Consider the following 57,671-nt stretch of genomic DNA (forward strand, 5'->3'; position numbering starts at 1 on the left):
CGTTTCGTTCGAAATGACAGGTTATATTTTTACTATTTTTTTAAATTCTAAATGTCATTTCAACTTTATGGAGAAATTTAGTGGTTTTAGTTTGTAGATTTCTCAACTTCACTGCGTTTCGTTCGAAATGACAGGTTATATTTTTACTATTTTTTTAAATTCTAAATGTCATTTCAACTTTATGGAGAAATCTAAAGGTTTTAGTTTGTAGATTTCTTAACTTCACTACGTTTCGTTCGAAATGACAGGTTATATTTTTACTATTTTTTTAAATTCTAAATGTCATTTCAACTTTATGGAGAAATCTAAAGGTTTTAGTTCATAGATTTCTCAACTTTACTGCGTTTCGTTCGAAATGACAGGTTATATTTTTACTATTTTTTTAAATTCTAAATGTCATTTCGACTTTATGGAGAAATCTAAAGGTTTTAGTTTGTAGATTTCTCAACTTCACTGCGTTTCGTTCGAAATGACAGGTTATATTTTTACTATTTTTTTAAATTCTAAATGTCATTTCGACTTTATGGAGAAATCTAAAGGTTTTAGTTTCTAGATTTCTCAACTTCACTGCGTTTCGTTCGAAATGACAGGTTATATTTTTACAACTTGTCACTAAACACTAAACACTAAACACCATCAACCATCAACCACAAACCAATAAAAATATTATCTAGGTATTTCTACAGTTTCAATAATTTCACTAATAATTTGTGTGGTGGTAATTCCTTCCATTTCTCTTTCTGGTGTAACAATTACCCTGTGTTCTAAAACAGGTATTGTTGCACTTTTAATATCTTCTGGTGTTACAAAATCTCTTCCAGCGATAGCTGCAAACGCTTTAGAAGCATTTAAAATTGCAATACTTGCTCTAGGAGAAGCACCTAAATATAAAAACGAATTACTTCTTGTATTTACTACAATATTGGCAATGTATTTTAAAAGGTTTTCTTCAATAGCAATTTGAGAAACCAAACTTCTAAATTCCATAATTTTAGCTCCAGAAATTACTTTTTCTATTGCTTGTATTTTATTACCGTCTTTTAATGCTTGTTCTCTTAAAATAATTTCAAATTCTTCTTCAGAATTTGGATAAGACACGTTTATCTTAAACAAAAAACGATCTAATTGTGCTTCTGGTAAACGATATGTACCTTCTTGTTCTATTGGGTTTTGTGTGGCCAAAACCATAAAAGGCAAGTCCATTTTGTAGGTTTTACCATCTATAGTTACCTGTTGTTCTTCCATTACTTCAAACAATGCCGCCTGTGTTTTTGCAGGTGCTCTATTAATTTCGTCAATAAGAATCATATTGGAAAAAATAGGGCCTTCTTTAAATTCAAATTCTGTAGTTTTTTGATTGTAAACAGAAGTTCCTAAAATGTCTGAAGGCATTAAATCTGGCGTAAATTGTATTCTACTAAAGCCAATTTCTATCGATTTGGCTAACAATTTAGCGGTTATGGTTTTTGCTACACCTGGCACACCTTCAATTAAAACATGTCCATCAGAAAGTAACGCTACCAACAACAAGTCTAACATATTTTTCTGCCCAACAATTACTTTTTTTAATTGTTGTTTTATGTTGTTTACACTTTCTTGTAATTCAGACAAATCTATTCTGTTTGTAAATGCTAAATCTGCATTGTTTTCTTCAGGATTTGTGTTTTCTATATCTGGTGTTTCCATAGTTATTTATTCAAAAATTTTTCTATCATTTTGTGTAAGACAATTAATTCTTCTTCAGAACAAGTTGTCTTTTTATTTAAAGCAATAATAGTATTTATTAAATACTTTGTTTTTTGCAAATCGTTACCTGATTTTAATGCTAATTTACCAATAAAATCTGTATTCAAATTGTTGGTATTCAACAGAAATTTAGAGCGTACTTTTTGTAAGAAAAAAGCTATTTTTTTATCTACTAAATTTTTATGATCGCCTTCACTTAAATACAAGTTTGCAATAGTTTGCGTAAAGGCAACAGTTGTGTTTTTTAAAGGTGCAATAACGGGTATTGCGCGTTGTTTTCTTCTGGCATTAAACAGCATAAATAATAATAAACCTGTAAAAGCAACCCCTAAAAACCAAGTTAGTGTTGGGTGTTTTAAAAAGAACTTAAAAATTGATGGCGCTTTTGGTTTTGCACCATAAGTGCTATTTTTTATGTGTTTATCCCATAAAATTGTATTTTTAGGTAAGTAAGAAAATACCTTTTCAATATAATCTTCTTTATCATTTAAAAGATAATAATTGGTGAAAACTACAGGGTTTATGTGTAAGTAGAAAGCCCCTTTACCATGATAAATTTTTATAAAATTAGGGAGTTGTTCTCCACCAATTTCTGTAGTACCTAAAACAATGGTTTTCTTTTTATTAAATTCTAAAAAATATTGTGTTCTAATATTTCTTTCAAAATTGTAAACGGAATCTTTAAAATGATAGTGTTTCAAAGAAAATTTACCAGATAACTTTTTTAAATTGACTCGATTATATGAGAATTTATCCAAAGAATTGGTTGTAAATTCTAAGGCGTCTTTAAAATCTGATCTAAAATAGTTTAACGCTATAAAGGCAGTGTTTCCGTTCTTTACAAATTCTAAAAGTGCTTTGTTGCCCTCTGAATTCTGCTTGAAACCAATGTCTTTAATTAATACATAACTTTTTTTATTGATAGAATCCTCATCATAATTAAACAAGGTATAATCGTAAAAATGTTCTTGTAAAACTTCTATTTCTTGATTTTTAAATAGGCTTTCAGCTTCATTAAAAATAATGTAATTCCCAAACGGACTTTTCTCTTTTTCTCTATAATTCTCTTGCCAATCTGTTTTTTTACAACTGATAAAACCAACTGCAAAACAGAGAAAAAATATTTTATGTAAACTGCTTTTCATCATTATTTTAAATTGGTTTTAAACGATGAAAACTTTGTTTGCACTTTAGCAAACTCTTCTTTACTTATTGGGAATTCGCCATACCAAACATAAGTGTAAACATAGGCTAAATAAGAAAAATCTTCTCTAATTTTGCCCTTTTCTAGTTCAAATTTATATTCAGTATTGGTTTTATCTTTATGATAATCTATTAATTTATATGTAGATAATTCTTTTAAAACAATTAAATATGCATAACGAATGGCTAGTCTATAATTTTCTGCGGCTATTGCTTTTTTAAGTAAACTTTCCAAATCAACATCATGTATATCATCTTCTTCATAAATTAGTTTTTCGGCTACTTTCTTTTTTCCTTTGTTAAAATTGAACAAGCCTAGTTCTGCACCCAAAACCAACTTCAGAATTAAAAAGATAACAAAACCACCTAATAAAAAAGGAAAAATGGTTTGTAAAAAAGAGAAAATTCCTTTTAGGAAACTAAAATCAGTAGGAGAGGAGCTCTTTTTTGGTTTTTCCTCTTTTTCTTCTTTATAAATAAAATCATCATCTGCATACCTTTCTTTAAAATTTTCATCAAATTTTCTAAGTAAAGTATAGTCTAAAGATTTAACGTAGTTTGTAGTATCTTTTATAGCGGGAACTGAATCTAAAACTTCAATTTCATATTGCGCATAAGAAAGCAAGCTAAACTGCACGAAAATAAAAAAGAAAAGTATTTTTTTCATTAACGTAATTGGTGTTTTCTTGCCACTTTAAAAGGCAAAATTAAGTAGTAATAACTAATAGTAGCCAAACTAAAAAGTATGATTGCAAAACACAAAATTGTGGGCATAATATTAGAATAACGCGTTACGTAACCTTCTAAAAACGCGGCCATAATTGTAAAGGGAATGGTGCTTATAAAAATATAAAAAGCGTCTCGCATACCATTTTTAAAAGATTCGAAACGTTTTAAAGTACCTGGAAATAAAATACTTGCTCCAATAATATAGCCTGTTGCTGCTTCTATAATAATCCCAAAAATTTCGTAAGTACCATGAATCCAAATCCCTTTAATACTATCAAATAAACTATTTTGTTGGTAAAAGAAAGCCTGAAAAACAGCTACCATAATTCCGTTTACAACCACATAATAACCAGTGCCTAAACCTAAAAATAAGCCAGATAAAAACATATTTAAGCCAACTCTTTGGTTGTTGTTGTAAATGCCAATAAAAGTACCCCAATTGCTACCACCTTTGTAAATGGCCATAGCATCTCCACTTGCTATATTTTCTAAAGTTTGATCTACATACTCGTTTCCTAATATTTGTCTGGCAAAGGTTTCATCGTTAAAAGTAGACAATAAACCAATAAAAAAACAGATGAAAAAGAAAGCAAAAGATAAATAAATGTATTTTCTGTATTGATAGGCGAGTAGTGGCACTTTATCAAAAAAGAAATAAAGAAACACATTCTGATCTCTTCTTTTGGTGTGATAAACCTTATCAAAACTATGTTTTGCCAATTTATTTAAATAGGTAGTAACCTTACTTTTAGGGTAATAGGTTTGGGCATATACCAAATCATTCATGATTTTTATATGCAGGTTGGCAATGTTATCTGGACTTTTTTTCGATTTATTTGCAATAACTTGTTCGAATTCGAGCCATTTTTCTTTATTTTGCTTTATAAAAGCGACCTCTCTCATTAATAGCGAATTTAATCATTGCATGAAAACACTCCAAATAAAAGCTGCACAAAATGTAAATATAAATTTTACGGTTGCTAATGCTGGTCAGCGCTTATTAGCTTTTGCCTTAGACAATGTAATTAAGTTTGCTTACGTGTTTTTTATTTACTATGTGTTTGATTTTCAAGCTGTAGAAAAATTGTATTCTGGTGACAATTGGACCATACAAGCCGTAGGTATACTAGTTTTAATACCCGTTACATTTTATACCTTGTATTCAGAAATTTTGTTAAATGGGCAAACTCTAGGTAAAAAGTTGGTACATCTTAAGGTAATAAATGAAGAGGGTTTTAAACCAAGTACCACAGATTTTTTAATTAGATGGTTTTTAAGAATTGTAGATTTTAATTTATTTATTCTTTTAGCAGTTTATGTGTACGCGGAAAATAGAACCAAATCAGAAATTTTAATTGGAATACTTTTTATTTTTGGCAAAGTAGTGGGTTTATTATTGATAGCCTTTACTAAAAAAAATCAGCGTTTTGGAGATATTATTGCAAATACTATTGTAATTGATGTGAAAGATGCCGCTAAATTCTCTGATACAATTCTAGAAGATTTGGTGGAAACCTACAGACCAACGTATCCTAATGTGATTAAATTATCTGACAATGATGTGCGAATTATTAAAGAAACTTTTATAACGGCTAGAAAGTTTAACGATTATAAAACTCAAATTAAATTGCGTTCTAAAATTATAGAAGTTACAGGCATTGTTAGCAAGCATAAAACGGATGCAGAATTTATTGACGCAATTTTAAAAGATTACAATTTTTATACAGAGAAGATGTAGAAGTTCGTTATTGAGTTTTGGTGTTAAACATTCTATTTAACATAATATAAATTATAGTACATTTTATAACAATTAGCGAAATAGCGCTTTTGGGCGATATTTAACATAATTGCAGATATAATGTCTTTAGACTTATATCGATAGTAATTATGTTAAGCTAATTGTGGATTATAAACTAAATAAATTATTTGCGAATCATAATTTTATAATATGTTAGTGTTCGACAGGAATTCTATTTACAGAAAATCTTATGGCTTTTTATGATTAAAAATTATCAATTCTGCCTTTGGCTAAATTTAATTTACGATACAATTGTATTGGTTTTTATAAATACGCGATTCTCAGACGGTTTATAAAAATGAACTAAAATTAGCTTTATAGATGCTATTTAACATAATTATAGAGATTCTATGAATAAGCTATTATCAACAATAATTATATTAAGTAAATTGTGATTTCTTTAAACTACAAATTTTTTAAACTGACTGTTCTCAAAAATATTAACCTGTCATTCCTGTAATAAAAATATCGATATACTTTTTCATTTTTTGAATAATTCGATCGCCAATTTCACGCGCTTTTAAAATACTTGGTCTATTGTCTAAACATTTAAAAATATCTTGTCTAATAGGCTCTTGACCATTATAGGTATAACTTTGTATTAAAGCGTTAAACTGTTGTTGGTCTAAATTTTCTTCTTTACAAATTTTAGACAAGGCTAAGAATTTTTCTTCTTTCCAAAATTGTTCAAATTCATCTGTAATGGCATCTGCATCTGTGATATTTGGTAAGTTTTCTTCAATAAATTTTTCTATCAATTCTCTTTTGCTTCTTAACTTCACATCGCCACCTAATAAATCTATAATGGCTTTTTTCTGTTGTTGAGCTTCTGTTTTTGTGGCAGATGTTAATTTTGCTAGCAATTGCAGTATATAAATTACGTTTATTTGGTCTCTATGTATCAATTCCAACTCAAAATCTACATCATTTAAAATTGATGTTTTTTGTGTGGTGTTTTCTTGTTTTACACGATCGTGTAATTCCCAATATTCACTTTGGTACTTATAGAACGTTTGTTCATCTATCCCTAAATCTTCCCAATCAAAATCTACATAAGATTCTAGAGCATTTTTTGCTCTTAAAAGACGTCTAAACGCTTGCACAAATTGGAATTGTTGCTCCTCTCCTACCAAATTATTTATACTTTGGTGTGTGGGTGTAATTTTAAATAAAGCTTCTAAAGATTCATCAAACTTTTTAGCTACGTTTTCGTAATCTGGCGTTAAAATAGTTTCTTTTGCATCTTTGTTAGAAAATAAAGTAATGGCTTCATCTGTAGCTTTTTTTAAGTTTCTAAAACACAAAATATTTCCTTGCGATTTCTTTTCGCCTAAAATTCTATTGGTTCTTGAAAAAGCTTGAATTAATCCATGATGACGTAAATTTTTATCTACATACAAGGTGTTTACTTTCTTAGCATCAAAACCAGTCAACATCATATTTACCACAATAACAAGGTCTAATCTATCTTTAGCATCATTAAAAGATTTCTTTTCTCTGTCTTTTAATCGTTTAGAAATATCTTTAAAATAATTCTCAAATTGTACACCATCTTTTGTAGAAAAACCTGTGTTGTACATGGCATTATAATCTGCAATATATTCGTCTAATTTTTCTCTAGAATGGCTAGCATAACTTAAATCAGGTTCTGCAGCTGCTTGTGTTGTTGTATCTGGTAAATAATCTTGTGCATCTTCATTGGCTTCATTTGCACCGTAAGAAAAAATAGTGGCAATTCTTAAATTGTGCTTCCCTTCTATTTTTTTCGCCTTAAAAATATCGTAATATTTAATTAATGTTTTAATATCTGATACTGCAAACAACGCAGAAAAGTTTTTATAATCTGTTTTTGTATCGTGATATTTTATAATATAATCTGCAATTTTTTCAAGACGTTTTTCATCTTTAAAAACCTCGCTTTTGTCTATATCTTCTACATCAATATCTAATAAGGTATTGTTCTTTTTCTTATATCTCCCAATATATTCAATCCCAAATTTTAGTACATTATCGTCTGCAATGGCATCTGTAATTACATATTTGTGCAAACAGTTCCCAAATAAATCTTTGGTGGTTCTTTTACCTAAAGTATTTTTAGAAGCATTGTCTGCAAAAATTGGCGTTCCTGTAAAACCAAATAATTGTGCATTGGTAAAATAATTGGTTATTAATTTATGGGTTTCTCCAAACTGACTTCTATGGCATTCATCAAAAATTAAAACTATTTTTTGAGATTTTAAATGCGTTAACTTCTTTTTATACTGCTCTTTAGAAATGGCATTGTTTAGTTTTTGTATGGTGCTTAACACCAATTTAGAATCGTCTGCCAATTGTTTTACCAAACTACTAGTATTGTTGGTAACGTCTACAGAATCTTTCTTAAAACTGTTGAACTCCTTCATGGTTTGGTAGTCTAAATCTTTTCTGTCTACCACAAACAACACTTTGTCTACAGTTGGCAAATTCATAATAATTTGACTTGCCTTAAAAGAAGTTAAGGTTTTACCAGAACCTGTGGTGTGCCATATATAGGCGTTTTCTTGGGTGTTTTGTACTTGTGCAACTAAATTTTCTACGGCATAAAATTGATAGGGTCTTAATACCATTAAAATTTTATGTGTTTCATTACTCACAATATATTTCGCAAGCATTTTACCCAAATGATTTGGTGCTAAAAATGCATCTGCAAAAGGTGTTAATTCTTTAATATTTTTATTGTGTGCATCTGCCCAATAAAAGGTTTGTTTAACAGACTGTAAAGCATTATTGGCTAAGTATTTTGTAATTACGCCATTACTAATTACAAACAATTGTACATATTGAAACAAACCATAATTAGACCAAAATGAATGACGTTGATAACGATTAATTTGATTAAACGCTTCTTTAATTTCTAAACCTGGCCTTTTTAATTCTATTTGTACCAAAGGCAAACCATTTACCAATAAAGTAACATCATATCTGTTTTTGTAGGTACCTTTTTGCGTAATTTGGTTGGTTACTTGGTATAAATTTTTGCTATTATCTTCGCTATTAAAAAAACGAATGTAGGTAGCTTCTCCTCGATCATTTTCAAACTGAAAACGACCTCTTAACGTTTTCGATTTTTCAAAGACATTACCTTTTTCTAAGTGATTCAGTATTTTACCAAACTCTTTGTTAGAAAACACACAATTGTTAAAACGCTCTAATTGCGTTTTTAGATTAGCAACCAAAGCTTCTCCGTCTAAAACAGTAACTTTAGTGTAGCCTAAACTTGCTAATTGTTTAATTAGGTTGTTTTCTAGGGTAAGTTCAGATGTTTTTGTCATAGTTAATTAATTAAATCACCAAATAAGAAGTTAGTACTTAAGCCTATTAAGTGAACATTAGAATTAAGTGTTTTAATTTCTTTCCATTGAATTTCAAAATTTACTTTAGGTTTTCCCTCACTATCATTTAAACTTATTGGTACGCCTAATTTCCAATTAATTCCGTCATAAGTTCCAAAGTTAAATTCTACTGAAGGACTAAATCCAAAAGACCCAAAATTGGTGTTAACAAAAAAGGCTGGTTCTAACAATATGGATGGTGTCACAAAAGGATTATAATCTGCAATAAATATATTTTCAGTATTAGTAATTACACTAGTATTATTAAAACCTGTTTCTAAAGTTTGAAATACATTTGGACTAAGATTCTCTATTAAAAGATTGTTATTATTCTTTGCATTAAATAATCCCTTCAAGAATATAGAGTAACCTTTAGAGAATTCCCACATTGTATTTGCTGATAAACTTACAGAAGCTTCCCAAAAACTATGTTCTTTGTCTTCAACAGTTATATTTGGCGAAACCTGATAAGTCTTTTCACCAAAAGGCAGATAAACTTCTAAAGAGTACCAATGATTCCATTGATAATTATAAAGGTTATTTGCTTTTATATATTTAATTTCTTTTTCTACCATTTCTACATATAACTCTTCTGCATTATCTGACACTGTATTATATTCTTTATATAATTTAGCTCTATTTCTTTTTATGGTTGCTTTTCTGTCTAAGCCATCTGTGTTTTTAAAATTTAAAATACCTCTTCCAATTATTGAAAATTTATAAGTAAATCCTATATTATTTTTCTGAAAAGCTTCTTCTTCACTAAAATCAAATAATGTAGCAAATTTATTTGATGACTTTATTTTAAAATTACCACTATGAATATATTTTAATCTTTGAAGCTTATTTTTAGTTCTAGAATCATAATTAAAACCTATTGATAAAGATTTATCGCTTGCGTCTATACTTGCATAAAATTTTTGTAATGATAAATTATTAGAACCTGCAAAAGCAGTACCTATTTCACTGGCAAAAAAGACGTTTAACATTTTGTCATTAAACAAAGCATCTTTGGTATCTGTGGCCTCTAAATCTCTTTGATAAAGTTGATAAGGCACATCTTGTGAAAAGCTATTGAAATAACTTAACACAAATAAAATGACTAATAAATTATTTACAATCTTCATAATATTTAATTTTTTTGGTTAACCATAAAAATAGGAAATGCAATTATTGTTAAATATACCTAGAGATAAGTATTTTTTTAACTTATAAATTACTCCTATCAAATATTTTTAACTCTAATTCTGCTAAAGATAAACCTTTGTAATCTTCTACATTTTTGGTTATTAATTTCGCTTTCTCAATAACTAATTCGTAATGTGTTTCATCTTCAAATTGAGTCCAAGGTAAAAGTTGGAAAGCATCTAAATTATTCGCTTTTAATATTTTAATGATTTTTTCTTGTATAATTCTATCTATAGGAAAATGAGGTGGCTCTTGTACTTCTTTTAAACACCACAAATATTTTAAATAAAGATTGATTAATTTTTGACCAACTCCAAAGTTAATTGGAATACAATTTCCCTCAATTCTTAGGTTTTGGCTATATTTAACTAATTCATAAATACTTTCAATATGTTGCTCCTGCTCTACTTTTTGATGGTATTTTTTAGCAACAATTTTTTCTACTTCTTTACGTAAAGCTTTTCTAAATTCCGTTCTAATCTTTTCGGAATAGTTTTCTTTATAAATATTGGCACGTTGAAAAGCGCCACCAAAAGTGAGTATCCAAATTTCGTTATTTAAAAATTCTTTTTTCATAACTATTATTCTAAACAAACATTTCCTGCAACAAGTCTTTTTTAAAGGTTTGTATTTTTGCTATTTGTGTTTGAAGGTTGTCTATTTTTTTATAAAACTAATCAAAGAAATTATAATGGCGATTATTGAAATCAAAATTGGTAACCACCAATATTTAACTGAATAATATTTATAATCTTCTAATTTTTGTTTTCTTATGACATTACTGATATAATACTTTTTAAAACCATTTTTTGTATCAATAATATCAATACCTTTTTGTGTTAGAGTTGTTGTAAAGTGTTCATTATCAATAAATCCAGATTGATGAAACAAGTCATGATCTTTACCAAATTGAATAAACCAAAACTTTAAACCTTTAACTAAACCAGAATAAGTTTGTTGCCTATTGAAATCTGACATGACTGAGTTTTTAATTTTAATAAAACCTTCTGTTCCTTCTTTTATTCTTATCTTATCTTTTTCTTTCATTTTATATTTTTTTAAAGTTTCTATATTAGTATAATAAAGAACTTTAAAACTGTTTTGTTTTTAAACAAACATTTGTTGCAACAAACCTTTTTTAAACGTTTGTGTTTTTTCTATTTGCGTTTGTACTGTGGTTATTTTTGCGTCTATAGCACTTAAATAATTGGCTATTTTTTGTTGTTCTTTTAAGGATGGTAAAGAAACTTTAATTTTTGAAAAAGAATCTACAGATATTGTAAAACGTGTACTTCCAGTAGCTAAACGACTTATTTGTCTTAAAACATTTTGAGTATTACAAAAGTAATGTGAATACATTAAATCTAATTTTAACTTTGGTCTAAATCTTATTAAATGATAGCTATACAATGTATTCTTTAAATCTTCAAAAATTACTACTGAATGCCCTATATCTGAAGGTGTTTCAGAAGATGGTGTAAATAAAATATCTCCTTTTTTTAAATCTGACATTTTTAACTGTGTTTCATTTGCCGAAACTTCCATTAAATTATGTAGGTTTTTATTAAGAATTTCTTCATGTCTATAAACATTCATATAATTTACAAGATTAATTATCTTTTGACCTTGAACTATTTTTTTATCTACACTACTTGTTTTAAACTCTCCAATCTCCCCCAACCTCCTCTCTTCCCAATCTGGGAAACTAGAATTTGCGTTTTGTAACTTTGAGATTGCTTCACTATCGTTCGCAATGACGTCTGGTTTAAAACGCAATTTTGGTCCTGAGTTTGCCGAAGGAAAAATTTGTTGCATTGCGCCTTTTTTGTAGGCTTCTAAAAGCGTTTTCTTTTTGGTAAGTTGTTGTATTTTAGTGTCTACTGCTGTTAAAAATGTGGCTATTTTTTGTTGTTCTTTTAGGGTAGGGAAACCTACTTTAGTTTTTCGTAATTCTTTACCAGATATACCTTGAACTGTAGTTCCAATTGCTTTTCTATTAATTAATTTTTGATAAACTGGAGATAGCATATAATGAAGTAAATACAAATTTTCTATTTTTTCTTTACCTCTTAATTTTATAACTCTTTGTGCCAAAGCTATTTTTTGTTTATCAACTTGAGCAATATTTCCAAGCGGTGCTTCAGTAGTAAATAAAATATCTCCTATTTCTGGTTTACCTTTACTCATTACTAAATCATAATTTTGCACAGGAACATATTCTTTAGATTTTTCATAATCAATATATCCTTTTTTTATGTTTTTTGCTGTAATTAAAAATATTCCTTTACTCGCTTTTTCTGGCGCTTTTCCTCTGTAATCAACATAAGAAGTAAGATTGTCCATTTTATCAAGTAACCAATCCCCCTCAAACTCTTTAAAACGAAGTTTGGGAATTAAAGAAACGGATTGCTTCGTTCGTTCCTCACTCGCAATGACGTTTGGTTTGTTTGCAATGACGTTTGATTTGTCATTGCGAGGTACGAAGCAATCTGTTGTACGCGCTGTTTTATTGGTTTGTGAGTTGTTCATTTTAATTGGTTAGTTTGTAATTTAAGATTGCTTCACTGCGTTCGCAATGACGTTTGGGGTGTTCGCAATGACTTTTAGAATGGTGTATCAATATTTAATTCTTTGCAGAAGTCTGCAATGGTTTTGTCTGTGGCTGCTATTTCTTGTTCTAATGCTTTTAAATCTTTGGCAACATCGTTTAAAATTACAGGCTCATCTTCTTCAAAGGTATCTACATAACGTGGTATGTTTAAATTGTAGTCGTTTTCTTTCACTTCGTCTAAAGTGGCAACATAACTGTATTTGTCTTTGGTTTCTCGGTTTCTGTAGGTTTGTATAATGTCTTGTAAATGCGCATCTGTTAATACATTTTGGGTTTTTACTTTTTCAAAATGGTTGCTGGCATCTATAAACAAAATATTTCGACTGCGCTCAATATGGCTGTTTCTGTCTTTTTTTAAAACCAATATGCATGTTGGTATACTTGTACCATAAAAAATATTGGCGGGCAACCCAATAACAGCATCTAATTGGTTTTTATCTTCAATTAAATATTTTCTAATATGCCCTTCTGCAGCGCCTCTAAACAAAACACCATGTGGTAAAACGCAGGCCATTGTTCCGTTTGCGTCTAACAAATGCACCATGTGTTGTACAAAAGCAAAATCTGCTTTACTTTTTGGTGCCATTTTGCCATAAGGCGAAAAACGCTCGTCGCTTATAATGCTATCTGGATTCCATTTTGCAGAAAAAGGCGGATTGGCAACAATGGCTTCAAATTGGGTTTCTAAATGTTTTGGAGACGGGTTTACTAACGTATCTTCATTATAAATATCGAACTTTTTGTAATGTACATTGTGCATTATCATGTTCATTCTACACAAGTTGTACGTAGTTGGGTTGCTTTCTTGTCCGTAAAAAGCGCCAACTTCTTTTACTTCTTTTGCCACACGCAATAGCAAAGAACCAGAGCCACAAGTTGGGTCGTAAACCGATTTTAAACGCTCTTTATTGGTGGTTACCAATTGTGCTAAAATTTTAGAAACTTGTTGTGGTGTGTAAAATTCGCCTGCCTTCTTCCCTGCTCCAGATGCAAATTGTCCAATTAAATATTCGTAAGCATCGCCTAACAAATCATTCTCATTATTTGCCAAATCAAAATCGATACTTTGTAAATGTGTTAATACTTTTACAATTAAATCGTTTTTATTTTCTTCGGTTTTACCTAGTTTAGAACTGGTTAGGTCTAAATCTTCAAAAAGATTGCCAAAATCTTCTTCAGATTCACTGCCCATAGTACTTTGTTCTATATTGGTGAGTACTTTTTGTAAATCTTCTAAAATAAATTTGTTTGCACCACCAGAATTTCCTCTTTTGGCGAGTTCATCAAACAATTCTGTAGGATGCAAAAAATAACCCAAAGCGTCTAAAGAAGAAAATTTAATTTCTTGTAAAAGCAATTCTTCAGATTCGTGACCTAAAACATCATCATAGCTTAAAAGATCTGGCTTTAAAATAATATTGGCATGTAAGCTCATTTTTTTACTTAGGTATTTGTAAAAAATAAAGCCTAAGATGTAATCTCTAAAATCGTCTGCATCCATATTACCACGTAAATCGTTGGCAATATTCCATAAAGTTTGGTGCAATTGTAGTTGGTTTTCTGACATTGAAATGTGTAATTTTTGTTATGAAATTGGTTTCATAAACAAGTGCAATTCTTTTTTTTTAAAATTAAGGAAAAAATTGAATTGTACAAAGGGAAATTAAGGCTGATTTTAAAAAAATAAAATCTATACTTTAATTGAGTTCTCTCTAATAATACATCCTAAAATCTAACAATTTACAAGCCTTATAAAACTTTTGATGCAATTCTTCTACAACCTCCAAAATGTTTTCATCTTCGTTAAAAAGATTAAAAAAAGCTTTGTCTAATTGCGTGCTTGCAATTCCGTGAAACGGATTGCCATAGCCAGAAACAGCCTTTGCGCCTGTAATGTCTAAAAAATATTGCGCTTCTTCTTCGTCTAAATCTAAAATTTTGGCATTAGAAAAATGTAAAATTTTACCTTGTAGCCTACCTTCAAACAATTCTGCTATTTCTTGTAAGCTATAATAGTAATCGTTTATGCACACATTATTGCCTTCGCCATTTATAATTAGGTAAATAATTTCGTAATCTTTAAAGTTATGATCGTCAGATAATAAAACCGTTAAACTATCTTCTAAACCTTCTATAGTGTCACAAGTTTTATGAATACTAGCAATACCAAATTGCGCCGTTAATTGCAATAAATCTTTTTGAGTTTCTGTAATTACATCAGTTTCAATATCATTTACAGCTTCTAAACAGTAAATAAAATAATCGGTTTCTTTTAGATGTTCTTGTGGTAGTTTTGGTCTTTCTTGTAACAAATTTGTTGCTTTATAGAATTACAATACTGCTAAATTAAAACAACTTTTTTATTTTTAGAATAGTTATGGTCTAGATATCGTATAAATTTTTCTGTAAATAATAGTTTTACTATAAGAAAAGCATGCTAAAAATTGTAAATGTGTTAAGAACAATTTAACAATGCAATTTTTATCTATTTGAAAATAGTATTTGATTTTTTCGTAAATTACTACTATGAAAAAACAGTATTTTACACCAGGTATTTTACAATACATTCCTTTTTTTTATGTGATTTGGTCCGATGATTTATTGTCATATTCAGAAATTTCTGTGGTTACCAAAGCTTTGGCAGCAGATAAAACACTAACAAAAGAAGATTTTGCGTATTTAAGCGCCTGTTTAGATAAAAAGAATCCACCAGCAAATGAAACCTTAAAAGATTGGAAAAACGCCATAGACAATTCCAATATCAAATTGGTGGAAAGTGAAACCTATCCCCTAGCCACTTTTAGTCAGAAAATGATTTGCCATCATTTTGAAGATTGTCCTTTTAATCCACATTTAAAGGATATAGAAATCAATTTAGGCATTCAGCCAAATCATTACAATCATTTATTTGAAATAGAGATTGACAAAGAAACTACAGCAGATTTTTACGATGCAAAAGCAATAGATGCTATTTTAAAAGGCAGTGAAGTTGCTGTTATAGATGGTTTTAGAGCAACAGTAAATCATCCGCTTTTTAAGTGGCAAATTAAACGAACTAAAGAAGATTTTAGAGCACATGTTTTAGAACAAGTAAAATATTTGGCTACCAAAGGTTATGGAGCCATGGCTTTTGAAGATGTTTATGGTGGTACAGAAAACATGAATGGCTATGCAGCTATTTTTGAAAACATGATGTATGTAGATGGCAGTTTAACCATAAAATTTGGTGTACAATTTGGACTTTTTGGTGGAAGTATTCAAAAATTAGGCACCAAAAAACACCACGATCAATATTTGTTAGAAACAGGAAAAGCGAATATTTTAGGCTGTTTTGCTATGACAGAAACGGGCCATGGCTCTAATGTTAGAGGTATTAAAACCACAGCAACGTATGATGCTGAAACAGATAGCATTGTAATACATACACCAGGTAAAAATGATAATAAAGAATATATTGGAAATGCTTTAGATTCTAAAATGGCATCTGTTTTTGCACAATTGATTGTGAATGGTAAAAACCATGGTGTACATGCAATTTTAGTAAATATTCGCGATGAAAAACACAATTTAATGCCAGGCGTAATTATTGAAGATAATGGCTATAAATTAGGGTTAAATGGTGTAGATAATGGTAAAATTTGGTTTTATCAGGTACGAGTGCCAAGAGAAAATTTATTAAATAAATATGGTGATATTACTAAAGATGGGCAGTATTTTTCTCAAATAGAAAATCCTAGCAAACGTTTTTTTACCATGTTAGGTACTTTGGTTGGTGGTAGAATTTGTGTTGCTAGAGCTGGCTTAGGTGGCGCAAAAAAGGCGTTAGCCATTGCTGTAAAACATGCTTTAAAAAGAAGACAGTTTAATGATAGCATTAAAATTCAAGAAGATTTATTGATGGATTATCCAAGTCATCAATTACGATTAACGCCAGCTGTTGCTACTTGTTTTGTGTATGATGTTACTTTAACACATGTAATGAAAGTATATAGTGACAAAAACACAACCGACAAACGAAAAATAGAAACTCAAGTTGCCGGTTTAAAATCTATAATTACTTGGTTTGCCAATGATACCATACAAGAATGTAGAGAAGCTTGTGGAGGAAAAGGCTATTTAATTGAAAATCAAATTGCAGATTTAAAAGGAGATGTAGACATTTTTACCACTTTTGAAGGCGACAATCACGTTTTGTTACAATTGGCTGCAAAAGGGGTTTTATCTGATTTTAAATCGGAATTTAACAGTGCTGGTTTTACAGCAGTATTAAAATTATTAGGCAATAGAATTGGCGATAAATTTAATACCATAAACCCAATTTATACCAACAATGTAGACAAAGCGCATTTGTACAATCCAAAATTTCATAAACACGCTCTTGATTATCGAACCAGAAGATTAACCTATACAGTTGCTATGCGTATTCGTGATTATGTAAAAAAAGGAATACCTGCGTATCAAGCATTTTTAAAAGTACAAACGCACTTGTTAGCTTTAGGAAAAGCCTATAGTATAGCACTGGCTTACCATAATTTTGTAGATTTTACGGCTACTATTGAAGATGAAAAAAACAAGCAACTTTTTGAAAAACTGGGAACTTTGTTCGCCTTAAATGAAATGAAAGAAGAGGCTTCTTGGTATTTAGAGCAAGGATATATTGGAGGTACAAAATCGAAAGCAATTCGTAAACGAGTAGAACGTCTTTCTACAGAATTAAGGCCACATATTGGGGTTTTGGTTGATGGATTTGGAATTCCTGAACATTGTTTGGAGGCTCCCATTGCGAATTAAACAATCCATTTAATTCCGTTTATTATTATCTGATAAAATTTGAGAATTGTAATTATTAATTTTTGTACATATATTTGTACAATATAAAATACAAAATTATGCAAATAGCAACTGTTTCTGACTTTAGGAAAGATATTAAAAGGTACTTGGACAGAGTAGCAAAGAATTTTGAGACTCTAATTATCAACAGAGGAAAAGATTCTGGAATTGTAGTGATGTCTTTAGAAGAATATAACTCTTTAATGGCTACCAATCATGAGCTTTCATCTCGAAAAAATGAACTAAGATTAGACGCTGCAATTGAAAAATTAAAAAGCGGAAAGACTTTAGACAAAGATCTAATCGAAAATTAAGATGAAGTATACATTCGTTGATGAATCTTGGGAAGATTATTTATATTGGCAAAAAATCGATAAGAAAAAACTAAAAAAGATCAATGAAATTCTTAAAGATATTGCTCGAAATCCTTTTGATGGAATTGGAAAACCAGAACCTTTAAAGCATAAATATGCTGGATTTTGGTCAAGAAGAATAGATAGCGAACATCGATTGATTTATCAATACAAAGAAGGAGAAATTTTAATTGCAAAATGTAGGTTCCATTACGATTAAAAAATAGTACTAAAAGTTAACTTATATGCTATAAATTTTAAGCTATTAATCAATAGCCCTGAAAAGAACCTAATTAATCGTTTACTTTTTTCAAAAGGTTTTTTTACTAATCCAAACCAAGCACTTACTCATTATTACTTTTACACTTAAAACAATTTAAATATTTTTGAATTAAAATCTAATTTTATGAAAAAAATAATTGTTTTTATACTCGCTTTACTTCTGTTTAGTTGTCAACAAAAAGAGAAAACACCATTAGATAAATATGCTTTTGCTGTGGGAACTTTAGGCGATTACATGGGACGTGAAAAACATGAAACTGAAAAAGATTTGGTAGAGAAATACCATCCATCAGAGAAAAAATTATATACAAAGATGGATGCTATGTTTCAAAATTTATATACAGATTTGAAACTAACTATTTTTGAAAATAACAAAACTGATTATATTAGATATGAACTTCGTTCCAAAAAACTAAAAGATACCTTAGACGCTTATTATACTTATAAATATTCTGGACGTGGAACAGCTAAAAAATACATTGATTTTGATGCTGTAAATATCGACTCGTTAATAAAGTCTAAGAATTTCATTCAAGAAAATTATGATAGCATTTTTGTTGGAAGCTTAAAATCAAACGTTTTTAAAACGAACAAACAAAAATTATCTTTTATCACTGGAGCTTATGTTAGATATGGTTCTCAATTAGATTCTCTGCATCAAATAAGTGTTGCAAATTCTACAAGTAAAGTTAAAACCTTAGAAATTTTGCTGAACGATATTGGCTGTACCAATGTTGTTTATGAAGTGAGACCAGCAATTCCTTATGGACATAAAGTTCTTTTTAAACCTACTTTAAAGTTAACAAGTTATTTTGAAAAATATGATTTTTTGAAGAAATAAGCAATATCCAACTAGATTTATTATCGTTATCTTGCTTAAAATTAAATCATAATCTTAACAATGCCTAAATCTTCTTACAACTCTTCTAGAAGAAATTTTACAAAATTAGCAGCTACCGCTTTTGTTGGTATGCCACTACTCTCTTTTCAAAATGGTTTTGATGATGATGTTACAGATGTTCCAAAAAAAATGGACATTCACTTATTTTCTAAACATTTACAATTTTTGGAGTATGATGAAATGGCTAAAGTTGCTGCAGAAATGGGTTTTAATGGTTTGGACTTAACCGTTCGTAAAAACGGACATGTATTACCTGAAAATGTAAAAACGGATTTACCAAAAGCAGTTAAAGCCATCAAAAAACAAGGTTTAACCACTAAAATGATGACTACCAATGTCTGGGATGTCAATGATTTGACAAATCAAAATGTATTAAAAACAGCAAGTAATTTAGGATTTACACATTATAGAACCAATTGGTTAAAATACCCAGAAAATAAATCGATAGAAGAAAGTCAGCTTTTATTTGGTAAACAAGCCAAAGTTTTAGAAATCTTAAATAAAAAGTTGGGTATTATTGGAGGCTATCAAAATCATACAGGCAAAAATGTAGGCGCCCCAATTTGGGATTTAATTCCCATTTTAGAAGCCACAAAAGGCGAGTTTATTGGCAGTCAGTATGATATTAGACATGCAGTTATAGAAGGAGGAGAAAGTTGGGAATTGGGTTTAAAAGTTATAAAGCCGTACATCAATTCCATTGTTATAAAAGATGTAAAATGGAGCAAAGTAAAAGGCAAATGGAAACCTGTTAGTGTACCAATGGGCAAAGGTATGGTAGATTTTAAACGTTATTTTAAGTTGCTTAAAAAGTACAACATTAACGTACCTGTTTCTTTGCATGTAGAACACGATTTAGGTGGTGCAGAAAAAGGACGCAAATCGATTACAATACCTAAAGAAGAAGTTCTAAAACGTATACAAAAGGATTTGAACTATTTACAAGAAGTTTGGAAAACTGTTTAATGTATTTTAAACTAAAATTGTTGTTCCAGAGCTTGTTTTGTTATTGTTTTCATCAAAATAAAAATCAATTCTACCTAAATTAACACCATAAGCACCAACTTGATTTACTAAGATGTTTTTATCATCTAAATTCTTCACCAATGTTGGTTTAGGTAAAAAAGTATGTGTGTGTCCACCAATAATTAAATCGATATTTTTTGTAATTTTTGCTAAATTTAAATCAGATATTTTATTAGGATTATTCTTGTAATAATACCCCAAATGCGATAGATAAATAATCAAATCACACTTTTCAATATTTTTTAACTTTGCTGTAATATCTTGTGTTACAGTTACAGGATCTAAATATTTGGTTTCTTTGTACATTTTTTTACCAACCAAACCTTCTAACTCTACTCCTAGTCCAAAGATTCCTATTTTAATGTCGTCTTTAACAATAATTTTATAAGGTTTAACATGTGTGTCTAAAACGGTATTTTTAAAATCGTAATTTGCAGCAACAAAGTCGAATTTTGCATTTGGCAATTGTTTATACAAACCTTCTATTGAGTTGTCAAAATCGTGATTTCCAATAGTGGCAACATCATATTTTAACATACTCATCAATTTAAATTCTAGTTCACCTCCAAAATAATTAAAATACGGTGTTCCTTGAAAAATATCGCCAGCATCTAACAACAACGTGTTTTTATTTTCGTGCCTAACTTGTTCTATTAAAGTAGCTCTTCTTGCCACTCCTCCTCTATTTGGGTTTCTATTATGCGTTGGTTTAAAGGGCTCTATATGACTATGTGTATCATTTGTATGTAAAATTGTAATGTGTTTTTTCGCAGTGGTTTCTAAGGTTGGTAAAACCAGACCATTTGCCATCGCTAAAGCGGATGCATTTCCTAATTGTTTTATAAATTTTCTTCTTTTCATAATTATTGAACAATTATACGATTATCAATTACAGCTTTCAATTCCACTTCCTTTTCAAAATAAGCGATAATAGCATCCCTTATTTTGTAATTCAATTTTGTTAGAGAAATTGGGTTTTTAAAGAAATTCATACGATCTCCACCCGTTTGTAAATAATCTGATGTTAAAACCCTATAATTCTTGTTTTTATCAAACTTTTTACCATTAATTAGTAAGTCAAAATCATCATTAATAATGGTTAATTGAATCTGTTTAGATAATGGATGTGCAGTTTTATTTTGAATAAGATAATTAACAAGTTCAATAATTTTTTCTCTAGATAATTCAACTACCACAAACTCGTTTTCAAAAGGCATCAATTTAAAGGCACTTTCTTTGGTAACATTTCCTGCAGAAATTGGCGCACGCAAACCACCACTGTTAAACATTGCAAAATCTATGTTTTGTTTGGTTTTTTGTTGATAAATGGGATTTGCCATCTCATAGGATAAATCTGCTATTAGATTTCCTAAAGTACTTTGCATGCCAATCGCTTTTTTGGTTATATCTACAGCTGTTTTTGTCAAAACACGATTCATTTCACTCACCATCTTTTCTTTGTAAGGCGCTATCATACTATCTATTTTAGCATCAGCAACTAAAGTGCTATCAATAGCGATATTTTTAGCTGTAATTTTAGTAAGATTTTTAGGCGAAGTTGTTGCTGTATTGCAAGAAATAGCTAAAAGTAAAAAACAAATAAAAGAGATGTATTTCATTGGTTATGGTTGAATTTTTAAAATAATATATTTTTAATTAATGCTCCAAATAATGCGTGTTTGAGAGCAGTTACATCCTAAATTTTCAAATAGAACAAGTTCTCGACTGCGCTCAACCTGACAGTTTAAATTAATTTAGATCAAGTTCTAAGGCACTAAAAAACTGCCTTCAAAACCACTTTCTGTTTTATCAAATGCAACTCTAATATGGTTTGGGCGTTTCAATTGCAAATATTCAATATGTGTTGGTATAATTTTTATAATGCAAAAATTAGGTTCATTATCACTATAATTTACAGCATCTGGATTCCTAATTTTAGAGCCAGGAGCCAGATCTGTGGTATAATCTTTCTTGGCATTTTCTCCAACCGTGTTCCAATATGGTTTTAATTCCTCTTTATCTGTAATTACAATTGCTTTACCATCTAAACGAATTTGTAATAACTTTTTAGGGTGATAAAACAAGGCGCTTACATTACTATTTTCTTTAATATGCGCTACTTTTTCAGACCTTGTATCTGTGTAAATAATCGTAGTAAAATCTGGTAATACTTTTCTTAAAACAACAGTTCTTAATCTTAAATTATTCTTTTGAAGTGTTCCAAAAGTAAAATAACGAAATGGATGTTTTCTTTTACTAAATCCATTGATCAATTCGTGCTTTAAATTTTCTAAAATTTCTGGAATCATATTTTTTAAATGCTACTTTTTTTTTAAATTTTGAATTTAGACTTCTTTTCTCAATACCTCTAAAGGCGGACTTTTTATTACCGATTTTAAATTAATCAACCCAATAAAAACTACTAAAAGGGTAATTATTGGTAGAAAAACAACAAACGGAATTGCAGACGGAACAAAAGGTTCTTTAAAAACTAATGTTGCCAATAATTGACTAGAAATTAGAGAAAGTAAAATACCCGTTAAACTACCTAAAACACCCAAATAAATATATTCTAAAGCCGTAATTTTTAAAATTTGCTTACTTTTTGCGCCTAAAGTTCTTAATAGTACACTTTCTTTTACACGTTGATATTTGCTATTTCCTACAGAGCCAATCAACACAATAAAACCAGTAAGAATACTAAAAAACGCCATAAAATTAACAATCCAACTTACTTTGCTTAAAATATCTTCTACAATGGTAAATACCTGTCTTAAATCTAAAATAGTAACATTGGGAAATTTTTGTACCAAATCTCTTTGCAAGTCTGCCGCACTTTCTGCTGATGGTGCAAAAGTAGAAATCACATTAAATTGCGGTGCATTTTCTAAAACTCCTTCAGGAAATAACACCATAAAATTCACTTGCATACTACTCCAATCTACTTTTCTAATACTGCCAACAAAAGTTTCTAATACCAAACCTTGTATGTTAAAAGTTAAAGCGTCTCCTATTTTTAAATTGGCATCTGTTGCCAAATTATCAGAAATAGAAACGTAGACAGGTTTGTCATCTTCTTTTTTTCCTAGATAATTTCCTGCTATCACTTCTTCTGTTTCGCTTAATTCAGCTCTATACGTAACTCTAAATTCTCTATTCAGCATCCATTTTCGCATGCTAATTGTAGTATCTTTTCTAATTTCGTTGGCTGTTTTTCCTTGCATTGCTGCAATTCGCATTGTAATAATGGGTATATTATCAATAACCTCTAAATTTCTATTTTCAAAATTAGCAACTAAGTCTTTTGCTTGGTTTTTTTGTACATCTAACAAAATAATATTTGCTTCTGTTTTTTTACTGTTGATGTTCGTTTTTGCTAATAAAATATCCTTCGTAAAATACAAGGTACTTATTAGAAAAGTACCAAAACCAATGGCTAAAACCAATACTAAAGTCTGGTTGTTTGGTCTAAATAGATTCAATAAACTTTGTCTGCTTGCAAATCCCCACGAAGTGGGAAAATACTTTTTAACCAATTGTATAAAAAGCATGGATACTCCAGTAATTATGGCAAATATGATGCAAATGGCCAGCGTAAAGAAAAATCCATTTTTAGCGTCTTTTAGCATCCAAAAAGAAAACAAAAAGATGAATCCTAAAATGGCTAAAAATACTATTATTCGTGCTTTTTTTGGTTTTTGATGGTTTTCTTCTTGTCCTCTTAAAACTTCTAAAGGAGAAACATACCATGTACCTAATAGAGGTAATAAGGCAAATAAAACGGACATTAAAATCCCTAATATAATTCCCATTACAATAGGCTGATATGAGATACTTATTTCTACAGAAAAAGGTAAAAACTCTTGTAAAATATAAGGAAAAGCATATTGTAAGCCTGTACCAATTAATGCACCAATTAATCCGCCAATAAAGCCAACACAAATAATTTGCAATAAGTATATGATAAAGGTCTGTTTTCTAGAAGCGCCTAAACATTTTAAAATAGCAACATTTTTTAGTTTTTCTTTAATGTAAATATGTACAGCACTTGCAATACCAATACAACCTAATAATAAGGCAATAAAAGCAACTAAATTTAAAAAACGCCCCACATTATCATACCTTTTGCCTAATCTTTGGCTTGTACTTGTATGCGTATCTAAATCTGCATTTTCTGCATCTAAAATAGTATCTATTTTTTTATTTAACAACTCCAAATCCATTTCTGGAGCCTTAAAGAAATATTGGTATTCTTTTCTACTTCCTAATTGTAATAAATCGGTTTTTTCTAAATAAGAAAAAGGAATTAAAACTGTTGGTGCAATAGAAGAAGAAATTGCTGTGCTGCCAGGAATTGCTTTTAACGCACCAATAATAGGAAAAGTTACCTTACCTAATTTTATAGAATCACCAGGGTTTAAATTGTATTGCAACAACAAAGTGGCATCCACCAAGGCACCTCCTAGTTTTTGATAGTTTTCTCCTGCACTTTTAGGAACTGAAGTTAACTTTCCATAAAACGGAAAATTACCTTCCATAGCTCTAACTTTTACCAATTTTGTACTTTCTCTTTTTGGAAAAAGTGCCATAGAAACAAAATTTACTTCAGAAGCATCTGCACCCAAAGAGTCTATTATTTTTAAAACTTTTTTTGAAGGTGTTTTACGAGCATCAATAGTAAAATCTGCGCCCATTAAAGACTTAGATTGTTTTTTTATGTTCTGTTTTAAATTATTGCTAAACAATTGAATGGAAACTACAGCAGCAATGCCCAAAACAATAGATGCCATAAATAATAACAATCGAGATAGACTTGCTTTGCCATCTCTCCAAGCCATTTTTAAAAGCCAATTAAAAGGTGTTTTTGATGTATTTTTATGCATGAATTTCAGCAGTTTTTTCGTTTGCAATAATTTTACCACCTTTTAAACGTAAAATTTGTTGGGTTCTATTGGCCAATTCTAAATCGTGCGTTATAATTACCAAAGTTGTGCCTGCTTCTTTGTTTAATTCAAACAATAACTGAATTACTTTTTCACCAGTTTCTTCATCTAAATTTCCTGTAGGTTCATCTGCAAATAAAATAGACGGTTTGTTAGCAAATGCTCTTGCCAATGCCACTCTTTGTTGTTCTCCACCAGATAATTGAGTTGGATAATGCTGTAATCTATCTGCTAAACCAACTTTGGTTAACAGTTCAATTCCGGTTTTAGCCGCATTTTTAACTCCTTGTAATTCTAAAGGCACAATTACATTTTCTAAAGCTGTTAACGTGGGTAATAATTGAAAATTCTGAAAGATAAAACCAACTTCTTTATTACGTAAAGCAGCTCTTTCATCTTCATTTAAGTTTTCTAAATTGGTGCCACACAATTCAATTTTACCTGTGGTTGGGTAGTCTAAACCAGCACACAAACCTAACAAAGTAGTTTTTCCACTTCCAGAAGGACCAACTATAGAAAAAACACTTCCTTTTTCTACTTCAAAAGAAATATTGTTAAGAACTGTTAATTGTTTAGAACCACTGCTATAAGTCTTCTCTAACTGCTGAATCTTTAATATCTTTGACATTGATCTCTTAATTTTGAAGTAAAAATGAACACATCGAAAAATAATCAATTGAAAATGAAACAAGGCTTTTTAAAACGAGTTATTTTCTTAAAATTCTGTTATTTTTCTTTGTTGATAGTATTTGTTTCTTGTAAAAATAAAACTGATAAGCCAACGAACTTATCATTTGATTCAAAGCAATCAACTAAAGTTGTAAAATCCCAAAAAACGACTTCAAAAAAAATTATTTTCTTTGGAGATAGTTTAACGGCTGGCTATGGTTTAGACGATATAAACGATGCTTTTCCTGGCTTAATTCAGCAAAAAATAGACAGTTTACAATTAAAATATACCGTTGTTAATTCTGGCGTAAGTGGTGAAACCACTGCTGGAGGTAAAAACAGAATAGATTGGGTTTTAAGCACAAAACCAGACATTTTTATATTAGAATTGGGTGCAAATGATGGTTTACGTGGTTTGCCTTTAAAAGAAACCGAAAAGAATTTACAAACCATTATCAGTCGTGTAAAAAAGAAATATCCTGATACAAAAATTGTACTGGCAGGAATGCAAATTCCGCCAAATATGGGTCCAGAATATGCTACAGCTTTCAAAAACATTTTTCCAAATCTTGCAGCAAAAAACAAATTGGCTTTAGTTCCTTTTTTACTAGAAAATGTAGGTGGAATTTCAGCTTTAAATCAAACTGATGGCATACACCCAACAGCAGAAGGTCATAGCATTTTAGCAGAAAATGTTTGGATAATTTTAAAAGAAATTTTGTAATATGGAAAACACCAAAAACGGAGTGTTAAATGTGTTGGATACACCATTAGAACTTTGCTCCTGTAAGCCAAAAACTGGCTTTTTTAGAGATGGTTTTTGCAATACTAATATGCAAGATTCTGGTACACATGTGGTCTGTGCAGTTGTTACCGAAGAATTTTTAAAATATTCTTTATCTAAAGGAAACGATTTAATTACGCCTATACCCTTTTATAATTTTCCGGGTTTAAAACCAGGAGACAAATGGTGCTTATGCGTTTCTAGATGGAAAGAAGCAGAAAAAGCGAGAGTTGCTCCTTTAGTAGATTTAAAAGCGACTCATAAAGTGGCCTTAAAATATGTTTCTTTAGAATTGCTTAAAAAATATGCTTTTGTGATTGTATAATATTTGATGTGTTGGATTTTGCATAACGTTAGTAAGAATTTATTGCATTTGAAGTGTACAAGACTTTTATTAAGTAAGTTTTAAATGAAAATAAATTTTAAACGAAGGCGGTTAAAGTTATTGCTTATTTCCTAATATTTTCAGAAGTTTTTTCGGGTCTTGTCGATTATCCCAAAAAGCACTTATAATAATTTCTTCATCATATACTTTGTAGTAAATGCTAAAATTTCCTAAATAAGCAACTCTTACATTTTTGAAATCAGTTTCCTAATAAATATAAGGGCTTTCTGCAATTTTTTTAGTTCTCTCTGAAGTTAATTTTATAAGTTTTTTTGAATATGTGGTTGATTTGTTTTTCTTAACCCAATATTCTAAAATTCCGACGAATTGTATATCAGCAATTCTTGTCCAAATTACATTGCGTTTAGCCATTCCAGATTTCTTTTATTCATCGCTTCTTGAGAAATCAACGTTCCGTCTTTTATATCCTTTTCGCTCATTTCTAACATTAACTTCTGCTCATTAGTTAATTCCACAATTTCTGATTCAGATTTGCTAGATGAAATTAATTTATCAAGTGCTTCTAAAAATTCTTTATTATTAATTGAAAGAATTTTGTCAATTAATCCGGTTCTTATTTTGTCAACTGTTGCCATTTTGCTATGCTTTTGTATTCTAAATATGCGAAATTCTATCGGTTTTTACTAATGTTGCACAACTAGATATAAAATAACACACATTTAAAGTCGTTCTATATTTGTTGTTACTAAATAGAATGAAATTAGCGTTAAATAACAAAGGTGATTTAAATTTTAAAATAATTCTAATAAGCTTATTGTTTTTAGAATTACTAAGCTGCTATTTTGCCTATTTTACATTGGGTGAAGTAAAGCAATTTCTATTTATTTTAATTTTATTTCTAAATGTTATTCCGTTTTTATTCTATTATTTACGCAAAAAAGTAACCTCTTTATTTTTTGCATTCATTATTGGGTTAGTCATTATCCCTTATCAATCTTTTTTAGTTTTTAAATGGTTTACATTAAAAAACGAATCTGCAACACTTATAGCTTATATTGATAATTACAAAAGTAAGAATGGTGAATTTCCTGAAAGTATTGCTGATTATTCTTTTGAAAATCAAAAATTGACTAGAAATTTTTCTTATCATCTACAATCTAATGACTACAGACTTTACTATTATATAGGAACAAAAGGAACAACTCATTTTTATTCTAGTAAAATTAACAAATGGGAATATTACCCAGATTAGAAAATAAATATTCAATTTTTTACTTCAGTTTTCTTCAATAAAGTATCTTCGCGCGCATTATGTGGATGTATTTAGGTTTATTAGCGGCATTGTTTTTAGGTTTGCACAATTTGTGCAAAAAACATGCGGTACAAGGCAATGAAGTTTTTCCTGTTTTATTAGGAACAATTTTAGCGGGTTTTATGGTTTTTGTTCCTTTTTTTATTGGATCTATTTATTATCCTGATGCTACTAAAGAACTTGGTTTTTTTATTGATACCATTCCTTTAAAAACCCATGGTTTTATTTTTATAAAATCGATGATTATGGCGAGTTCTTGGGTTTTAGCTTATCAGGCTTTAAAACATTTACCCATAACAATTGTTGCGCCTATACGTTCTGCAGGACCCTTTTTCACCTTTATTGGGGCGATAATTATCTATAAAGAATCGCCTAACTTTTTACAATGGATTGGTTTCTTTGTAATTATACTCTCTGTTTTATTGTATTCTAAAATTGGAAAAAAAGAAGGGATTATTTTTAAACGCAATAAATGGATTTTCGCCATAATTGGAGCAACTTTTTTAGGTGCTTTAAGTGGTTTGTATGATAAGTTTTTGGTGCAAAGTTTGTTTTTGAATCCGCAAACCTTGCAATTTTGGTTCTGTTTTTATACCATATTAATTTTACTGGTTATATTAAGTATTACTTGGTTTCCTTATCAAGAAAAAAGAAAGGCTTTTACGTTTAGATGGACTATTATTGGTGTTGGTATTTTATTACAAACCGCAGATTACTTCTATTTTAAAGCGCTACAAGATCCTGAGGCTTTAATTATGTTACTTTCTGCTATTAAAAGAAGTCAGTTAATTATTGCTGTGGTTGTTGGTGGCTTACTTTTTAAAGAACAAAATAAACGTAAAAAATTAGTCCCTCTTTTTGGTATTCTGTTGGGTGTTTTCTTGATTTTGTATGCTTAGGAAGTTTGGATAGTTGTAAAGTTGTAAAGTTGAAAAGTTTATAAAGTTTATAAAGTTGGAAAGTTTTTAAGTTGGAAGGTTTTAAAGTTAAAATTTGTTCTTTGGTTTGTAAAGATTTTTAAAAACTATTTTATGAATTATTTTTACTTTAGTAAGTAAACAGGAGTTACTTTACAATAAAGCATTAAGCATCAAACAAGTTTAGCCGTGATTGAAACCCTTCGACTCCGCTCAGGACAGGCTAATGTTTGAGCTCTCCCGCTTTCTCGCGGGAAGCGAGTGTTGAAAGCGCGAATGGCTTCAAATAAAAATTATTGAAATATTACCAATCTATTGGAAAATAGTCTTTTAAGAATTTACCACACCAATGTTTGCCTGTATTTATGCCATCAATTAAGGGATCCATAACTCTTGCAGCGCCATCTACAATGTCTAAAGGTGGTTGAAAATCGTGCGTTTCTGCTTTCTTTTTTGCCAATTCTGCAGGATCTTCATCTGTAACCCAACCTGTGTCTACTGCATTCATGTAAATACCAGATTTTGCAAAGGTACTTGCAGATGTGTGCGTTAACATGTTTAATGCGGCTTTTGCCATATTTGTGTGTGGATGCCTGTCTTCTTTCTTAAAACGATGAAACTTGCCTTCCATTGCAGTTACATTGATAATGTGTTTTTTGCCCGTGTTTTCTTTCATCATTAAATTAGACAAACGATTGCATAAAACAAAAGGTGCTACTGCATTTACCAACTGTACTTCTACCATTTCTGTGGTTTCAATTTGGCCTAATTTTAAACGCCAACTGTTGGTTTTTCTTAAATCTACTTGTTGTAAATCTGCATCTAACTCGCCTTCTGGAAAAACTTCTGCAGTTTGCAAAGAATTATCAAAACTATACGGAATTTGAGATAATTCTGCTGAATTTCTTAAACCAATACCTGGTTCTGGACCATGCCAAGTTACAGGTAAAACATTGTTTTTACTCGTTTTTGCTGTGGAAACGCTTAAATTTTGCAATTCGTCTAAACAACTTTTATGCGCTTTTAATAAGGTTTGTGCTTTTTTAGGCAGTTGCTCTAAAGGTTTCTTTTCATTTTCCATTAAATGGAAGTAAAATCCAGAAGGTCTTCTAACCGTTTGTGCTGCATTATTTATAAGAATATCTAGTCTTTTGTATTGTTGTTCTATATAATTACAAAAAATTTCTACACTTGGTATGTGTCTTAAATCTAAACCATGAATGTGCAAACGATGGCTCCAGTCTTTATAATCTTCTTCTTTAGAAAAACGAATGGCAGAATCTGCAGGAAAACGTGTGGTTGCAATAACAGTGGCACCTGCGCGCAAACACATTAAGGTAATATGATACCCGATTTTTAAACGTGAACCTGTAATTACTGCGACTTGGTCTGTTAAATCTGCGGTTTGAAAACGTTTTGCATAATTTAAATCGCCACATGCTGAGCACATTGTATCATAAAAATGATGCAATTTGGTAAATGGTGTTTTACAAACGTAACAGTTTCTTGCCGATTTTAATTCTGGTGTGTCTTCTGGTATTGCTGCAGCACTCAATAATTTTGGAGCTACAAATAAAGCTGCTTCTCTTGCAGAACGAATTCCTGTTGATTTTCTAGCGTGTTTATCGCTTTCTATTTGCTTGCGTTTTGCCGCTTTTTTTGCATCTTTTCTTCTGCGCTGAAACTCGTCTCTATTTGGGCGAGAAAGTTCTCCTGCAACCTTAAATAAAGCAACTCTTTGTTCTTCTGGTAATTCAAATAACTGATTTGTATCATCTAAATACTTTTGAAGTGTGTTGATACAAATTTCTATTTCTTTATTATGTTTTTTATCGCTCATTGATGATAAAATTACTTCTTTTTCTTCTTTTTTGAAACTTCTGTTGTACTACTAGCTGTTTTTACATTTGCTAAATAATTCGCCAATATTTTATCTACCAATTCATCTTTTGTTAAATGATGAAATATGGTTTTTATTTGCGCTTTAAAATCCTCTGAAACTTGTTTGTTAGGTTTTGTTTTAAAAATTTTATTCGCCCAAATTAAACCATTATTTTCCTCTATAGACTTTGCGTCTGCTTTTTTAAATCGTTCAAAACGGATGTCTAATTCATATTCAAAATCGGCAATATCTTGTACTTCTTCTTCCTGAATAATGGTTAGTGAAAGTCCGCTTGCTCCTGCTCTAGCTGTTCTTCCACTTCTGTGCACATACGCATCATACGTGTCTGGTAAATGATAATTTACAACATAAGAAAGGTCTTTAACATCAATACCTCTTGCAGCCAAATCTGTTGCCACTAAAATATCTAAATGGCCATCTCTAAACTGATTCATAATTCGATCTCGAATGCCTTGAGTTAAGCTTCCATGAATTGCACCCGATGAAAATTTATTTATAGCCAGTTTTTTAGCCAATTTATTAACTGCTGCTTTTGTTTTACAGAAAATAATACCACGTTTACCAGCATTAGAATTTAAGAAATGTAATAAAACTTCTAATTTTTCTATGGGTTCTACAACCACATATTTGTGGTCAATTCCTTCATGCCCTAAAGATTCCATATTTACTTTTATTTGAAGTATTTCTTTAGACATGTAATTGTTTACCAATTGTTTAATTCCACCAGATAAGGTTGCTGTAAACAGTAATGTTCTTCTTTTTTTAGGAATTTCTTTAATAATTAAATCTAAACCTTCTTTTAGAGCACTTACCATTTCATCTGCTTCATCTAAAATGAAATAAGCAATATTTTTAAGGTTTACAGCTTCTCTTTTTACTAAATCTGCTAATCTACCAGGAGTTGCAACAATAATGTGTGTGTCTTGTTTTAAGCGTTCTATTTGAGGTTTAATGGGAATTCCGCCACAAATTGAGGCAATAGAAATAGCAGGAATATATTTTGCAAACGCTTCTAAATTACTAGCAATTTGCTGACCTAACTCTCTTGTTGGCGCTAAAATTACAGCTTGAACTTCTTTGTTTTTCGTATCAATTAATTGCAATAAAGGCAAACCAAAAGCTGCAGTTTTACCTGTTCCTGTTTTTGCCAAACCCACAACATCTGCTGTTTTGTTTAATAAAACTGGAATTACTTTTTCTTGAACCTCTGTGGGTTTAGAGATATTTAAATCGGCTAAACCTTTTTGAAGTTCTTCTTGAATTCCTAAATCTGAAAACTGCTTTGACATATTGTATTTTTTTGAAAATAATTGAATTTTAAACTTTATAAATTCTAACTTTTTTCTTTTTTAAACGTGAGTTATTAAGTTGGTCTACTAATTTATTGCTTAAGGTTGCAGGCACTGCTACAAAAGCACAATCTTGTTTCAGTTCTATTATACCTAATTCGTTTTTACCTAATTTACCTTGTTTTATAAACAAACCAGCAATATCTCCTTTAGAAATTTTATCTTTTCTACCACCAGAAATGAATAAAGTTTCCCAAAAAACAGCTTCTCTTTCTGCTTGTTTAGAAATGTTTTGTATGCTTTCTTCTTTTATGAATTCTGGCAAACGTTCGTCTTTCCATTTTAAAATAAACGCAGTTCCTTCTGCAGCAACTCTTGCTGTTCGTCCGTTTCTGTGTGTAAATTCTTCTACGGCTTGTGGCAATTCATAGTGAATTATAAAATCCATTTGAGGCACATCTATACCTCTTGCAGCTAAATCTGTAGCAACCAAAAGTTGGTTGGTACCGTTTCTGAATTTTATTAAAGAACGTTCTCTGTCTTTTTGTTCCATTCCTCCACTAAAACACCCATGTTTTATATCTTTTGTTTCCAAAAAGTTGCTTAACGTATTAATTGTATCTTTTAAATTACAGAAGATAATTCCTTGTTTATTGCCTATAAAATTTAATAAATGTAATAAGGTGTTTTGCTTATTTTTTGCAGGAGAAACAACTGTTTTAATTTGTAATTTAGAAGTAGTTGCTTTTAAATAATTAACAATGTTTGGTTTTTGTAATGCTACAAAATCAGGAATCTCAACTCCTTGTGTTGCAGAAGTTAAGATTCGTTTATTTAAAGTAGTTAATTCATTTATTATGCCACGCATTTCATACTCAAAACCAACCTCTAAAGACTTATCAAATTCATCTAAAACTAAGGTTTTAATGTATTCTTTAGAAAAACGTTCGTTTGCAAAATGGTCTGATATTCTTCCTGGAGTTCCAATTAAAATGGCTGGCAAATGTTTCAATTCTATTTTGTCTTTAGACATAGGCCTACCACCATAAACAGCATTTACTTTAAAACCAGAACCCATAGAACGTATTACTTGCTCTATTTGTATTGCCAATTCGCGAGAAGGAACTAATATTAAAGCCTGAATTTCTTCTAAATTCGGATCTAAAAACTCTAATAATGGTAAGGCAAAGGCCAAAGTTTTTCCTGTTCCTGTTGGCGATAATAATATTACATTATCATTTTTACGTATGGTAGCAACTGCTTCTTCTTGCATTCTATTCAACTGCGTAATACCCAGTTTTTGCAAGATTTCTTGTTGATTTTTAATTTGATTAGCCATTGCTGTATAATTTTAAAAAGTGCACAAATATAGGCAGACTTGTTGGGTTAAAGAATTATTACAAGCATTTGTAATTTTTTTTCTAAAAAGCATAAAAAAATACCACTGTTATCCAACAGTGGTATTTATGATTTTTTTTAAAAGTTAAACTTATCGTTTCATTATTTTTTTAAGACTGATAACATTTTCGCCATATATTTTTACAATATAAATGCCATTAGAAATATCTTTTAAAGAAATATCAATAAAAGAATTCGTTGTTTCATATACTCTTTTACCAAGTGTGGAATAAATTTCAACCTTTTGAATTGTACTTGTTTTAGAACTTATAGAAATTTTGTCTTTTGTAGGGTTTGGAAACAACTGAATAGATGAATCAAAGATCTCATTCACAGTTTTTAAAGTACAATTTTCTCCAACAGTATATGTAAAGTATTTTGTAACGGCTAAACCACCAGCAAAAGCCAATTTACAAGCATAACTTATAGTTTGTCCGTCTGTAAAACCACTTACAGTTTTAGAAAATTTATTTCCAGAAATTTTGTCCATTTGTACCTCATTAAAAGGACTTTGTTTCCATAGAAACGCAATAACATCTGTTTTATCAGTATCTAACAACTCAAAAGTAAAAGTTACTGCTGTTCCATCTGTTTTAAAATCATAGGTATAACCCAAACTAAAAGCACCTTGTTGTGCATCTGAACTATTTCCAGCACATTCTGTACTTAAATCTGCTTTTGTTGTAACCTCAATTTCTATTGAATTGTTAACTGCTTTATTTCCTGTTAAATCAGCGGCATCAATTTGAAAATTATAAGTAGTTTCTGCAGTTAAATTTGCAATTATTAAAGATTTTTGAGTTCCTGAGTTTCCTGTAATACTTGTTTTGTTAGCATTATAATTGGCTTCATAAACAACTGTACCAGAATTGTCATTAGCTTGTACTAATAATTCTACAGAATTAGAGGTAACATTCCCTAAAGTTGCTGTAAAATTTGTTGGTGCTTCTGTATCTCCAGAATTTTCTCCACAGTTTTCTCCAACAACATAGCTTATGTATTTGGTAACAGACAATCCACCAGCAAAAGCAAATTTACATGCATACGTTATGGTTTCTCCTTTTGTAAAACCATTAATTTTTTTGGTGAATTTTAAACCAGTAGTATTTTCCATTTGTGTTTCTGCAAAAGGAGTTTGTTGCCATAAAAAAGCAATAACACCTTGTTTATCGGTATCTAACAATTCAAAAGAAATGGTTACTGTATTACCAACAGTTTCAAAATTAGCCTTATAACCTTTAGAAAATGCTCCTTGCTGTGCAGCATTTGAAGATTCTGAACAAGACACTACTTCCTCAACATCTAAAATTATAACTTCTGATGTAGTTTTAGCATTTTTATTATCTGTTGCAACTGCAGTAATTGCATGACTTCCAATACTAGCATTTTCCCAATCTAAGCGATAAGGTTCTGTTGCATCCTCTCCTATTTTTGTAGTTCCATCATAAAATTCTACTAAAGTAATGTTACCATCTAAATCGCTTGCAGTTGCTGTTATTTTAATTGTTTTATTTTCTTCAAACGTGCTATTATTACTTGGAGAAGTAATGGCAACTGTAGGGTTTGTATTTCCCGTTTTGGAAACAATTACTAGAACTTCATCAAAATCAGTGTAATTGCCATCATTTACTGTTAATTTAAACTTGTAGACACCTTCTTCTAAATTTGATATAATAGGAGATGTTTCTGTAAAACCGTTAAAAATTACAGTTGTTGGTCCATAAATTTGTTCCCATAAATAGGTAATATTTTTATTTTCTGGATGCTTGCTTAATGAACCATCTAAATTTGCATTAGTAGCTGGCGAAATTACAGTTACATTTTCTCCAGCATTTGCTGTAGGAAGAGTAAAATCAAATGGTTCTTTATAAGTAAACGTCATTTTACCAAGATTGAATTCGCCATCACTAAAAAATAATCTTAATACATTTTCTCCTTTGGTAAGCGCAATATCAGAAACAGTTTTTGAACTCCAAGAATCCCATCCTCCAGTGCTAGAAACCTTAAAATCTGTGCTTATTTTTTTACCTTCAACTTCAAAAAAGAAAGGGCCACCACCATTATCGTTTCCAGAAGCATACCTAAAATTCAAATTATATAAGCCTGCAGTTGCAACATTTACAGAATATTCTAGCCATTCTCCAGAAGAAATCCAACCCACAGTTTCTCCTTCTCCATTAATTGATGCAACATCTACGTTTTCACTTGTTCTAAAGTTCCCATTGTTACCAACAGAAGTATCTACATAAGCAATATTTTGTCCTAAACCACCTTCAAATTTATCATATTCACCAGATTCTATAGTTCCTGGAATTGCAAATGGAGTTCCAGAAAACGGAACTTGTTCTCCAACTTGGATGCTGACGATATTAGTGACATTAAACTTATCTCCTTCATAAATTTTAGCATACATTCCATGAATTCCTAATGAAAGATTTTCTGCTTTAATTGAATAAGGAGCAGTTGTGTCTTCTCCTAAAAAAGTTTCTCCATCAAAAAATGCTACTTTCGTAATTCCTGTGCCTGAAACTGTTGCAGATAAATTGATACTACCGTTGGGAAATGCTTGTTTAAAATCGGATGAAAGCGTTCCTGTTGAATTAACATCTAAACTTGTAGCCATTTTATTTGCAGGAACATTTAAATTGTAACCATCTGAGAATGTAACCGTAATTGCTGTATTTGAATAATTATGTGCGACATATATTTTTTCTGAATCCTTAGTAAAAACAGTTGCAATAGGATAATTAGCCGTAATTGTAGCATCTACAATACCCAAAGCATTTATGCTGTGTAACCAATGATAGGTTTGAGCGTCTGAAATGCCAAATTTTAAATTCCTATTTGGATTAGAATTATACAAATCTATTGCCGCTTGTGAATCTATTAGAGATAAATATTTCCAATAGGTATCATGCCATAAATTTGGATTTTCTTCATTACTTAGAATTCCTGTATTTACAGAAATTTCATTCCACAATTCTTTTGCATAGTTTTGATTGTGTCCTAAATATAAAGAACCTCCATGAATAGGATACATTTCTATACCATAAGAAGCAGCAATATCAGCCGTCCAAAAAGTACCATTATCATAAGAATTTCCCCATACTCTAGAAACCAAACTAAATTGTTGTTCTGGTCTAAAATTACGTTTATGTACATCAAACCAATATTCTTCTACAGCAGTTTGTTCTGTGGTATAAATATAAATTCCTAAATCTCTTATGGTTTTATTCTCTGTAATTGTGCCCCAATGAATTAAAGATGAAGCAAATTGCATACTTTCTGATGTAGATTCTTGATCGTTTCCTTGAGGAAAAGTCGCAAAACCATTTGCCCAACTATGACCCGCATAAGGACTAAAATTTCTAAGAAAAGGATATTGAGTATCATCTCTATTTGGTGAAGCTGCATCTCTTACTAAAATATCAATCATTTCTGCCCAATTATTTGACCAACCCGGTTCAAATTGCTCCATAAATGCAGCAGCATGTATAAAATAACCCCAATGAAAATGATGGTCGTTAATATTAGTGTCTTGCCCATGACCAGAAGGATACCCTAACATTGTAGACCATGTGCTATTGTAATAAAATAAAAAAGCTTTTTCTCCCGTTTGATAGGTTAACCAGTCTTCTAAACGTTCTTTTACAGTGGCAATCATTTTATCTCTAGCTACAAAATTTCCTGTTTGATCTGCAATTCTTGCTGTTTGAATTAAACGATTCATAACCTGACCTTCATTGTAAGAATCTGTCCAAGTAGCCAAACCATCATTTTCTATTTGAGCAATTTTACTTTCCAATTCAGACGGACTAAAACCATTACTGTAATTTGCTAAATAAGGCAATGTTGGTAAAATTCCTTTAAAAGTATTTTCTACCACAAAACTATTGCCGTTTAATGTTTTTAAATCTCCTCTTAACGTTTTGTAAATTGCTTCTTCTGGTTTAAGCGATGTTGTAGCCAAGTTACTCCATTGATGAGGCAACAAACCTAAGAGCACATTTGTTTCTGTGCCTTCCTTTACTGAAGTTTCTACTGTAAAAGTTGTAGTAACTATTGAATTATTTTCATTGTACAACCAAGATGTTGTTGTGTTTTTTGGAAAAACGTATGCATATTTTTTATACGCTTGTGCAGTAGTATTTACATTATTATTATCTAAAGGCAGCATTGCCATAGACCAATATTCTTTGCCATTTAAATTAGAAGTATACAAGTTTCCGTTTTGCAACCAAGTACTCCCTGTGGGTGCATAAAAAACAAAATCTGCATCACTAGAAGCATTTTCTACAATTAGTATTTCGTTATTAATAGTTACATTTCCAGCGTTTATTTTTATTTCGACAATATCATTTGCATCTTTTTCAAAATACAAAAATGGCAGTCCAATACCAGCTGTAGTCTCTAAATTATTATCAGCATCTTGCCAATTCATAGTAACTGTCCAATCTGAATAATCTGAAACTGTTGTTTTATTTGTGTTTAAACCCGTTAAACCAACTTCTATTGGAGCAGAATCTCCAATAACACCCCAGGGAATATAAGTAACTATTAAACCTGTGTTGGTTGTTTTTAAGGTCATTGGATAATTAAATAAATTATCTGCATGATTTTCTTTTATCAATTTAGACCACCAATCATTTGTTGGCACAGGCTTACCTAGTGCATTTCCACTCAGTTGAGGAGCACCTGATGGAAAACCATTTCTACCTGCAGCATCTGTACCCGGAAATGTAGTTGTATAGCTTCCTTTACCAACATTTATTTGACTAAACAAAAATGATTGTATCAATAAAAATAAAAATAAAAGTGTGTTTTTATGAATCATGAGTTATTTATTTAATTAAAAAAGAGTGATATTTTAAGTATCACTCTTTTAATTAATTTAATTTGAAAAAGAATTTACTCTTTAATTAATTTTAAAGAACTTGTACCTTTTTCACTGTTTATAATTGCCATATAAATTCCAGTACTTAAATTTGAGGCATCTACTATGGCAGTGTTCGTATTACCTTTAACAGTTGCTACTTTTTTACCTAATAAATTATATACTTCTACCGATTTAATTTTTGTATCTGCAGTGTTTATTGTCCAAGAATTTCTTGTTGGATTTGGATAAGAAGTAAACAAAGCTTTTTGAACGTTTGCTGTACTTAAAGTGTTTGCTTCTATAACAATGCTTCCCAAAGAAGTTTCTTCTGCTGGATTTGCATTTAAACCATTAATTACAAAACCATACTGTATAATTAAACCAGCAGCTAATTCATCTCCAGTTGCAGCTATAGTAAATGCACCAGAAGTAGGCAAATCCAATACTTTAGAGCCGTTAAAAACATCAGCAAAACCATTATTTGGATCTAAAGCTTTTATAAAAAACTTACCAGTATACGCTTCACTTAAAGTATTAGCAACTATTTTTCCTGTAAAGGTTAAATCTTTACCGTTAAAAGTTTCTCCTGGCTCTACAAAAGAGGAAGCTTCCATAATTTTATTCCCTTTTGCACCAGCTGTAACACCTCCATCAGTTGAGTTTGTCCAAAAAGCTCTATCTCCATCTGCACCACCTAAGGCGTTTGCATAAGCGTTAAAATTAGGTTGTAAAACAATACTAGATCCATCAAAAGAAGTTTTTACATCAGCAAAACCCCATTCTGATCCAAATTGATAACCACCAGAAGTATCAAAAACGGTTATATAACCTTTCCAAGCAACAGCTGGATCTATGGTAACTATATTGTTATCATTGGATGATTGTTCCTCATTATCTTTGGCATTAAATGTAATGGTATCAAAATAAAGTACATTGTCTTGGCTTCTTTCTAAAAAATCTGGAATTAACACGATTCTATTATAAGTTTTTCCGTTTTCTGAACTAAAATCGAAAGTCAATTCTTCCCAATCTCCGTTGGAAATGGTATTTGCCACCTTTATTTCTTTATTAACTCCTGCAGGCCCTTCAAACTTAATACCAACATCTGTTGCTATCATTTTTCTAACCATAATTTTTACTTGATTGTTTGTATCATCAAAAATAAAATTAGGTATGTCTGTAAAAGTTAAAGCCCATGGGTTGCCGGCAGCTTTAGCCGTAAACTTTGCACAAGTTTCAGAAGAGTTAATTCCTGCTTTATTTGGATTTTCTACAAATTCTAAAGCTGGATTGCTATCATTTTGATCTATTGTCCAAGTAAAATATTTACCAAAACCATTACTTTCAAAATCTATTGGCTCTAAGTTATAAGGATTAGAATCTCCTTCTTGCGCATTAAAAGTAAGATTGTCAAAATAAATGATATTATCTTGAGTTCTAGCAAGAAAATCTGGGATAATAACCAATTTATTATAAGTAACTCCAATTTCTGTTTGAAAATTAAATGTCAACTCTTCCCATTCTCCGTTAATAATAGTTGTAGTAGCTCTAATTTCTTTGGCTACACCGCCATCTCCTTCTAATTTTACACCAACATCTGTAGTTACATCTTTTCTAACCATTAATTTAACTAGACTATTGGTGTTATCAAAAGTAAAACTTCCAATATCTTCGCTAATTACAAGTGCCCAAGGATTACCGGTTGTTAAAGCCGTAAATTTTGCTACTGTTGCAGATGTGTTAATACCTGTAGTGTTAGGATTTGCAACTATTTCTAAGGCTGGATTAGAGTCATTATCATTTACAACCCAATTCCAAGTAGTTCCTTCTCCACCAGTTTCAAAATTTACTGGTGCTTTTTGAGAATAGCCTATTGCTGTGCTCAATAATAAAATGAGTAAAGTAATTTTTTTCATATCTAAATGTGTTTGTAATTATTGTTTCCGTAAATTTAATAGAACATATTATTAAATTCGCAAAAAAAACCTATATAAAAAACATACAATATAAAAAAAGATGTTTAATTTTTTATAGTTATGAATAAACATAGACATTTCGGTTATAAAAAAAACAATAATTTCAATGAATTAAATCGCCTATGATACAAATTGTATGGGTAATGTTGTGGTTTAAATTGAAGTTGTTGAGTGAAATTATAAAATGTTGTGTTGATTTTTTAAAAGATTAAAAATAATTTTAAGTTTGATTATCGTAGAACTTGTTAATTATCTATTTTAATGGCTTATTCATCTTTACAGATCCAATAGCTAAAAACACCAAAAAAGCAATTAAAACATAACTCACGTAGCTATAACTACCTAGTTTTGTATAGCAATAACTCATTAAACTTGGCGCCAAAGCACTAGCAATTACTAAAAAACTCATTACTTTACCTGTAATTTCCCCTAGATACTTCCTACCAAAATAACGAGGCCAAGTTACAGCATTTACAACTGCAAATAAACCACTAAAACCACCTAAACCAATTACTAAAAGATAAACGCCATAGGATTCATTTAATAAAAGTAAACCAAAGGCGACTAAAAATCCACAACAGATCATTATAAACAAATAAATTTTGTGTTGTACATAATCACTCAAAATATTGGCTAATGTTGATGTGATTATGGCAATTACAGAAACTGGCAAAAATATAGCAATCGCCTCTTCTTTACTATAATCTTGACTTTTAAAAATAGAAATTACATGAAACGTAAAGCCTGTAGCAAAAAAGCTATTAAAAGATAATGCCAAACCAAACATCCAAAAGGCACGTGTTTTTTTTGCCTCTTTTAAGGTAAAATTAATTTCTGTAACAGGCGTATTTTCTTTTTTTGTTTTCTTAACAAAACCATCAGGAATAAATCCAAAATCTTCTGGTTTGTTTCTGTAAAATTGAAGTATTAAAACACTGAATATAAATAAACAAAGTGCTAGAATTTGCCAACTTACCTCCCATCCACTTTTATCAATTAAATAATTTATTAAAATTGGAGAACTAGAAAAACCTAAAGAAACGGTTATGCTACTTATTGAGTTCATTTTGCCACGGTTTTTATCAAACCACATCATTACCATGTTTCTAGAAGCCATAGTTAAAACGCCTTGGCCACAAAAACGAATGAAAAAGAACAACAAACAAATAATTACAAAAGAAATAATCCAAGAATCTGTATGAAAACTAGTTTTTAAAAAACTACTAATATTTTCTGATATGGAAAATAACAATAGTGCCAAACCTAAGCCTGTAGCCGCAAAAAAAGCAACAATTCTTGCACCAAATTTATCGAACAAAACACCTGCTTTGGTTACAAAAAAGGCACTTAGTAAAGTACCAATCATATACCCATTACTAAACTGATTTCTTGTTAAACCCAAAGCATCTTTAACAGGATCTGTAAATACAGAAACGCCTACAGTTTGACCAGGAATACTAAACAAAACACCAATACTGCCAAAAAACAGAATTACATAACCATAAAAAAATGGAAATTTCTTTGGATTTATAAATGAGTATTTATTCGGATTCATTTGCTATAGATTTACCTTCTTTTTCTTGAAGTTATAAAATAAACGCCTGTTAACAAAATTGCAGAAGCAACCATAGATTGCATACTTATTTTTTCATCTAAAAAACACCAACCCATAAACAAGGCAATTACAGGATTTACGTATGCAGATGTAGCTACTTTTTCTGTAGAAACCACTTTTAAAAGATAATTAAATGCCGTAAAAGCAACAATACCACCAAGAAAAATTAATAAAAGCATTGCAATTTGCACATTACTACTCCAACTTGTTGGTAAAGACCAAGTTTCTTTAAAACTTAGGCTTATTAGAGCCAAAAATACACCAGCAACAATCATTTGTATGCCTGTGCTTACTAAAAAGTTTTTAGGTAAATCTGCCTTAGAAACAAAAACACCACCATAACTCCACCCTAAAACACAACCTAACATTACTAAAATACCAGTAGCTGTTTGTGCAGAAGTAACCAATTCTTGCTGACTAATTAACAAGTACATTCCTAGAATACCTAAAGTAACGCCAATAATAGATTTTTTCTGCATTGGTTTTCTGTCGATAAAACGTAGAATTAACAATACAAACAGCGGTTGTGTAGATGCTATTAAAGCCGCAAAACCACTATCTACAAATTGTAAAGCCCAAACAAATACACTGTTTCCTAGAATTAAAAAAAAGAAAGAGGCAATAGTTGCGTTTTTAAATTGATTTAAAGAAATTTTGAAATTAGCACCAACAATTTTAGCAATAAGCATCATTAAAACACCTGCTGTAGAAAAACGTATGCTTGCTAAAAAAAACGGCGGTAACTCTGTAACTGCAACTTTATTAAATAAATAGGTAGAACCCCAAATTACATAAATAGCAATAAATGCAAAAACAATTAATATTTGGGTTTTAGTAGCTTTCAATACTTATTTTTTAAAAGTTGCAAAATTACTATTATTATTTTGCAAATCACTATTTTATCTAGTTTAAAACACATAATTTATTGCTTATGTTTTATTGTGATTTGTGCATTAAATAAATAATAAAAAGTAGTTGTAATTGGATAAGAAATATCTTTTTGATCCATCACTAAAACATTATTTTATACTTACTTTAGGTTTCGTAATTTGGGATTTTTTTGTTCCGATATTTAACAGGGGCTTTAGATATAAATGAACTAAATGCATCGCAAAAATTAAAGTTTTTAAGCTTATACAATGTGGTTGTTGGTTGTGTTGTTCCATTTTACTAAAATTAAAGTTTATATTTCTTCAAAATTAGTTTTGATAAATAAAATTTGGGATCGAAATTAGAGTTTGATAACCACAAATTAGAATTTGTTTTACAAAAAAAAAATGACCGAACAGAAAGTCTATTTGGTCATTTAAAATTTAATAAATATTTAGCCTATTTCTGTCTTTTCATCAATTCTGTTTCAATATCTTTTAAGGTAAAACCTTTGGCTTGTAACAGCATTAAATAATGAAAAAGTAAATCTGCAGATTCATACAAGAATAACTCATCATTATTGTCCATTGCTTCAATAACAGTTTCTACAGCCTCTTCACCTACTTTCTGAGCAACTTTGTTAATTCCTTTATCAAACAAGCTCGCTACATAAGATTTTTTAGTGTCCTTATTGGCAACTCTCTCTGTAATTACATTTTCTAAAGTAGAAAAGAATCCAAAATTTGAATTGTTTTCTTCCTTCCAGCAAGTATCTGTACCTTTATGGCAAGTTGGTCCTTGTGGATTTACTTGAATCAATAATGAATCGTTGTCACAGTCTAATTTAATATCCACTAAATTTAGCACATTTCCACTTTCTTCACCTTTGGTCCATAGTCTATTTTTAGTTCTACTAAAAAAAGTAACCAATTTGGTTTCTTGCGTTTTTGCAAAAGCCTCTTCATTCATGTAACCTAACATTAATACGTTTTTTGTAGTGGCATCTTGAATGATTGCTGGTACTAAACCGTCGTTATTTTTATTGAAATCTATGTTCATTTTATTTGGTTATGTGTCATTTCGACTAAAACGGAGAAATCTCAAAACTATAGATTTCTCGACTGCGCTAGAAATGACATTTATATTTATAATCTTACAGGTATACTCTGTTTCTTCAATTCTTGTTTCAATTCTAAAATTGGTATTTCACCAAAATGAAACACACTTGCTGCCAAAGCTGCATCTGCTTTTCCTTCAATAAAAGTATCTGCAAAATGCTGTATGGTTCCTGCGCCACCAGAAGCTATAATTGGTATATTGACTATGGATGATAAATGTGCCAAGGCTTCATTTGCAAAACCAGCTTTGGTTCCATCATGATTCATAGAAGTAAACAATATTTCTCCTGCGCCACGTTTTTCAACTTCTATTGCCCAATCAAATAACCTAATTTCTGTAGGAATTGTGCCTCCTGCCAAATGCACTAACCATTCTCCAGCCACCTGTTTTGCATCTATTGCCACCACCACACATTGGTTCCCAAACTTTTCTGCCAATTCGTTTATTAAATCTGGTCTTTTTACTGCAGATGAATTGATTGAAACTTTATCTGCACCACATCTTAATAATTTGTCTACATGTGCAACAGAAGAAATTCCACCACCCACTGTAAACGGAATATTTACTTGTTCAGCTACTTTTAGAACCATATCTAACGTGGTTCCTCTGTTTTCTAGCGTTGCAGCAATATCTAAAAACACCAATTCATCTGCTCCTAAATCTGCATATTGTTTTGCTAAAACCACAGGATCTCCAGCATCTATTAAATTTACGAAATTTACACCTTTTACAGTTCTTCCGTTTTTAATATCTAAACAAGGTACTATTCTTTTTGTTAACATAATCCCATCCTAACCTTCCCAAAGGGAAGGGACTTTTAATTATTTATAATAAATTGTTCCAGCTGTTTTAAGCTAATTTTATTCTCATAAATCGCTTTTCCAATAATTACACCTTCACAACCATTTGCTGCTAGTTTTGGTAATTCATCAAAAGCTGAAATTCCTCCTGAAGCGATTAACTTTAAAGATTTCTCCGCTTCAGTGGAAATGACAGTTTGATTTAAAATATCTGTATAAGTATCAAAACTTGGGCCTTGTAACATGCCATCTTTAGAAATATCGGTACAAATTACATACTGAATGCCTTCTTTTTGGTAGTCTTTAATAAAAGGAATTAATTCTAAACTACTTTCTTCTTGCCAGCCGTTTGTTGCAATTTTTCCTCCTGAATTATCTGGATAAAAATCGGCACCTAAAATTATTTTTTCTGAACCAAATTTCTCAATCCAACTTTTAAAAATTGTTGGATTTTTAACTGCAATACTGCCACCTGTAATCTGATTTGCACCAGAATTAAAAGCAATTTCTAAATCTTTATCAGCTTTTAAACCACCACCAAAATCAATTTTTAAATTGGTTTTTGTAGCAATTTGTTCTAAGACTTTATGGTTTACAATCTGGCTTGCTTTTGCACCATCTAAATCCACTACATGTAAATATTCAATACCTGCATCTTCAAATTCTTTAGCAACTTCTAATGGATTTTCGTTGTAGATTTTCTTAGTATTGTAATCACCTTTTGTTAAACGAACACATTTGCCGTCTATAATGTCAATTGCTGGAATTATTCTCAAAATAGTTGTTAGTTTTTAGTTGTTGGTTTTTAGTTCCAAAAAGTTCTGTAAAATTTTTGCACCTTCATTTCCACTTTTTTCCGGATGAAATTGCACACCATAAAAATTATCTTTTTGTAAAGCAGAGGCATATGCAATTTCATAATCTGTTTCAGCAATCATTTCCTCACATTTTTCTGCATAAAAACTATGTACTAAATACATAAATTCTTTTTCTTTAATTCCTGAAAATAAATCCGATTTTAAATTAGAAATTACGTTCCAACCCATTTGTGGAACTTTAACTTTATTGGAAAAACGTTTTATAGCTACATCAAAAACACCCAATCCTTTGGTATTTCCTTCTTGAGATGAATTACACATTAATTGCATGCCCAAACAAATTCCTAAAACAGGTTGTTTTAAAGTAGGTATTAGTTTATCTAAACCACTTTCTTTTAACATTTTCATTGCAGAACTTGCTTCTCCAACACCAGGAAAAATCACTTTATCTGCCGCTTTAATTTCATCAACATTATTTGTTAAAATAGCATCTACTCCTAATCTTTTAAAAGCAAACTGAATACTTTTTATATTTCCTGCTCCGTAATCTATAATTACTAATTTCATATTTAAAGCTTTTGGCTTTTGGCTTTTGACTTTTAGCAAATAGCTAATGGCAAAAAGCTAGTAGCTAAATTATAACATTCCTTTTGTTGATGGTAAAAACATCTTATTAGGATCTCTTTTTACAGCCATTTTCATTGCTTTTGCAAAGGCTTTAAAAATTCCTTCTATTTTATGATGTTCATTAACACCTTCTGCTTTAATATTTAGGTTGCATTTTGCGCCATCTGTAAACGATTTAAATAAGTGAAAAAACATTTCTGTTGGCATGTCACCAATTTTTTCTCTTTTAAATTCAGCGTCCCATTCCAACCAATTTCTTCCTCCAAAATCAACTGCAACTTGCGCCAAACAATCGTCCATTGGCAAACAGAAACCATAACGTTCTATACCCAATTTATTACCTAATGCTTTGTTGAATAACTCTCCAAAAGCAATCATGGTATCTTCTATAGTATGGTGTTCATCTACTTCTAAATCGCCATCTACTTTTATGGTTAAATCCATATTTCCATGTCTACCAATTTGATCTAGCATATGATCAAAAAAGTGCAAACCTGTGGCAATTTCATTTTTACCAGAACCATCTAAATTTAATTTGATGTAAATTTTGGTTTCATTGGTATTTCTAGTAATTTCTACTAGTCGATCTTTTAATTTTAAGAACTCATAAATTGCAGCCCAATCTGTAGATGTTAAAGCAATACAGTCTAAAATTTCTTGTTTAGAAGTTTCTATTTCATCTGCTCCTAATTCAGGGTCTTCTGATAAATAAATACCTTTTGCTCCTAAATTTTTAGCCAATTCCATGTCTGTAATTCGATCACCTAAAACAAAAGAGTTTTCTAAATCGTAATCTTCAGAAAAATATTTTGTTAACAAACCTGTTCTTGGTTTGCGTGTTGCTGCATTTTCATGCGGAAAAGTTTTATCGATAAAAATTTCAGAAAAAATAACGCCTTCTTTGGCAAAAGCATCAATTATTTTATTTTGAGCTGGCCAAAACGTATCTTCAGGAAAAGAATCTGTTCCCAAACCATCTTGATTGGTAACCATAACCAATTCATAATCCAATTCTGTCGCAATTTTTGCCATGTATTGAAATACTTTTGGGTAATATTCTAACTTTTCTAGACTATCTAGTTGATAATCTACTGGTGGTTCTAGAACTAAAGTTCCGTCTCTGTCTATAAATAGTACTTTTTTCATGATCTCGCTTTTAGCTTTTGGCTTTTGGCTTTTAGCTAATTGCTAACAGCTAATTGCTCTAAAGCTTTAATCAATTTATTATTCTCTTCTTCTGTCCCAACTGTTAAACGCAAACAATTTTCGCATAAAGGTTGTGTGGTTCTGTTTCTAATTACAATTCCTTTGGCTATTAATTGGTTGTAGCGTTGGTTGGCATCATCAACTTTTACCAACACAAAATTACAATCTGATGGGTAAATTTTAGTAATAAAATCGATTTCTTTTAAACTTTGAACTAATAAGGTTCTTTGTTCTTTTATTTTATTAATTTCTACTTGTACTTCAGCTACCTTTTGTAAACGCTCAATTGCTTTTTGTTGGGTTAATTCGTTTACATTATAAGGTGGTTTAATATTGTTTAAAATCTTTATAATTTCTTGTGATGCATAACAAACTCCTAATCTAATTCCTGCCAAACCATAAGCTTTAGATAAGGTTTGTGTTACTATTAAATTCGGGAATTCTTCCAATCTTTCTAACCAACTTACTTCTTTAGAAAAGTCAATATAAGCTTCATCTATAATTACAAAACCTTTAAATTTTTGCAATAATTCTTCTATTATTTTTGTTGAAAAACTATTGCCTGAAGGATTATTGGGTGAACATAAAAAAAGCATTTTAGAATTTGCATCTACATTTTCTAAAATCTGATCTACTTTTGGTTGAAAATCTTGCGTTAATAAAACAGTTCTATTCTCCACATTATTAATGTTTGCTAAAACAGCATACATACCATAAGTTGGCGGTAAAGTAATGATATTATCTTCCTTTGGCTCACAAAAAGCTCTAAACAGTAAATCTAAAACCTCATCACTCCCATTTCCTAATAGAATATTTTCTTTGGAAACATTTTTTATTGCTGATAATAATTCTTTTACAGCATGCTGTTGTGGATCTGGATAACGATTTACACCGTTTTCAAACGGGTTCTCATTCGCGTCTAAAAACACCATTTCATCTGAAGTAGCATCTTTATATTCGTCTCTTGCAGAGGAATATGGTTTTAGAGATTTTATGTTTTCTCTAACTAAGTTATTAATATTAAAACCTGTTTTCATATTTAATATTCTCTAACCCTTTAAGGGTTATTATCTTTTCTTAGGAAATCTTCCTGAAAAGGAAGAATAACTTGTCCTTTTTATTTTTAATTTTAAAACTGTCATTTCGAAATGAGCCTTTTTAGGCGATTGAGAAATCTCATAATAAATTTCTAATTACTGATGACAATTTTATTTTAATCTAGATCTTTCAGGTTTTAAAAACCTGACAGGTCTTTTTACTTTAAATGCACTGAAACAAGTTCAGCACGGTTTCTATAAGGTTTTTAACCTGATAGAAACCGCATTTTTATGCGCTTGTAAACCTTCTATTTCTGCCATAATTTCTATGGCTTTTCCTATATTTTGTATTCCTGTTTTAGATATTTTTTGAAACGTAATACTTTTATTAAAACTATCTAAATTTACACCTGAATATGCTTTGGTAAATCCGTTTGTTGGTAAGGTATGGTTTGTGCCAGATGCATAATCTCCTGCGCTTTCTGGTGTGTAATTCCCAATAAAAACAGAACCTGCGTTTTCTATATTGTTTACATAAAAGTCATCATCACTTGTGCACACAATAAAATGCTCTGGACCATATTCGTTAATTAAATCTAAAGCCTCAGCATCATCTTTTACCAAAATAGATTTTGAATTTTCTATTGCTTTTTTTGCGATTTCTAAACGAGGTAGCTCTAAAATTTGTTTGTTGATTTCAACTTCAACATCATTAATTAGTTTTTCTGATGTTGATACCAAAATAACTTGAGAATCTACACCATGTTCTGCTTGACTTAACAAATCTGACGCTACAAAACTTGCGTCTGCAGCATCATCTGCAACCACTAACAATTCACTTGGACCTGCAGGCATGTCTATAGCCACACCAAATTTTGTAGAAAGTTGTTTTGCAACAGTTACAAACTGATTACCAGGACCAAATATTTTATAGACTTGTGGAATTGTTTGTGTACCAAAGGTTAAACCTGCAATGGCTTGTATGCCACCCATTTTTACAATTTTAGTAACACCACATAAATTGGCCGTGTATAAAATTGCTGGGTGAATTGTACCTGCTGCATTTGGTGGTGAACACAATACAATTTCTTTACAACCTGCAATTTGTGCAGGAACAGATAGCATTAAAACTGTAGAAAAAAGTGGTGCAGTTCCTCCTGGAATGTACAAACCAACTTTGGTAATTGGTCTTTTTTCTTGCCAACACTCCACTCCATTTGTGGTTTCTAAAAAGACTTTTTCTGTTTTTTGTGCTTTATGAAAAGCTTCTATATTAGATTTGGCTATTTGTATAGCTTCCTTTAATTCTGTTGAAACTAAACCAATTGCTTCTTTAATTTCAGTTTCTGAAACGATTGCGTTTTCTATAGCAACTCCGTCAAATTTTTGTGTGTATTTGGCAATGGCTTTATCGCCATTTTCTTTAACATCTGTAAAAACATTGTTTACAATACCTTCAATATCATCAACGGTTTTGGTTGGTCTTTCTAAGATTTTTTTCCAATCTTTTTTTAAAGGGTAATTTATAATTTTCATAATTTACTATCTCTTATAAACTTGCGTGAGCGTTAGGGATTGAAACGGCATCCTTTTTTCTTTTTCTGAAAAAAGATATAGTGTAAAGCCCGTTAAAACGCCCAAATATTAAAGCACCATTTTTTCTATTGGGCAAACTAAAATACCTTCTGCGCCGTTTGCTTTTAATTCGTCTATAATTTCCCAAAACTGATTTTTAGAAATTACAGTGTGTACAGAACTCCAACCTTTTTCTGCCAATGGCAAAACTGTTGGGCTACGCATACCTGGCAACAAATTTAATATAGCGTCTAGCTTGTCATTTGGTGCATTTAACAATACATATTTAGAATTTCTACCTTTTAAAACCGACTGAATTCTAAACTGAATTTTCTGTAAAATTGCCATTCTTTCGTCTGAAATTGCCGGGGAAACTGCTAAAACGGCTTCTGACTTTAATAGCACTTCTATTTCTTTTAATCCGTTTTTAAATAAAGTTGAGCCACTAGAAACAATATCGCAAATACCATCTGCCAAACCAATATTTGGTGCAATTTCTACAGAACCATTAATTTTGTGCAATTGTGCATTAATATTTTGCGCTTTTAAATACTTTTTTACAGTTTCTGGGTAAGACGTTGCAATGCGTTTGCCATCTAAATCTTTTAAAGAGTTTGCCTTAGATTCTTTTGGCACGGCAATAGAAACTTTACATTTAGAAAAACCCAAACGTTCTATAAATTCTATATCTGCTCCTTTTTCTATAAGTACATTTTCTCCAATAATGGCAGCATCTACAACGCCATCTTTTAAATATTGAGGAATATCGCCATTTCTTAAGTAAAAAACTTCTACTGGAAAATCTCTTGCAGCTGCTTTTAATTGGTCTTTACCATTGTCTATAGAAATACCAATATCTTTTAAGATTCTCATAGAATCTTCATTTAGTCTTCCTGATTTTTGTACTGCAATTCTTAAATTTTTCATCTTTATTGTTCTCTTTTTATTGTTCTAAATGTGAACAAACAAACTGATTTTTATGTTTTTTAATTGTTTTAAAATTAAAAATACAAAACCCGTTTGATGTTCTCAAACGGGTTTATAAATATTTTGACTTTATTCAATACATTTTTAAATCGCGATTGAGCAATTATTTAAATGATGATGATGTAATTGAATAAATTTCATTCTTTTTATTTTAACGATGCAAATATCTAAATTTTATTTTATTTTAAAGAATAAAACCTTCTAAAATATTTTAAAAAATAGATTTTTTTCTTTTTTTGAATTATTACATTAATTACAAGACTTATGCTAATTTTAACTTAGCATTTTCTGTAAAATTGTATATACTTTTTTCTCTAAAACATCTACAGAACCATCTGCAAATAGTACTTTTTTAATATTTCTTAGCAAATTTTCTTTTTCTACATTGGTAAAATTGTTATTAGATAGATATTCTTGAATTTTATGTAGATTTTCTTTTTCAGAATCTACCACCACTTCTGTATGTATTTTATGCAACGTTTCTTTATTTACAAGTGTATTAATAAATTCGTTTTCTTTTTTATCTTCTATATGATTTGCATGTGCTGCAAACAATAATACATAAGCTTCAAATTCTTTTTTTGTCCAATTTAATATCATAATTATAGGTGTATTGGTAAGTTTTTGGTACTGCCCCACTCTGTCCAAGAACCATCGTAAACAGAAGTGTTTTTTATACCTGCTATTGTTGCAGATAATGCTAAAATAGAGGCTGTAATTCCTGAACCACAGGTAAATATAATTTCTTTTTTGGTGTTATAATCTTTAAAAATTGTTGCGAGTTCTTTTTCTGATTTTAATTTGCCATCTTTTAAAACTTCTGTAAAAGGTAAACTTACAGAATTTGGAATATGTCCGCTTTTTAAATCGTTTCTAGGTTCTGGTGCTGTGCCGTAAAATCTACCTTTTGAGCGTGCATCTGCAATTAAAATTTCTTTGTTTTCTATTGCTTGTAATACTTGTTTTGTAAATTTTAATTTTTCTGGTTGATAATTTACTTGAAAGTCTCCTTTGGGATATGTTTTTATTGAAGGTATTTCTGTTGGATAATTGTTACGATTCCATTCTGGAAAACCACCATCTAAAACAGCACAGTTTGTAAAACCCATTAATTGAAACATCCACCAAACTCTTGGTGCAGAATAGATGCCAAAAGTATCGTAACAAATAATTGTTGCTTTTTTAGTAATGCCTAATTCTTGTGCTTTTTCTTGAAATTTTTCTGGTGATAAAACCGTGTTTGGAAAAGGTGCCGATTTTTCTGAAAAAACCTGTTTTAAATCGAAAAAACGGGCGTTTTTAATTTGCCTTTTATTGTTGTTATCTTTTGCTTTGTCTCTTACTTTAGCAATGGTACAATCTAAAATAATTAAGTCTGGGTTATCTAAATTATTGTTTAACCAATTTACTGTTATTATTGGTTTTTGTATTTGTAAAGACATTTTATAACATTTTTATTGCTAATTGCTAATTTAAAATAAATTGCTTTCAATTTGGTAAAATGTTAGCAGAAATGTGCATTAGCGATTGAAACGGCATCCTTTTTTAAAAACCCTGTTTTTTCAGGGTTTTTAAAAAAGATATAGTGGAAAGCGCGACCACGCTTTTTTGCGTGGTAATGCCCTAAAAATTTTAATTATTATCTTTTGGGAGATCTTCTTGAAAGGCAGATGGCAAAATATCTGGTATTAATTTAATTAAAAGTGGTAGCAAAAGTGCGCCTCCTGGCAATAAAAAAACGGCCAAAGCTGGTATTGCTTTACAGATATCTAATAACTGAATTTTTATTTTTTCTTTTTCTTCTTCTGTTAAATTGGTGCTTGCAGATTTTTTTATAAGCTGCATGGCTTCTTTACTTTGCAGCAATTCTTGTTGCAATCTTAATTTATTTCTATGTAATAGTTGTTTTATTTCGTCTAACGTTTGCATTACAATTTTCTGCGCTTTTTTTCTGCTTTTAATAAATTTAACTCTCTACTGGTTTGGCCAGCAACAGAGGTGTTTTCTTCTGCGCGCCTAATTAAATACGGCATAACATCTCTTACAGGGCCAAAAGGTAAGTATTTTGCCACGTTATATCCGCTGTTTGCTAAATTATAACTGATATGATCGCTCATGCCAAATAATTGGCCAAACCATAAACGCATATCATTTTTATGTATTTGGTGCTTTTTTGCTAAATCCATTAATAAATAGGAGCTTTCCTCATTGTGTGTTCCTGCAAATATTGCCATATTTTTATGCTCCATCATGTATGCTATGGCTTTATTAAAGTTGATATCTGTAGCGTTTTTGTCTTTACAAATTGGCGATGGATATCCTTTTTCTTCGGCTCTTTCTCTTTCTTTTTCCATATAAGCACCTCTAACTACTTTCATCCCAATATGAAAGCCTTTTTGTTGTGCTTTTTGATGAAGTTTTTTTAAATACGCTAAACGATCATGCCTATACATTTGTAATGTGTTAAAAACAATGGCTTTTTTTGTGTTGTAGGTTTCCATTAATTCTTCAATTAAATGGTCTGCAGCCGTTTGCATCCAACTTTCTTCTGCATCTATTAACAAAGGCACATCTTTTTCTACGGCAGCTTTACATACTTTATGGTAACGTGCTACTACTCTATTCCATTCTTCTTTTTCTTCGGATGTTAATGTTACATTTTCAGAAATTTTTTGATATAAAGCGAATCTACCAAAACCTGTTGGTTTAAAAACAGCATAAGGTATGGCTTGTTTTTCTTCACAGAAATTTAAAATTTTTAAAATTTTGTTTAAAGCGCCATCAAAACTAACTTCTTGTTCTTTGCCTTCTACAGAATAGTCTAACACGCTATGTACATTTCCATTTTGGTACATATTGTCTATAATTGGCAAACAATCTTCTTCTGTTACGCCACCACAAAAATGGTCGAAAACAGTAGAACGAATTAAACCTTCTACAGGCAAATGTACTTTTAAAGCAAAATTTGTAACAGCACTGCCAATTTTTACCATTGGCTCATTTTGTATCATTTTAAATAAAAAATAAGCTCTTTCTAACTGCGAGTCTGTTTTTAAAGCAAATGCAACTTCTGTATTGTCAAATAGATTCATAACTACATCGATTTAGTAAAACAAATATAACTATTGAATGGTAATATTTGAATAATTTCTAGTTAATTTGCAGTCTGAATAATTTTATTGATGAAAACCATACAAGCCGTTACTTATCCTGTACATTTTAAAGAAAAAGGCTACACAGCTCTTTCTAATTTAATAGCAACAAACCACTACTCTACTATTTTTATTTTGGTTGATGAAAATACAATGGATAACTGTTATCCTAAATTTATACCTAATTTAAAAACGGAAAGACCAATTGAAGTTATAGAAATAGAATCTGGAGAGATTAATAAAAATCTAGAAACTTGTATTGGTGTTTGGAATGCAATTACAGAATTAGGTGGAGATAGAAAAAGTTTAGTAATTACTTTAGGCGGTGGCGTAATTACAGATTTAGGTGGTTTTGTAGCTTCTTGTTTTAAAAGAGGAATAGACTTTGTAAACATACCTACTACGTTACTCTCTATGGTTGATGCTTCTGTTGGTGGTAAAACTGGTGTAGATTTGGGTGTTTTAAAAAATCAGATTGGTTTGTTTGCAAATCCTGAGATGGTTATTGTTGATGATGAATATCTAAGTACAGTTACACCTAGAGAAATAAAATCTGGTACCGCAGAAATTATTAAATATGGTTTAACCTACGATATTAATTTATTTAAAGAAATAAAAGATAATAAAGATGTAAACATAAGCGATTTAATTTTTAGATCTATAGAAATTAAAAACGAAGTTGTTTTACAAGATCCTAAAGAAAAGGGCTTGCGAAAAATTTTAAATTTTGGGCATACTTTAGGTCATGCAATTGAGTCTTTTTATTTAGAATCTGAAAATAAAGAAAACTTAACACATGGCGAAGCTATTGCCATTGGTATGGTTTGTGAAAGCTACATGTCTCACAAACTATTAGGTTTCCCTTCAGAAAAATTAAATGAAATAAAAAAAGTAGTTTTATCTATTTATGATAAAACTAGTCTTTTAAAAGAAGATTTTGTTGCTATAATGGATTTATTAAAGCACGATAAGAAAAATGTAAACGGACAAATTAATTTTGTATTACTTAACAATTACGAAAACTATAAATTAGACTGCAAGGTTAACGAAGATTTGATTGTAGAAAGTATGGAATTTTACAATCTGTAAATTTTAACATCTACTAAAATAATCTTTATCCATTTTTTCGCCAACTAAAGAAAGATCTTCAACTAATTTTTCTATAAACCCTTTTAAATCACCTTGCACATCTTCTATGGTTGTATATAGATGTTCGTATTTTAATTTACCTATTAAAAATGCCGCAGAATCTTTATGCGGTATATCATCTTTGTGTAAATAACCAATGTAGTAATGTATGTTGTGCAAAGATTTTATTATAGAACGCGGACAAACAGGGTTTAAAATTAAAAAATCTAAAACAGTATGGCTAGATGGTGCTTTTCTGTAAAACCTACGCATCATGTCATAAGATTCCATACATTTTAATAAGGTAGTCCACTCATAACTAGCCTCTACTTTTGTGCCAAAATTTACCTCTTCAACTAAAGCATCATTATATTTGGAGTTTATGATTCTAATTACTTGGTTTGCTCTTTCTATATAAATACCTAACATTATAATTGCATAAACTTCATCATGTAATAAAGTGCCTCTAATCTTAGTTCTTAGAGATGCTATATTACTGGTAATCATAGTTGTAAAATCGAATAAACCACTTTTTACAAAACGTTTTTCGTCGTATTTTTTTACAGTTCTGTGCAATGTATTGATAGATTCATATAATTCTGATGAAATTAAATCTCTAGCGCTATTTGCATTTTGCTGCGCATTACTAATAGCAGCATATATAGAGTATGGTTTTTCTGGATTTAAGCCAATATCATGCAATACTGTTTGCTCATCCAACTCCTTGCTTTCCTTTAATTCTTCCTCATCTGCAACAAAAAGCATGGAACGCAACACAAACTGTCTTGATTGTGATAGCTCATTAGGTGCGTCTAAAGATGAAAAATAATTGACATTCATATACCTTGCTATATGCTCTGAACGTTCTAAATAACGTCCCATCCAAAATAAATTATTGGCAACTCTTGCTAACATAAAATTCTTTTATTTTTTTAAAACCCAAGTATCCTTAGATCCTCCTCCTTGTGATGAATTTACTATTAAATTGCCTCTTTTTAAAGCTACTCTTGTTAAACCACCTTTTAAAACAAAATCTTTGTCTTTACCTAATAAGGTAAATGTTCTTAAATCTACATGTCTTGGCTCAAAAGAATTTTCTTCTTCTATGTATGTAGCATGAGTAGATAAAGACATTATAGGTTGTGCAATGTATTTTCTAGGGTCTTCTTTAATAGTAGCTTTTACTTTTTCTATTTCTGCTTTGGTTAATTTGTTTCCTATAGAAATTCCATAACCACCAGATTCATCTACTGGTTTTACAACCAATTTATCTATATTTTCTAAAACGTATTTTAATTCGTCTGGTCTGCTGCAATGTGGGTTTACCTGCGCGCTATGTAAGTGGTTACATAGAAACTTTACCACCTTCTGGAAAAGAAAAATTAGTGGGTACAGATGCTTCACACGCTTGGTTTTCTGTTTATATTCCTAATTTTGGTTGGGTAGATTTTGACCCTACAAACGATCAAATACCAAAAAATCAACTTATAATCACTTCTTATGGAAGAGATTATTATGACGTACCTCCTTTAAAAGGAGTTATTTATGGTTCTGGTAAAAGTACAATGAAGGTATCTGTAGATATAAGACCTGCAAAAGACCAAAATGTACAACAACAACAACAACAACAACAACAACAACAACAACAACAACAACAGCAGCAGCAGCAATAATTTTACTTAATTCTTAAATAAGAACTTCTTAAAACTCTCGTTTTCCAAATTCACTATCAATAAACTTTGCTTTATTTTTTGCTGCGTTAAACGTGTAAGACAGATTTAAAGTTAGCATATCAACTTCATACCTATAATTTGTAGTGGTAAAAAATTCATTTGGTCTAGCTGTTGTAATTCTTTGTTCGTTTGTTTTTAGTAAACCCATATCCATGTTTTGCCATTGCAAGGTGGCCACTAATTTATCTTTAAGTAATTTTTTTCTAAAGGTTAAATTGGGCGAGTAAAAACGAGAATCTTCTCCCATAGCTGTATTTCTATCAGACAAATAATTAAAGGTAAATTGTAAAGATGCATTTTCCCAGAAATTATAAGTAGAATTTAAGTTGATAGAATAAATAGCTGCATTTGTATTAATATCATAACTTCTTGCAATACCATCTCTATGTTTAAAATTTAAAACACCATCTATGGCATAATTGTAAATATTTGCACCAATAAAGTTAGTCCAGTTTTTGGTAGGTTTTAAAGTAGTACCAATTTCTATACCTATAGCATTACTATTGCCAACATTAGAATACACTCTATTAATTATACTATCTATTACTGCACC

The 57,671-nt window shown here is 30.4% G+C and carries 50 protein-coding genes and 1 pseudogene (1 of these 51 running past the window's edge); 12 read left to right on the forward strand and 39 right to left on the reverse strand.

The window, feature by feature from the left end:
- Window positions 1–666: 666 nt before the first annotated feature.
- Genes Q0684_RS11585 through Q0684_RS11600 form a run of 4 tightly spaced genes read right to left on the reverse strand, consistent with a single transcriptional unit; the run spans window position 667 to window position 4,581 of the window.
- On the reverse strand, window positions 667–1,686 hold the full coding sequence (locus Q0684_RS11585) for a MoxR family ATPase (RefSeq protein ID WP_299016840.1): 1,020 nt from the start codon (window positions 1,684–1,686) through the stop codon (window positions 667–669).
- Window positions 1,687–1,688: 2 nt separating this feature from the next.
- The gene (locus Q0684_RS11590; protein WP_299016842.1) at window positions 1,689–2,894 is read right to left on the reverse strand and encodes a hypothetical protein; all 1,206 of its coding nucleotides are present in this window, start codon (window positions 2,892–2,894) and stop codon (window positions 1,689–1,691) included.
- Entirely contained in the window at window positions 2,894–3,616 is a 723-nt protein-coding gene (locus Q0684_RS11595; protein ID WP_299016844.1) for a hypothetical protein, read from the reverse strand. Before Q0684_RS11595 ends, Q0684_RS11590 begins: the two co-directional genes overlap by 1 nt.
- A complete protein-coding gene (locus Q0684_RS11600) occupies window positions 3,616–4,581 on the reverse strand; it encodes a stage II sporulation protein M (RefSeq protein ID WP_299016846.1) in 966 nt (321 codons plus the stop codon). Before Q0684_RS11600 ends, Q0684_RS11595 begins: the two co-directional genes overlap by 1 nt.
- A 22-nt stretch (window positions 4,582–4,603) precedes the next feature.
- Here Q0684_RS11600 and Q0684_RS11605 point away from each other — a divergent pair, with 22 nt between their 5' ends.
- Window positions 4,604–5,416: an RDD family protein gene (locus Q0684_RS11605; RefSeq protein ID WP_299016855.1), complete on the forward strand. Its 813-nt coding sequence runs from the start codon at window positions 4,604–4,606 to the stop codon at window positions 5,414–5,416.
- Between the two features lie 500 nt (window positions 5,417–5,916).
- On the opposite strand, the gene Q0684_RS11610 is transcribed toward Q0684_RS11605, so the two are convergent.
- The 7 genes from Q0684_RS11610 to Q0684_RS11640 all read right to left on the reverse strand — a co-directional run bounded on the left by Q0684_RS11610 (window position 5,917) and on the right by Q0684_RS11640 (window position 14,958).
- Entirely contained in the window at window positions 5,917–8,787 is a 2,871-nt protein-coding gene (locus Q0684_RS11610; RefSeq protein WP_299016879.1) for a type I restriction endonuclease subunit R, read from the reverse strand.
- Between the two features lie 2 nt (window positions 8,788–8,789).
- The gene (locus tag Q0684_RS11615) at window positions 8,790–9,974 is read right to left on the reverse strand and encodes a hypothetical protein (protein WP_299016882.1); all 1,185 of its coding nucleotides are present in this window, start codon (window positions 9,972–9,974) and stop codon (window positions 8,790–8,792) included.
- An 82-nt stretch (window positions 9,975–10,056) separates the two neighbouring features.
- Window positions 10,057–10,611: a hypothetical protein gene (locus tag Q0684_RS11620; RefSeq protein ID WP_299016885.1), complete on the reverse strand. Its 555-nt coding sequence runs from the start codon at window positions 10,609–10,611 to the stop codon at window positions 10,057–10,059.
- A gap of 81 nt (window positions 10,612–10,692) precedes the next feature.
- Window positions 10,693–11,082, reverse strand: coding sequence for a hypothetical protein (locus Q0684_RS11625; RefSeq protein WP_299016887.1), 390 nt, complete (start codon window positions 11,080–11,082; stop codon window positions 10,693–10,695).
- A 60-nt stretch (window positions 11,083–11,142) separates the two neighbouring features.
- Window positions 11,143–12,564, reverse strand: coding sequence for a restriction endonuclease subunit S (locus Q0684_RS11630; RefSeq protein ID WP_299016890.1), 1,422 nt, complete (start codon window positions 12,562–12,564; stop codon window positions 11,143–11,145).
- Between the two features lie 74 nt (window positions 12,565–12,638).
- The gene (locus tag Q0684_RS11635; protein WP_299016893.1) at window positions 12,639–14,213 is read right to left on the reverse strand and encodes a type I restriction-modification system subunit M; all 1,575 of its coding nucleotides are present in this window, start codon (window positions 14,211–14,213) and stop codon (window positions 12,639–12,641) included.
- Between the two features lie 145 nt (window positions 14,214–14,358).
- Window positions 14,359–14,958, reverse strand: coding sequence for a DUF6642 family protein (locus Q0684_RS11640; RefSeq protein WP_299016896.1), 600 nt, complete (start codon window positions 14,956–14,958; stop codon window positions 14,359–14,361).
- A gap of 214 nt (window positions 14,959–15,172) precedes the next feature.
- Between Q0684_RS11640 and Q0684_RS11645 the strand changes: the two genes are divergently transcribed.
- The 5 genes from Q0684_RS11645 (at window position 15,173) to Q0684_RS11665 (ending at window position 19,978) form a co-directional block, all read left to right on the forward strand.
- Window positions 15,173–17,437 (forward strand): acyl-CoA dehydrogenase, encoded by a 2,265-nt coding sequence (locus tag Q0684_RS11645; protein ID WP_299016899.1) that lies wholly within the window; start codon window positions 15,173–15,175, stop codon window positions 17,435–17,437.
- A gap of 98 nt (window positions 17,438–17,535) precedes the next feature.
- Complete coding sequence (locus Q0684_RS11650) at window positions 17,536–17,790, forward strand: type II toxin-antitoxin system prevent-host-death family antitoxin (RefSeq protein WP_299016902.1); 255 nt, start codon at window positions 17,536–17,538, stop codon at window positions 17,788–17,790.
- A 1-nt stretch (window position 17,791) separates the two neighbouring features.
- On the forward strand, window positions 17,792–18,049 hold the full coding sequence (locus Q0684_RS11655; protein ID WP_299016905.1) for a Txe/YoeB family addiction module toxin: 258 nt from the start codon (window positions 17,792–17,794) through the stop codon (window positions 18,047–18,049).
- Window positions 18,050–18,235: 186 nt separating this feature from the next.
- Window positions 18,236–18,952, forward strand: a complete 717-nt coding sequence (locus Q0684_RS11660; protein WP_299016908.1) for a hypothetical protein — start codon at window positions 18,236–18,238, stop codon at window positions 18,950–18,952.
- A 60-nt stretch (window positions 18,953–19,012) separates the two neighbouring features.
- Entirely contained in the window at window positions 19,013–19,978 is a 966-nt protein-coding gene (locus Q0684_RS11665; RefSeq protein ID WP_299016910.1) for a TIM barrel protein, read from the forward strand.
- A gap of 6 nt (window positions 19,979–19,984) precedes the next feature.
- Here the strand turns inward: Q0684_RS11665 and Q0684_RS11670 are convergent, their stop codons facing one another.
- From Q0684_RS11670 to Q0684_RS11690, 5 genes are all read right to left on the reverse strand, one after another.
- On the reverse strand, window positions 19,985–20,899 hold the full coding sequence (locus Q0684_RS11670) for a metallophosphatase (protein WP_299016913.1): 915 nt from the start codon (window positions 20,897–20,899) through the stop codon (window positions 19,985–19,987).
- Window positions 20,900–20,901: 2 nt separating this feature from the next.
- A complete protein-coding gene (locus tag Q0684_RS11675; RefSeq protein WP_299016916.1) occupies window positions 20,902–21,657 on the reverse strand; it encodes a 5'-nucleotidase in 756 nt (251 codons plus the stop codon).
- 147 nt (window positions 21,658–21,804) lie between these two features.
- A complete protein-coding gene (locus tag Q0684_RS11680) occupies window positions 21,805–22,347 on the reverse strand; it encodes a pyridoxamine 5'-phosphate oxidase family protein (protein ID WP_299016919.1) in 543 nt (180 codons plus the stop codon).
- A gap of 36 nt (window positions 22,348–22,383) precedes the next feature.
- On the reverse strand, window positions 22,384–24,921 hold the full coding sequence (locus tag Q0684_RS11685; RefSeq protein WP_299016922.1) for an FtsX-like permease family protein: 2,538 nt from the start codon (window positions 24,919–24,921) through the stop codon (window positions 22,384–22,386).
- Entirely contained in the window at window positions 24,914–25,609 is a 696-nt protein-coding gene (locus Q0684_RS11690) for an ABC transporter ATP-binding protein (RefSeq protein ID WP_299016927.1), read from the reverse strand. The genes Q0684_RS11685 and Q0684_RS11690 overlap by 8 nt, the downstream gene beginning before the upstream one ends.
- 24 nt (window positions 25,610–25,633) lie before the next feature.
- Here Q0684_RS11690 and Q0684_RS11695 point away from each other — a divergent pair, with 24 nt between their 5' ends.
- Window positions 25,634–26,374, forward strand: coding sequence for an arylesterase (locus Q0684_RS11695; protein ID WP_299016930.1), 741 nt, complete (start codon window positions 25,634–25,636; stop codon window positions 26,372–26,374).
- 1 nt (window position 26,375) lies between these two features.
- Window positions 26,376–26,759 carry a DUF2237 domain-containing protein gene (locus Q0684_RS11700; protein WP_299016934.1) on the forward strand — a complete coding sequence of 128 codons (384 nt, stop codon included), beginning with the start codon at window positions 26,376–26,378 and terminating at the stop codon, window positions 26,757–26,759.
- 413 nt (window positions 26,760–27,172) lie between these two features.
- On the opposite strand, the gene Q0684_RS11705 is transcribed toward Q0684_RS11700, so the two are convergent.
- The gene (locus tag Q0684_RS11705) at window positions 27,173–27,415 is read right to left on the reverse strand and encodes a hypothetical protein (RefSeq protein WP_299016937.1); all 243 of its coding nucleotides are present in this window, start codon (window positions 27,413–27,415) and stop codon (window positions 27,173–27,175) included.
- A 119-nt stretch (window positions 27,416–27,534) separates the two neighbouring features.
- Between Q0684_RS11705 and Q0684_RS11710 the strand changes: the two genes are divergently transcribed.
- The gene (locus tag Q0684_RS11710; RefSeq protein WP_299016939.1) at window positions 27,535–28,032 is read left to right on the forward strand and encodes a hypothetical protein; all 498 of its coding nucleotides are present in this window, start codon (window positions 27,535–27,537) and stop codon (window positions 28,030–28,032) included.
- A gap of 59 nt (window positions 28,033–28,091) precedes the next feature.
- On the forward strand, window positions 28,092–28,991 hold the full coding sequence (locus tag Q0684_RS11715) for an EamA family transporter (RefSeq protein WP_299016942.1): 900 nt from the start codon (window positions 28,092–28,094) through the stop codon (window positions 28,989–28,991).
- A 322-nt stretch (window positions 28,992–29,313) separates the two neighbouring features.
- On the opposite strand, the gene Q0684_RS11720 is transcribed toward Q0684_RS11715, so the two are convergent.
- From Q0684_RS11720 to Q0684_RS11810, 19 genes are all read right to left on the reverse strand, one after another.
- The gene (locus Q0684_RS11720; RefSeq protein WP_299016945.1) at window positions 29,314–30,849 is read right to left on the reverse strand and encodes an SDR family oxidoreductase; all 1,536 of its coding nucleotides are present in this window, start codon (window positions 30,847–30,849) and stop codon (window positions 29,314–29,316) included.
- Between the two features lie 11 nt (window positions 30,850–30,860).
- The gene (locus Q0684_RS11725; RefSeq protein ID WP_299016948.1) at window positions 30,861–32,201 is read right to left on the reverse strand and encodes a DEAD/DEAH box helicase; all 1,341 of its coding nucleotides are present in this window, start codon (window positions 32,199–32,201) and stop codon (window positions 30,861–30,863) included.
- A gap of 28 nt (window positions 32,202–32,229) precedes the next feature.
- Entirely contained in the window at window positions 32,230–33,540 is a 1,311-nt protein-coding gene (locus Q0684_RS11730; protein WP_299016951.1) for a DEAD/DEAH box helicase, read from the reverse strand.
- Window positions 33,541–33,690: 150 nt separating this feature from the next.
- Complete coding sequence (locus Q0684_RS11735) at window positions 33,691–38,433, reverse strand: glycosyl hydrolase (RefSeq protein ID WP_299016954.1); 4,743 nt, start codon at window positions 38,431–38,433, stop codon at window positions 33,691–33,693.
- 74 nt (window positions 38,434–38,507) lie between these two features.
- Window positions 38,508–40,391, reverse strand: coding sequence for a T9SS type A sorting domain-containing protein (locus tag Q0684_RS11740; protein WP_299016957.1), 1,884 nt, complete (start codon window positions 40,389–40,391; stop codon window positions 38,508–38,510).
- A 313-nt stretch (window positions 40,392–40,704) separates the two neighbouring features.
- Window positions 40,705–42,006 carry an MFS transporter gene (locus tag Q0684_RS11745; RefSeq protein WP_299016959.1) on the reverse strand — a complete coding sequence of 434 codons (1,302 nt, stop codon included), beginning with the start codon at window positions 42,004–42,006 and terminating at the stop codon, window positions 40,705–40,707.
- Between the two features lie 11 nt (window positions 42,007–42,017).
- A complete protein-coding gene (locus Q0684_RS11750) occupies window positions 42,018–42,911 on the reverse strand; it encodes an EamA family transporter (RefSeq protein ID WP_299016962.1) in 894 nt (297 codons plus the stop codon).
- 484 nt (window positions 42,912–43,395) lie between these two features.
- A complete protein-coding gene (gene hisIE / locus Q0684_RS11755) occupies window positions 43,396–43,995 on the reverse strand; it encodes a bifunctional phosphoribosyl-AMP cyclohydrolase/phosphoribosyl-ATP diphosphatase HisIE (RefSeq protein WP_299016966.1) in 600 nt (199 codons plus the stop codon).
- Window positions 43,996–44,081: 86 nt separating this feature from the next.
- On the reverse strand, window positions 44,082–44,837 hold the full coding sequence (gene hisF, locus Q0684_RS11760) for an imidazole glycerol phosphate synthase subunit HisF (protein WP_299016969.1): 756 nt from the start codon (window positions 44,835–44,837) through the stop codon (window positions 44,082–44,084).
- Window positions 44,838–44,872: 35 nt separating this feature from the next.
- Complete coding sequence (hisA, locus tag Q0684_RS11765; protein WP_299016972.1) at window positions 44,873–45,631, reverse strand: 1-(5-phosphoribosyl)-5-[(5-phosphoribosylamino)methylideneamino]imidazole-4-carboxamide isomerase; 759 nt, start codon at window positions 45,629–45,631, stop codon at window positions 44,873–44,875.
- A gap of 15 nt (window positions 45,632–45,646) precedes the next feature.
- Entirely contained in the window at window positions 45,647–46,240 is a 594-nt protein-coding gene (hisH, locus tag Q0684_RS11770) for an imidazole glycerol phosphate synthase subunit HisH (RefSeq protein WP_299016975.1), read from the reverse strand.
- Window positions 46,241–46,309: 69 nt separating this feature from the next.
- The gene (gene hisB / locus Q0684_RS11775) at window positions 46,310–47,446 is read right to left on the reverse strand and encodes a bifunctional histidinol-phosphatase/imidazoleglycerol-phosphate dehydratase HisB (RefSeq protein WP_299016978.1); all 1,137 of its coding nucleotides are present in this window, start codon (window positions 47,444–47,446) and stop codon (window positions 46,310–46,312) included.
- 35 nt (window positions 47,447–47,481) lie between these two features.
- Window positions 47,482–48,543, reverse strand: a complete 1,062-nt coding sequence (gene hisC / locus Q0684_RS11780) for a histidinol-phosphate transaminase (protein WP_299016981.1) — start codon at window positions 48,541–48,543, stop codon at window positions 47,482–47,484.
- 255 nt (window positions 48,544–48,798) lie between these two features.
- Window positions 48,799–50,079: a histidinol dehydrogenase gene (gene hisD, locus Q0684_RS11785; RefSeq protein ID WP_299016983.1), complete on the reverse strand. Its 1,281-nt coding sequence runs from the start codon at window positions 50,077–50,079 to the stop codon at window positions 48,799–48,801.
- Window positions 50,080–50,187: 108 nt separating this feature from the next.
- Complete coding sequence (gene hisG, locus Q0684_RS11790; protein ID WP_299016986.1) at window positions 50,188–51,045, reverse strand: ATP phosphoribosyltransferase; 858 nt, start codon at window positions 51,043–51,045, stop codon at window positions 50,188–50,190.
- A gap of 333 nt (window positions 51,046–51,378) precedes the next feature.
- Window positions 51,379–51,705: a hypothetical protein gene (locus Q0684_RS11795; RefSeq protein WP_299016989.1), complete on the reverse strand. Its 327-nt coding sequence runs from the start codon at window positions 51,703–51,705 to the stop codon at window positions 51,379–51,381.
- A 2-nt stretch (window positions 51,706–51,707) separates the two neighbouring features.
- Window positions 51,708–52,547 (reverse strand): sulfurtransferase, encoded by an 840-nt coding sequence (locus Q0684_RS11800; RefSeq protein ID WP_299016992.1) that lies wholly within the window; start codon window positions 52,545–52,547, stop codon window positions 51,708–51,710.
- A 190-nt stretch (window positions 52,548–52,737) separates the two neighbouring features.
- Complete coding sequence (locus tag Q0684_RS11805) at window positions 52,738–53,034, reverse strand: LETM1 domain-containing protein (protein WP_299016997.1); 297 nt, start codon at window positions 53,032–53,034, stop codon at window positions 52,738–52,740.
- Entirely contained in the window at window positions 53,034–54,197 is a 1,164-nt protein-coding gene (locus tag Q0684_RS11810) for a proline dehydrogenase family protein (protein ID WP_299017000.1), read from the reverse strand. The genes Q0684_RS11805 and Q0684_RS11810 overlap by 1 nt, the downstream gene beginning before the upstream one ends.
- Window positions 54,198–54,287: 90 nt before the next feature.
- Here Q0684_RS11810 and aroB point away from each other — a divergent pair, with 90 nt between their 5' ends.
- Complete coding sequence (gene aroB / locus Q0684_RS11815; RefSeq protein WP_299017003.1) at window positions 54,288–55,346, forward strand: 3-dehydroquinate synthase; 1,059 nt, start codon at window positions 54,288–54,290, stop codon at window positions 55,344–55,346.
- A 3-nt stretch (window positions 55,347–55,349) separates the two neighbouring features.
- On the opposite strand, the gene Q0684_RS11820 is transcribed toward aroB, so the two are convergent.
- A complete protein-coding gene (locus Q0684_RS11820) occupies window positions 55,350–56,300 on the reverse strand; it encodes an alpha-E domain-containing protein (protein ID WP_299017006.1) in 951 nt (316 codons plus the stop codon).
- Window positions 56,301–56,309: 9 nt separating this feature from the next.
- Window positions 56,310–56,744 (reverse strand): annotated as a pseudogene (locus Q0684_RS11825) (circularly permuted type 2 ATP-grasp protein); the annotation flags it as partial.
- On the opposite strand from Q0684_RS11825, the gene Q0684_RS11830 reads away from it, so the two are divergent.
- Window positions 56,702–57,058 (forward strand): transglutaminase family protein, encoded by a 357-nt coding sequence (locus Q0684_RS11830; RefSeq protein WP_299017009.1) that lies wholly within the window; start codon window positions 56,702–56,704, stop codon window positions 57,056–57,058. The pseudogene Q0684_RS11825 and the gene Q0684_RS11830 overlap by 43 nt on opposite strands.
- Before the next feature lie 28 nt (window positions 57,059–57,086).
- Here the strand turns inward: Q0684_RS11830 and Q0684_RS11835 are convergent, their stop codons facing one another.
- Window positions 57,087–57,671, reverse strand: the final stretch of a protein-coding gene (locus Q0684_RS11835) for an outer membrane beta-barrel family protein (RefSeq protein WP_299017012.1). Its footprint extends 1,935 nt past the window's final position; 585 of the gene's 2,520 nt are visible here — the last part of the coding sequence; its start codon lies beyond the right edge, outside the window — the gene reads right to left on this strand; its stop codon occupies window positions 57,087–57,089.

The sequence above is a fragment of the uncultured Polaribacter sp. genome, from assembly GCF_947503875.1.
GTDB lineage: Bacteria > Bacteroidota > Bacteroidia > Flavobacteriales > Flavobacteriaceae > Polaribacter.

Coding starts and splice junctions, on each gene's coding strand:
- Q0684_RS11620 (WP_299016885.1), bottom strand. CDS start 10,611: ATGAAAAAAGAATTTTTAAATAACGAAATTTGGATACTCACTTTTGGT.
- Q0684_RS11820 (WP_299017006.1), bottom strand. CDS start 56,300: ATGTTAGCAAGAGTTGCCAATAATTTATTTTGGATGGGACGTTATTTA.
- Q0684_RS11630 (WP_299016890.1), bottom strand. CDS start 12,564: ATGAACAACTCACAAACCAATAAAACAGCGCGTACAACAGATTGCTTC.
- aroB (WP_299017003.1), top strand. CDS start 54,288: ATGAAAACCATACAAGCCGTTACTTATCCTGTACATTTTAAAGAAAAA.
- Q0684_RS11690 (WP_299016927.1), bottom strand. CDS start 25,609: ATGTCAAAGATATTAAAGATTCAGCAGTTAGAGAAGACTTATAGCAGT.
- Q0684_RS11720 (WP_299016945.1), bottom strand. CDS start 30,849: ATGAGCGATAAAAAACATAATAAAGAAATAGAAATTTGTATCAACACA.
- Q0684_RS11645 (WP_299016899.1), top strand. CDS start 15,173: ATGAAAAAACAGTATTTTACACCAGGTATTTTACAATACATTCCTTTT.
- Q0684_RS11605 (WP_299016855.1), top strand. CDS start 4,604: ATGAAAACACTCCAAATAAAAGCTGCACAAAATGTAAATATAAATTTT.
- Q0684_RS11745 (WP_299016959.1), bottom strand. CDS start 42,006: ATGAATCCGAATAAATACTCATTTATAAATCCAAAGAAATTTCCATTT.
- Q0684_RS11625 (WP_299016887.1), bottom strand. CDS start 11,082: ATGAAAGAAAAAGATAAGATAAGAATAAAAGAAGGAACAGAAGGTTTT.
- Q0684_RS11700 (WP_299016934.1), top strand. CDS start 26,376: ATGGAAAACACCAAAAACGGAGTGTTAAATGTGTTGGATACACCATTA.
- hisH (WP_299016975.1), bottom strand. CDS start 46,240: ATGAAATTAGTAATTATAGATTACGGAGCAGGAAATATAAAAAGTATT.
- hisIE (WP_299016966.1), bottom strand. CDS start 43,995: ATGAACATAGATTTCAATAAAAATAACGACGGTTTAGTACCAGCAATC.
- Q0684_RS11595 (WP_299016844.1), bottom strand. CDS start 3,616: ATGAAAAAAATACTTTTCTTTTTTATTTTCGTGCAGTTTAGCTTGCTT.
- Q0684_RS11740 (WP_299016957.1), bottom strand. CDS start 40,391: ATGAAAAAAATTACTTTACTCATTTTATTATTGAGCACAGCAATAGGC.
- Q0684_RS11600 (WP_299016846.1), bottom strand. CDS start 4,581: ATGAGAGAGGTCGCTTTTATAAAGCAAAATAAAGAAAAATGGCTCGAA.
- Q0684_RS11805 (WP_299016997.1), bottom strand. CDS start 53,034: ATGCAAACGTTAGACGAAATAAAACAACTATTACATAGAAATAAATTA.
- Q0684_RS11685 (WP_299016922.1), bottom strand. CDS start 24,921: ATGCATAAAAATACATCAAAAACACCTTTTAATTGGCTTTTAAAAATG.
- Q0684_RS11670 (WP_299016913.1), bottom strand. CDS start 20,899: ATGAAAAGAAGAAAATTTATAAAACAATTAGGAAATGCATCCGCTTTA.
- Q0684_RS11615 (WP_299016882.1), bottom strand. CDS start 9,974: ATGAAGATTGTAAATAATTTATTAGTCATTTTATTTGTGTTAAGTTAT.
- Q0684_RS11675 (WP_299016916.1), bottom strand. CDS start 21,657: ATGAAATACATCTCTTTTATTTGTTTTTTACTTTTAGCTATTTCTTGC.
- hisG (WP_299016986.1), bottom strand. CDS start 51,045: ATGAAAAATTTAAGAATTGCAGTACAAAAATCAGGAAGACTAAATGAA.
- Q0684_RS11705 (WP_299016937.1), bottom strand. CDS start 27,415: ATGGCAACAGTTGACAAAATAAGAACCGGATTAATTGACAAAATTCTT.
- Q0684_RS11585 (WP_299016840.1), bottom strand. CDS start 1,686: ATGGAAACACCAGATATAGAAAACACAAATCCTGAAGAAAACAATGCA.
- Q0684_RS11655 (WP_299016905.1), top strand. CDS start 17,792: ATGAAGTATACATTCGTTGATGAATCTTGGGAAGATTATTTATATTGG.
- hisF (WP_299016969.1), bottom strand. CDS start 44,837: ATGTTAACAAAAAGAATAGTACCTTGTTTAGATATTAAAAACGGAAGA.
- Q0684_RS11810 (WP_299017000.1), bottom strand. CDS start 54,197: ATGAATCTATTTGACAATACAGAAGTTGCATTTGCTTTAAAAACAGAC.
- Q0684_RS11735 (WP_299016954.1), bottom strand. CDS start 38,433: ATGATTCATAAAAACACACTTTTATTTTTATTTTTATTGATACAATCA.
- Q0684_RS11715 (WP_299016942.1), top strand. CDS start 28,092: ATGTGGATGTATTTAGGTTTATTAGCGGCATTGTTTTTAGGTTTGCAC.
- Q0684_RS11590 (WP_299016842.1), bottom strand. CDS start 2,894: ATGATGAAAAGCAGTTTACATAAAATATTTTTTCTCTGTTTTGCAGTT.
- Q0684_RS11795 (WP_299016989.1), bottom strand. CDS start 51,705: ATGATATTAAATTGGACAAAAAAAGAATTTGAAGCTTATGTATTATTG.
- hisC (WP_299016981.1), bottom strand. CDS start 48,543: ATGAAAACAGGTTTTAATATTAATAACTTAGTTAGAGAAAACATAAAA.
- Q0684_RS11665 (WP_299016910.1), top strand. CDS start 19,013: ATGCCTAAATCTTCTTACAACTCTTCTAGAAGAAATTTTACAAAATTA.
- hisB (WP_299016978.1), bottom strand. CDS start 47,446: ATGAAAAAAGTACTATTTATAGACAGAGACGGAACTTTAGTTCTAGAA.
- Q0684_RS11695 (WP_299016930.1), top strand. CDS start 25,634: ATGAACACATCGAAAAATAATCAATTGAAAATGAAACAAGGCTTTTTA.
- Q0684_RS11635 (WP_299016893.1), bottom strand. CDS start 14,213: ATGTCAGAAAACCAACTACAATTGCACCAAACTTTATGGAATATTGCC.
- Q0684_RS11800 (WP_299016992.1), bottom strand. CDS start 52,547: ATGTCTTTACAAATACAAAAACCAATAATAACAGTAAATTGGTTAAAC.
- Q0684_RS11650 (WP_299016902.1), top strand. CDS start 17,536: ATGCAAATAGCAACTGTTTCTGACTTTAGGAAAGATATTAAAAGGTAC.
- Q0684_RS11725 (WP_299016948.1), bottom strand. CDS start 32,201: ATGTCAAAGCAGTTTTCAGATTTAGGAATTCAAGAAGAACTTCAAAAA.
- Q0684_RS11660 (WP_299016908.1), top strand. CDS start 18,236: ATGAAAAAAATAATTGTTTTTATACTCGCTTTACTTCTGTTTAGTTGT.
- Q0684_RS11610 (WP_299016879.1), bottom strand. CDS start 8,787: ATGACAAAAACATCTGAACTTACCCTAGAAAACAACCTAATTAAACAA.
- hisD (WP_299016983.1), bottom strand. CDS start 50,079: ATGAAAATTATAAATTACCCTTTAAAAAAAGATTGGAAAAAAATCTTA.
- Q0684_RS11730 (WP_299016951.1), bottom strand. CDS start 33,540: ATGGCTAATCAAATTAAAAATCAACAAGAAATCTTGCAAAAACTGGGT.
- Q0684_RS11710 (WP_299016939.1), top strand. CDS start 27,535: ATGAAATTAGCGTTAAATAACAAAGGTGATTTAAATTTTAAAATAATT.
- Q0684_RS11680 (WP_299016919.1), bottom strand. CDS start 22,347: ATGATTCCAGAAATTTTAGAAAATTTAAAGCACGAATTGATCAATGGA.